The sequence below is a fragment of the Pseudomonas sp. GW821-FHT01C01 genome (assembly GCF_059422645.1).
Genome location: NZ_JBWKXF010000055.1, coordinates 1 through 41116, shown reverse-complemented (window position 1 = coordinate 41116; position 41116 = coordinate 1). Strand labels below are relative to the sequence as shown.

Below are 41116 nucleotides of genomic sequence, written 5' to 3'. Positions count from 1 at the left end.
GGTGGGTGATGACGGGATCGAACCGCCGACATTCTGCTTGTAAGGCAGACGCTCTCCCAGCTGAGCTAATCACCCTTCGCTTCGGTGTGGCGCGCATTCTACGGAGCGACCCAACCTCTGGCAAGCACTTTTTAAAATAATTTTCTCAGGCCTTCCAAAGGCTTAGAGAAAGGTTGGCCTATGGCACGGCGAAGACAATAATGCCCCCCTTTGTATAAAGGAGAGACTCACCCCATGTGGTTCAAAAACCTGCTTATCTATCGCCTGACCCAAGATCTGCCTGTTGATGCCGAGGCGTTGGAAACTGCACTGGCCACCAAACTGGCGCGTCCATGTGCAAGCCAGGAGTTGACCACCTACGGTTTCGTCGCGCCATTCGGCAAAGGCGAAGATGCACCGCTGGTGCACGTCAGCGGTGATTTCTTGCTGGTGTCCGCCCGCAAGGAAGAACGTATTTTGCCGGGCAGCGTCGTGCGTGATGCGGTCAAGGAAAAGGTCGAAGAGATCGAAGCCGAGCAAATGCGCAAGGTCTATAAGAAGGAACGGGATCAGATCAAGGATGAAATCATCCAGGCCTTCCTGCCTCGCGCCTTTATCCGCCGTTCATCGACCTTCGCCGCCATCGCGCCGAAACAGGGCCTGATCCTGGTCAACTCGGCCAGCCCGAAACGCGCCGAAGACTTGCTGTCGACTTTGCGCGAAGTGATCGGCACCCTGCCGGTGCGCCCACTGACGGTAAAAATGTCCCCGACCGCGACCATGACCGAGTGGGTCACCACGCAGAAAGCCGCGGACGATTTCTTTGTGCTGGACGAGTGCGAACTGCGCGACACCCACGAGGACGGCGGCATTGTGCGCTGCAAGCGCCAGGACCTGACCAGCGAAGAAATCCAGTTGCACCTGAGCACCGGAAAAGTGGTCACTCAACTGTCCCTGGCCTGGCAGGACAAACTGTCGTTCGTCCTCGACGACAAGATGGTGGTCAAGCGCCTGAAGTTCGAAGACCTGTTGCAAGACCAGGCGGAACAGGATGGCGGCGACGAAGCACTGGGCCAACTGGATGCCAGTTTCACCCTGATGATGCTGACCTTCGGCGACTTCCTGCCGGCGCTGGTTGAAGCGCTGGGTGGTGAAGAGACTCCGCAGGGGATCTAAATCAAAGCGCGGAATCCCATGTAGGAGCTGGCTTGCCAGCGAAGGCGCTGTAATGCCTTGCGCATGACTTGAGGGCCTCTTCGCTGGCAAGCCAGCTCCTACAGAAACCGTGTAGTTCTCATAACAAGGATCAGGCCATGCGCGCACTGGCTGCATTGAGTCGTTTTGTCGGTAACACCTTCGCTTACTGGGTGCTGATTTTCGCTGTCGTGGCGTTTCTGCAGCCAGCGTGGTTCCTCGGCCTCAAAGGCGCCATCGTGCCCTTGCTCGGGCTGGTGATGTTCGGCATGGGCCTGACCCTCAAACTCGAAGACTTCGCCGAAGTCGCTCGCCATCCATGGCGGGTGGCCTTGGGCGTGGTTGCCCATTTCGTGATTATGCCGGGAATGGCGTGGTTGCTCTGCCAGGCGTTCCACTTACCGCCGGAAATCGCCGTCGGCGTGATTCTGGTCGGCTGCTGCCCTAGCGGCACGTCATCGAATGTGATGACCTGGCTGGCCCGTGGCGATCTGGCGCTGTCGGTGGCCATCGCTGCCGTCACCACCCTCCTCGCCCCGCTGCTGACGCCGGCGCTGATCTGGATGCTGGCCTCGGCCTGGTTGCCGGTGTCATTCATGGAGTTGTTCTGGTCGATCCTGCAAGTGGTGCTGCTGCCGATCGTGCTGGGGGTGGTTGCCCAACGGTTGCTCGGCAACAAGGTCCGTCATGCGGTGGACGCTTTACCGCTGGTGTCGGTAGTCAGCATCGTGATTATCGTCACCGCTGTGGTGGCCGCCAGTCAGGCGAAGATTGCCGAGTCCGGCCTGTTGATCATGGCCGTGGTCATGCTGCACAACAGCTTTGGCTACCTGCTGGGTTACTTCACCGGACACCTGTTCAAGCTGCCTCTGGCCCAGCGCAAGTCCCTGGCCCTGGAAGTCGGCATGCAGAACTCCGGATTGGGTGCCGCGTTGGCGAGTGCGCACTTCTCGCCACTAGCGGCAGTGCCAAGTGCATTGTTCAGTGTCTGGCACAATATTTCCGGGGCATTGCTCTCCACGTATTTCCGCCGCATGAGTGAAAAGCAGGATCGGGAAATAGCGGCGCAACAGGTCAGTGACTGACTTGAAAACTTGATCCCCGGGTTAATGCTGGGCAAAATATTGCCCATCGCGAGGACGACCTCGCGGCTCGATCGAGTCATTAATCTGGGGACGACCCCGTCAGACGATGGAGGTCTTTCATGTCCTGGATCATTCTGTTTTTCGCCGGCCTGTTCGAAGTGGGCTGGGCCGTCGGCCTCAAGTACACCGACGGCTTCACCCGCCCGCTCCCCACTGTATTGACCATTGTGGCCATGGCTATCAGCCTCGGCTTGCTCGGCCTTGCAATGAAGGAATTGCCGCTGGGTACGGCCTATGCGATCTGGACCGGTGTCGGCGCCGTTGGCACGGTGATCGCCGGGATCATTCTGTTTGGCGAGTCGATGGCGCTGGTGAGGCTGGCGAGTGTGGCGTTGATCATTAGCGGGTTGGTCGGGCTTAAGGTCAGCGCTTAGGCTACAACTGCCTTCGCGAGCAAGCCCGCTCCCACAGTAGGATTGCATTCCAATGTGGGAGCGGGCTTGCTCGCGAAGAGGCCAGCACGGTCACGGACTATCTGACAGCACCCCGCAAATTCCCCACCAACGCCTGCAACTTCGCCGGCTCCGCCACTTCAACCGCCACCGCCGGCCCCGCCACCAACGTCACCCGCGACCACAGGCGATGAAACAGCCCCTTGCCCGGATCGCGGCTGAAGAAGCTCCCCCACAACCCCTGCAAGGCCAATGGAATCACCGGCACCGGTGTCTCTTCGAGAATCCGCGTCAACCCGCCCTTGAACTCATTGATCTCGCCATCGGCGGTCAATTTCCCCTCGGGGAAGATGCACACCAGCTCTCCGTCCTTCAGATACCGGGCAATGCGCGTGAAGGCCTTTTCGTAGATCTGGATGTCTTCATGACGCCCCGCGATAGGAATCGTCCCAGCGGTACGGAAGATGAAGTTCAGCACCGGCAGATTGTAGATTTTGTAGTACATCACAAAGCGAATTGGCCGACGCACCGCGCCGCCTATCAACAAGGCATCGACGAACGACACGTGGTTGCACACCAGCAACGCCGCGCCTTCATCGGGGATCAAATCCAGATTGCGGTGCTCGACGCGATACATGGAATGGCTGAGCAGCCAGATCATGAAGCGCATGCTGAACTCGGGGACGATCTTGAAGATGTAGGCGTTGACGCCGATGTTCAGCAACGAGACCACCAGGAACAGCTGCGGAATCGACAGTTTGGCCATGCTCAACAAGACGATCGAGACAATCGCCGACACCACCATGAACAACGCGTTGAGGATGTTGTTGGCGGCAATCACCCGCGCCCGTTCGTTTTCCGCCGTACGTGACTGGATCAGCGCATACAGCGGCACAATGTAGAAACCACCGAAGATCCCCAGGCCGAGAATGTCGAGCAACACCAGCCAGGTGTGGCCAAAACCGAGGATTTCGATCCAGCCATGGCCGGCGGCGCTGTCCGGAATCCCACCGGAATGCCACCACAACAGCAAACCGAAAACGGTCAGGCCGAACGAACCGAACGGCACCAAACCGATCTCGACCTTGCGCCCGGACAATTTCTCGCAAAGCATCGAACCCAATGCGATACCGACCGAGAACACCGTCAGAATCAGCGTCACCACGGTTTCGTCGCCGTGCATCCACTCCTTGGCATAGGCCGGGATCTGCGTCAGATAAATCGCCCCGACAAACCAGAACCACGAGTTGCCGACAATCGAGCGTGACACCGCCGGTGTTTGCCCCAGACCGAGTTTCAACGTGGCCCAGGACTGGCTGAAGATGTTCCAGTTCAGGCGCATTTGTGGTGCGGCGGCCGCAGCGCGGGGAATGCTGCGGCTGGCCAGGTAACCGAGCACGGCAATGCCGATGATCGCTGTGGACACTACCGGCGCGTAATGCGCCGAAGACATCATGACCCCGGCACCAATGGTGCCGGCAAGGATCGCCAGGAAGGTGCCCATTTCCACCAGGCCGTTGCCACCCACCAGCTCATCTTCATGCAGGGCTTGCGGCAGGATCGAATATTTCACTGGCCCGAACAGCGCCGAGTGAGTGCCCATGGCGAACAGCGCCACCAGCATCAGCGACAAGTGATCGAACAGGAAGCCGATCGCTCCGACCGCCATGATGGCGATTTCACCAAGCTTGATCAGACGGATCAGCGCATCCTTGGCGAACTTTTCCCCGAATTGCCCGGCCAGTGCCGAGAACAGGAAAAACGGCAGGATGAACAGCAACGCACACAGGTTGACCCAGATAGAGCGGTCGCCCTCAATGGTCAGCTTGTACAAAATGGCCAGGATCAACGACTGCTTGAACACATTGTCGTTGAACGCCCCGAGGGACTGGGTAATGAAGAACGGCAGGAAGCGCCGGGTGCGCAACAAGGTGAACTGTGAGGGGTGACTCATCTTCCATGTGTCCCTGATGTGGGTAGAGAGTGGTCTGGATACTGTTATTGGAGTATCGAACGTCGATCCAGGCCACACCTTACCTAATCTTTGCCGGTTATTTCTTTAATCCGGCAATGCACGGCGAGACAAACAGCTCGCCCCGCCAGGCCCCCAGCACCGTGCGCTTGCCGACGATCAGCCACATCACGGCCAGCAACGCCACCAGCACACAGCCAAACACACTGAAAAACGTCAGGTTCAAGGTGCTGGCCAGTTTCAACGTCGCCAGAGAATAGACGCCCAACGGGAAGGTGAAGCCCCACCAGCCGAGATTGAAGGGAATGCCGGCACGCAAGTAGCGCACGGTAATCAGCAGCGCCATCAGCATCCACCACAAGCCGAAACCCCACAGAGTGATGCCGGCCACCAGCCCCAATCCTGCCGCAATTTCACCGACTCCCGGCAGACCATTGGCGGAGAAGATCAGCGGTGCATCGCCGCCCAGCACCAGCATTCCCAGCGCACCGGTGCCGATCGGGCCAAGGGCCAGCCAGCTCGAGGCGGCCATGTTTTCGTGGGGCAGTTTATGTAAGGCCATGCGCAGCAACAGAATGGTCAGGATGCTGAAGGCCACCGGCAGGGAAAAGGCCCAGAGCACGTAGCTCGTCACCAGCACCACCAGTTGCGAATGAGCGTCGGCCAAATGCGGTGCCAACAGACCACCGCTGGCGGCCGCGACTTCCGCCGCGACCACCGGCAACAGCCAGACGGCGGTCATCTGGTCGATGCTGTGCTCCTGACGGGTGAACATCATGTAGGGAATCAGCACGCCGCAGGCCAGCGACATGGCCACATCCAGCCACCACAGCACCTCGGCGAGCGAAATCACCCCTTCGCCCCAGCGCGGCAGGCCGAAGACCAGGAAGCCATTGATGATGGTCGCCAGACCCATAGGGATGGTGCCGAAAAACATCGAAACCGTGGAATGGCCGAAAATCCGCCGCGCCTCGTCGAAAAACAGTACCCAACGCGCGGCGTACAGCGCCGTAAACAGCAGAAACAACGCGATGTTGAACAGCCATAGGGCTTCGGCAAAGGCGTGCAAGGCGGGCATGGCGACCGGCAATTGCGCCAGTGCCAACGCCAGCACGCCCGTGCCCATGGTGGCCGCAAACCAGTTGGGGGTGAACTGGCGGATCACCTCGCGTGAGTGCTGCAGGTGACTGAAAGGTTTGATTCCGGGCTTGATGCTGTTGGCGCATGTCATGGCGAACTCCTGTCCTCTCGTGAGGTAGAGCCCATGTTAGATCCGAATCGAATATCTATATAACGGGTAATATCTCTATATGTTATCTATTGCATAGATATTTAATCAGCACGCCCTTGACGCAGTGTCATGAGCTGGCCTCACATGCCCTGCCCGAACGCGGGCGCATCAAACCTGCCAAAGCGCCAAGGGCCAGAAGTATCAACACCGTGCCATAACCATCGATGGTCGCCACCAAACCGAGGGTTCGGCTCAGGTTCCCCGCCAGCAGCGATGGCAGGCAGAAGGCGAGATAGCTGAGCGCGTAATACGCCGATACCAGCCCGGCACGCTCATGGGGCAAGGCCAGCGGCACCAGACTGCGCAAGGTGCCAAGAAAACCGGAGCCGAAACCACACCCTGCGATCAGGGTGCCAAGGAAGAACAGCGGCAAGCTGGCACTGTGCACACCCAGCAAAATCAGCACGACACCCGTTGGCATCATGCTGGCGCCCAATAACAACGCCTTGCCGGCGGGTCGGTTGCGCATGCTGTAAATCATCAGCGCACCGGTCAATGTCAATGCGGCAACGGTCGCCCCGCCAATCATGTTCGAGGTCGAGCCCGTGGCCGTGCGCACCAACGAAGGCGCCAGGGAAGCGTAGAAACCGCCGAGGGCCCACAGGGCAGTATTGAGCGGCAGCACCCGCCACAAAGTGGAGCGTGCTTGCAGCGGCACATGCAGAGTCGGTCGCAAAGAGGCCCAAACCCCAGCCTGCCGCGAGACGCTTTCCGGCAAGCGCCAGACATACAACGCCTGCATCACAAACAAAGCCAGCAGCAGCCAGAACGTCAGGTGCAACGGCGCCGGGGCGAACTCGGCTAACGCACCGCAGCCCAACCCGCCAATGGCCATACCGGTCAACGGTGCAACGCTATTGACCAGCGGCCCCCGTTCGCGGTCGGTATCCAGTAGCGTTGCGCCCAGCACCGCGGTAGCCATGCCTGTGGCAAAACCTTGCAGGACTCGGGCACTGATCAGCCAGGTGACGCTGTCGGCGTGGATAAACAGCAGCATCGCCAGGATATTCAGCACCACCGCCGTGAAAATCACCGGTTTACGCCCCAGGTAATCCGATAACGAACCGACGGTCAGCAACGCCGCCAACAGACTGAGGGCGTAGACGGCAAAAATCAGGGTCAAAGTCGCGGCCGAAAACTGCATCTGCTCCTGATACAGGTGATACAGCGGCGTCGGCGCGGTGGAGGCCGCCAGGAAACTGAGCAAGGTAATTGCCAGAAACCAGAGGCTGGCACGATTTGAATGAGAACTGGGCATGGACCTACTCCGCAAAAGCTAAATATTTGCTTTTGCGGAGTGTGCTACTGCCTCCCTCTTAAAGCAAATTCTTTGTGTTAAGGTCCGAGGTATGGCTTTTACAGGAAACCCAGGATGACAGCTCCCACCTTACGCCCGGGCGGACGCAGCGCGCGGGTACAAGAATCGATTCATTCGGCCGTGCGTCAACTCCTCGAGGAGCAGGACCGCGCCAGTCTGACCGTGCCGCAAATTGCTGCGCGCGCAGGAGTTACACCCTCGACCATCTATCGTCGCTGGGGTTATTTGTCGGCGCTGCTGGCCGACGTCGCCCTCGCCCGCATGCAGCCCGACAACGACCCCACCCACACCGGCAGCCTGCGCGGCGATATTCGAGCCTGGGCGGAACAGTACCTGGACGAAATGAGCTCCGAACCTGGTCGCAATATGCTGCGCGACGTACAGGCGGCTCTCAAGCCAAGTTACTGCGCGACGATCATTGGCGGACAGTTGCAGACGATCCTCGACCGCTTTCCCAACGAGCCCGTACCGGGTGCCGATCGGCTGATCAACCTGATCGCCGCACCCATCGTTTTCCGCATTCTGTTTTCCGAGGCCGCGCTGGAGGTTGAGGAGCTGCATCGGTTGATCGAGATTGCGTTGATTGCGTAATACCGCTATTCGCGAGCAAGCCCGCTCCCACAGTTGATCGCGTTTTTCCTGAAAGAAACCGCTCGAATGTGGGAGCGGGCTTGCTCGCGAAGAGGCCTGTCCAGACACCCGAATTTCAAAGGCCGGCCCCCTGCGACACCCCGCCACGCCACGACCTTGGTCGACACTGACTAACACTGGCGGTCGTGCGAGACTGTCTGTCCGGGCGGGAGGTCCGGGTGTCTTTTGTCTGGAGTCCCCATGTCGCTGTCCACCGGGCTGATCGCCGCCGTTGCCCTGGCCTATATGGCCATCATGTTCGCCATCGCCTTCTATGGCGACCGTCGCAGCGCGCCCTTGCCGCCGCGCATGCGAGCCTGGGTGTACAGCCTGTCGCTGGCGGTCTATTGCACCAGTTGGACCTTCTTCGGCGCCGTGGGCCAGGCCGCCGAACAGCTATGGTCGTTCCTGCCAATCTACCTCGGGCCGATCCTGTTGCTGGTCGGCGCACCGTGGGTCCTGCAGAAAATGGTGATGATCAGCAAACAGGAGAACATCACCTCGATCGCCGACTTTATCGCCGCGCGCTATGGCAAATCCCAGTCGCTGGCGGTGGTGGTGGCGCTGATTTGCCTGGTCGGCGTGTTGCCCTACATCGCGCTGCAGCTCAAGGGCATTGTGCTCGGCGTGAACCTGCTGATCGGCGCCGGTGCCGATGCCATGGGCACCCGCGCCCAGGACACTGCACTGATTGTGTCGCTGGTATTGGCGCTGTTCACCATTGTCTTCGGTACCCGCAACCTCGACGCCACGGAGCACCACCGCGGCATGGTATTGGCCATTGCCTTCGAATCATTGGTCAAGCTGTTCGCGTTTCTCGCCGTCGGCGCCTTCGTGACCTACGGCCTGTACGATGGTTTCGACGACCTGTTCGACCAGGCCATGCTGGCGCCGCGCCTCGAACAGTACTGGAAGGAAACCATCAACTGGCCGTCGATGGTGGTGCAGACCGGTGTGGCGATGATGGCGATCATTTGCTTGCCGCGGCAGTTCCACGTGACCGTTGTCGAGAACATCGAGCCCCAGGACCTGCGCCTGGCCAAATGGGTATTTCCAACCTACCTCGCCCTCGCGGCATTGTTTGTCGTGCCGATCGCGTTGGCCGGCCAGATGCTGCTGCCCAGCTCGGTATTGCCGGACTCGTTCGTCATCAGCCTGCCCCTGGCCCAGGCGCATCCGGCGTTGGCCCTGCTGGCGTTTATCGGTGGCGCATCGGCGGCCACCGGCATGGTGATCGTGGCCAGCGTGGCACTGTCGACCATGGTGTCCAACGACATGCTGCTGCCGTGGCTGCTGCGTCGCAATAACGCCGAGCGCCCGTTCGAAGTGTTCCGCCAGTGGATGTTGTCGGTGCGCCGCGTCAGCATCGTGGTCATTCTGCTGCTGGCCTACGTCAGTTACCGCCTGCTGGGCTCGACCGCCAGCCTGGCGACCATTGGCCAGATCGCCTTCGCCGCCGTGACCCAACTGGCCCCCGCCATGCTCGGTGCGCTGTACTGGAAACAGGCCAACCGCCGAGGCGTTTTCGCTGGTCTCGCCGCGGGCACGTTCCTGTGGTTCTACACCTTGATCCTGCCGATTGCCGCCCTCAGCCTCGGCCTGTCCTTGAGTACATTCCCAGGTCTGGCCTGGTTGCACAGCAATCCACTGAACTTGCCAATCACCCCGCTGACTCAAGGCGTGGTGCTGTCGCTGGCAGGCAACTTCACGCTGTTCGCCTGGGTCTCGGTGCTGTCCCGCACCCGGGTTTCCGAGCACTGGCAGGCAGGCCGCTTCATTGGCCAGGAAATCAGCGCCCGCCCTAGCGCACGCTCGATGCTGGCCGTACAGATCGACGACCTGCTGCAACTGGCGGCTCGCTTCGTCGGCGAAGAACGCGCCCGTCAGAGCTTCATCCGTTTTGCCTATCGCCAGGGCAAAGGCTTCAACCCGAACCAGAACGCCGACGGTGAATGGATCGCCCATACCGAACGCCTGCTGGCCGGTGTGCTCGGTGCCTCTTCGACCCGCGCAGTAGTAAAAGCCGCCATCGAAGGTCGGGAGATGCAACTGGAGGACGTCGTACGCATCGCCGACGAAGCCTCGGAGGTGCTGCAATTCAACCGTGCATTGCTGCAAGGCGCCATCGAGAACATCACCCAGGGCATCAGCGTGGTCGACCAATCGCTGAAACTGGTGGCCTGGAACCGTCGCTATCTGGAGCTGTTCAACTACCCGGATGGCTTGATCAGCGTCGGTCGGCCGATTGCCGACATCATCCGCTACAACGCCGAGCGTGGCCTGTGCGGCCCCGGTGAAGCCGAAGTGCACGTCGCCCGTCGCCTGCACTGGATGCGTCAGGGCCGGGCCCATACCTCCGAGCGCTTGTTCCCCAACGGCCGGGTGATCGAATTGATCGGCAATCCGATGCCGGGCGGCGGCTTCGTCATGAGTTTCACCGACATCACCCCGTTCCGCGAAGCCGAATACGCGCTGACCGAAGCTAACGAGGGCCTGGAACAGCGGGTGGCGGAACGTACCCGTGAACTTTCGCAGCTCAACGTGGCCCTGACCGAAGCCAAGGGCACCGCCGAAGCGGCCAACCAGTCGAAAACCCGTTTCCTGGCGGCCGTCAGCCACGACTTGATGCAACCGTTGAACGCTGCTCGACTGTTCTCCGCAGCCCTGACCCATCAGGACGAGGGCTTGTCCGACGAGGCGCAAAAACTGGTGCAGCATCTGGACAGCTCACTGCGCTCAGCTGAGGACCTGATCAGTGACTTGCTGGATATTTCCCGCCTGGAAAACGGCAAGATCAACCCGGATGCCAAACCGTTCGCGCTAAATGAATTGTTCGACACCCTCGGCGCCGAATTCAAGGCTCTGGCCCGGGAACAAGGGCTGGAGTTCCGCGTCCGGGGCAGCAAGCTGCGCATCGACAGCGACATCAAACTGTTGCGGCGGATCTTGCAAAACTTCCTGACCAACGCCTTCCGCTACGCCAAAGGCCCGGTACTGCTGGGTGTACGTCGATGCAAGGGTGAGCTGTGCCTGGAAGTCTGGGACCGCGGGCCGGGCATTCCGGAAGACAAGCAGCAGGTAATTTTCGAAGAATTCAAACGCCTCGACAGCCATCAGACACGTGCCAAGAAAGGCTTGGGGCTGGGTCTGGCGATTGCCGACGGCTTGTGTCGCGTACTCGGTCATACCCTGCGCGTCCGCTCCTGGCCGGGACGCGGTAGCGTGTTCAGCGTCAGCGTGCCGCTGGCCCGGGCGCAAACCGCAGCGCCGGTCAAAGTCGCTGAGCTCAATGGCAAATTGCTCAACGGTGCGCAGGTGTTGTGCATCGATAATGAGGACAGCATTCTGATCGGCATGAACAGCTTGCTCAGTCGCTGGGGTTGCCAGGTCTGGACCGCGCGCAATCGCGAGGAGTGTGCAACGCTGCTGGCCGAAGGTATACGCCCGCAATTGACCCTGGTGGATTACCACCTCGATAATGGCGAGACCGGAACCGATTTGATGGCCTGGTTGCGCACGCAAATGGGCGAGCCGGTTCCAGGGGTGGTGATCAGCGCCGATGGCCGGCCGGAGACGGTCGACCAGGTGCATGCCGCGGGATTGGATTACCTTGCCAAACCGGTGAAACCGGCGGCGTTGCGCGCGTTGTTGAGCCGGTATTTGCCGTTATAGTCATTCTGGCTGGTAGTGCTGCATCTGACGCCTTCGCGGGCAAGCCCGCTCCCACAGAGGATTGTGGCGAAGCACAAAAACTGTGAACTTCACTGATTCCTGTGGGAGCGGGCTTACCCGCTAAGCTTTTGATTGGAAGCTACTCCGGCAACTCGACCAACCCGTCCACATCGGTCATCGCCCGCTCCAGCAAATCCGCCGGCAGGCTCTTGCTCGCCCGCGCGCCCAGCAGCTTGAGTTGTTCACTGCGACTGACCAGGTTGCCACGGCCCTCTGTCAGCTTGTTGCGTGCCGAGCTGTAGGCCTTGTCCAGTTGCTGCAGACGATTGCCGACTTCATCCAGGTCCTGGATGAACAGCACGAACTTGTCGTACAGCCACCCGGCCCGTTCGGCGATTTCCCGGGCATTCTGGCTCTGGCGCTCTTGCTTCCACAGGCTGTCGATGACGCGCAGGGTCGCCAGCAAAGTGGTTGGGCTGACGATCACGATGTTGCGATCGAATGCCTCCTGAAACAGTGTTGGCTCAGCCTGCAACGCGGCAGAAAACGCCGCCTCGATCGGCACGAAGAGCAACACGAAATCCAGACTGTGCAAGCCATCGAGGCGTTTGTAATCCTTGCCGGCCAAGCCTTTGACGTGATTGCGCAACGACAGCACGTGCTGCTTGATGGCAATCTGGCCAATGGCCTCGTCCTCAGCCGCGACGTATTGCTGATAGGCGGTCAGGCTGACCTTGGAGTCGACCACCACCTGCTTGTCGCCCGGCAGATAAATGATCACGTCCGGCTGGAAGCGCTCGCCGTCCGGTCCCTTGAGATTGACCTGAGTCTGGTACTCGCGCCCCTTCTCCAGCCCCGCGTGCTCGAGCACGCGTTCAAGAATCAGCTCGCCCCAATTGCCCTGGGTCTTCTGCCCTTTCAAGGCACGGGTCAGATTGGTGGCTTCGTCGCTCAGCCGCAAATTGAGCTGTTGCAGGCGCTCCAGCTCCTTGGCCAGGGAGAAACGCTCACGAGCCTCGTTCTGATAGCTTTCCTCGACACGTTTTTCGAAGGACTGGATGCGTTCCTTGAGTGGATCGAGCAACTGCCCAAGACGCTGCTGACTGGTTTCGGCAAAACGCTGCTCGCGCTCATCGAAGATTTTTCCCGCCAGTTCGGCGAACTGCGCCCGCAGTTCGTCTCGCGAGCCTTGCAGGTCGTTGAGGCGTTGCTGATGACTGTCCTGTTGCTCGCGCAATTCGGCGTTAAGCGAAGCGGCCTGGGCGTCCAGACGGCGCAATTCGGCTTCTTTGCCGGCGCGTTCGATATTCCACGCATGAGCAGCGTCCCGGGCGTCGTCGCGCTCGATCTGCAGCAGTTCGACTTCACGACGCAGCGCAGCCAGATCGGCCTGTTTGGCGGCGTTGGCCAAGGTCAGATCAGCGACTTCATCGCGGCTGGATTCGAGCTGTGCGTTCAATCCGTCCTGCGCCAGTTGCGCCATGACCAGGCGTTCTTGCAGCAGCGCAAGGTCTGCCAGCGTGGTACCGGCCCGACGCTGAAGTTGCCAGGCCAATACCAGCAACGGCAACGCAGCCGCTGCCAGCCCCAGCAACACGCTGGTCAAGTCCATCGCCATAGCCACTCCTGCCATTCGGATAAAGCCTGAAGGTTAACCAAGGTGTCAGGTCTTGGACAGCTCAGTCTTCGATCAACCCCAGTTCCTGTTGAGCGCGGCGATCTCCCGCCCGAGCGGCTTGACGCAGCAGGTCCTGACCGATCCGGCGGTCCCGGGCATTCCCGCATTCCCGGCACATCAACTGGCCAAGACGACTTTGCGCAGCCACCACGCCTTCACGGGCCGGTTGCTTGAGCAAACGTCCGGCGATGTGTTTGACGTTACGGTTTTCGCCCAGGCGCGGACTGTCCAACAGCCACTCTGCCACACGCATGGAAAAGCGCTTGGTAGGGGCAACAGAGGGTGGTGTGGAGGAAGAGGAAACTGAGGCTGAGCGAAACTTCATAAAGTACTGTGGGGCAGATCGGAAGGCGCGCAACTTTACTCTCTTTTTCTTACAGGTAAAGCTGAAAATATCCCGGCACGCCCGTGCTAGAGCAAGCGCTCGGGACAATCCACAGAAGCTGTGGATAACTCAGTGGACAACCGTCCTTCAACAGGCTCAAAGCCCTGTGGAATGGGGCTCGCAGTCAAACTGACGATTTTTTCACCAGTAAAAAAAAGCGATGTTTTTCATTGACTTAAATTTTGGTTACAGGCAGCCATTGCGCTTGAACGTGAGATGACAGCAGGGTGACAGACTGCGCAACTAATGTGCACAAGTGCCGTTGCGACGGTTATATCAATGCACTTTTTCGGCGCATTTTTACTCGTTCCTGGGGATAAGCCCTGGCAAACCCGGTGTTTAGACGGCTGCATTGCTAAAAACCTCCATGACCGGTGGTCGGATTTTGTCCTGATACAGGGCGTATCAATCGGAGGCAACGCAGCCTTATACCTGCCAATACAGCCCGATCAGGCACCTGCCGGGAAAATGTTTTCGCTAACACACTTCCCTTGGCCAGTTCAATCCGTTAGTATCCGCGGCGTTAGTACCAAGCTGAAAGTCAATTCTGGTCGAACAAATCCCCCCGGTCAGCCTTCCCGACGGAAGCCTCCACCGAACTAGCGGGATCGGCCACCTCGATGGTTTCCAGGTAAATCTTGCGCCAACACAACCTTTGAATCGAAAGCAAAGGGTGTTGCTCCGCCTGCTTACTCTGCTCGAACCAACCTGCAAATTGATCAGGATCTTCACCCCGGGCCCAGAACCTTTGCCCTTGATGTGTTGCCTGCCCTCCTAAGTACCTACCTGCCAGCCCAAGCGCGCCAACTTATCAGCGCTTCAAACTGGCTGCTTTGTTCCAGTCGGGTTCTTCGTTCGATCAATGGTGATCGACGTTACTGGAACGTTTTAACGTTGCACGGTTCTTATCCGTGTCATTTGTAGGAACACCCAATAATGTCTACTCAAATCCACACTCAGGATGCCATTCGCACCCTAACCAACGCTTTTGCACCAATGAACTGCCTGATCATGGCCGCTCGCAAAGGCTGCTTCAGCTTCACTCTGGTCAACGAACACGGTATCGCTCGTCACAGCGAACGCCTGTACCCCGATCAATACTCCAGCGCCGAGCCGCTGCAGGCCGTGATCGAGCGTACCCGTCAGGCACTGGTTGCCTGAAACGCCAGAAAGGCTGGAAACCCGAAAGCCCTGCCCGAAAAGCAGGGCTTTTTATTGCCCGATGTTTCCCTCCCCTCGAACCACGACTAAGCACGATCCGATATAACGGTTATAACTGGTCGCTGGAAATATTTTAAAAACAGACCTTTACAGCGCGAATATGACACTACACTTCAACTCAAGCGGCTTGACCCGCTTGCGGCGAGCCTGAGTCGATTCACTGCTGCCAAGCCCCTTCAGGTATCGCCGTCCAATTCAGGTTTCGAGGGTTTTATGGGTATCGCTGCCAGCGAACTGTGCCGCTATGTGATTCGTCCGACATTGATCTACCTCGGACGCCATAGCGCTACTGCCGAATCCCTGCTGCTGGGCATTGCCGCCAGCCAGTCCGCCCTTGGTTCCGCCCTGCATGACCGCCGTGGGCACGGCCTGTACCGCATCGCCGAGCCCCGCCACCAAGCCCTTTGGGACCATTACCTGGCCCTTGATCCGGAGCGTGCAAGCCTGGTCCGCGGCCTGGCCAGTCAGCATGCGTTTCTGAGTGGCCCGCACCTCGAATTGACCGTCAACCTGCGTTACGCCACGGCCATCGCCTGGCTGCTGGTGGAAGAACAGAATACCCCCCTCCCCGCCCCTGATGATTTGTTGGGTATGGCCAGAATCTGGCGCCAGACATTTCAGCCCCAGGGACGTCTGCGTGATTTCACCTGCGCCTGGCAAACCTGTGTTTCACCGCTGAATCAGGTAGCCTGCTGACCCCCCTGGATCCAAAGATCGCGCAACACGCCGCGAATCTGGTCGGATTGTCCTACAAAACCGCTCTAAATCAAGCCATACAGGCTATGGCGCCGGGACGAAAATGTTGGTAATTTTCGCCCCGGTGATCACCAGGAGTTCTAATAATGAAAAAAGTAATGCTCAAAACCACCCTTAGCCTCGCCGTTGCCATGGCATCCACCCAGATTTTCGCAAGTGGCTTTGCCCTCAACGAACAGAGCATCAGTGGAATGGGGACTGGTTTTGCGGGACGCTCTTCATCTGCTGATGATGCAAGCACTGTTTTTGGCAACCCTGCCGGCATGTCGCGAATCAAGCGCCAGGAAGTCACTGGCGGGATCGCAGCTATCGATGCCTCGACTGATATCAAAGACGCCCAAGGCGCCCACCCGGGTACCAACAAAGGCGACATGGTGCCATTCACAGCCGTTCCGATGGGCTATTACGTCAAGCCGATTGATGATCACTGGGCATTCGGCCTCGGTGTCTACGCACCTTTTGGTCTGATTACCGACTATGAAAATGGCTTCCAGGGTGCCGGTTTCGGCAGCAAGAGTGAAGTCAAGGTTGTCACCTTCCAGCCTACCGTCAGCTACGCCTTTAACGACAAAGTATCGATTGGTTTCGGCCCGACCATCAACCGCATTGGCGGCACTCTGGAGTCGGATGTACCTCTTTTTGGCGATACCCACGTCAAAATCAAAGGGGATGATGTCGCTCTTGGCTACAACTTCGGGGTCCTGGTACAAGCAACAGACACCACTCGTGTCGGCCTGACCTATCACTCGAAAGTGAAATACAAGATTGAAGGTCATACCGATATCACCGCAGGCGCAAATTCACCTTCCGCCTTCCTGAAAAGCAATCGATACGATGCTTCGCTGAAAATCGAAACACCTGAATCTGTCGACTTCTCCGTGACACAACAGCTGACGGATGCGTGGACCCTTTATGCAGGTTCCACCTGGACTCGCTGGAGCCGTTTGAAAGACATCACCGTCAACAACGACGGCGTAACGGCAGCACAAGGCGGTGCATTGTCTCCGGCCCTGTTTGGCACCATTACGGAAGAGCAGAACTGGCACAATACCTGGGCCTACGCCATCGGTACCTCCTACCAGCTGAATAAGCAGTGGGTATTGCGCACCGGCCTGAGCTTTGACCAGTCGCCTACCAACAATACCGACCGATCCCCTCGTATTCCTACAGGTGACCGCACAATCTTCAGCCTTGGCGCCGGCTACAACGTCACCGATGATCTGACCATCGACGTCGCCTACTCCTACCTGAAGGAAGAAGCTGTCAAGGTGGATCGCTCCAACCTGGTAGACAGTTACAGCGCCAAGTACGAAAACAGCGCCAACGGTTTCGGTGTCGGTGCGACCTACCGCTTCTGATGATTCCCGGCGAGCCTGAACCGCTCGCCATTGGAATCAAAAAAGCCCCGCTCTCCTCACGGAGGCGGGGCTTTTCATTTGTAGGAGCGAGCCTGCTCGCGATGGACGCGAACGATGACGCGTGCTTTCAGGATGTACGAGGCGTCTTGAGGTTTTCGCGAGCAGGCTCGCTCCTGCAGGTCAGGGGGTCGAAACCAGCGGTGGCGAAGCCAGGGCTTTTTCTACCGCGGCGATGAACTCGGGATCATCCGGTTTGGTCAGGCTGGAGAAACTGGCGATCACCTCGCCTTGGCGATCCACCACGTACTTGTAGAAATTCCACTTCGGCGCGCTGGCTTGACTGGCGAGGACCTTGAACAAGTGCGTCGCCTCTTCGCCACGAACCTTTTGCGGATCGGTCATGGTGAAGGTCACGCCATAGTTGACGTAGCAGACCTTGGCGGTCTCGGCGCCATCCTTTGACTCCTGCTTGAAGTCGTTGGACGGAACACCGATCACCTCCAGCCCTTGACCCTTGAAGCGCTGGTTCAACGCCTCAAGGCTTTTGAACTGCGGAGCAAAGCCACAGAAACTTGCGGTATTGACCACCACCAACGGTTTGCCAGCGAAACGCTGGCACAAATCGATGGATTCCTTGGCATGCAACTTGGGCAAAGAGCCTTGCAAAAGATCGGGGCAATCTGCCGCTTGAGCCAACCCGGTGAACGCGACCAGTAACACAGGAACTGCAAGCCAGCGCATCAACATGTCTGGACATCCTAGAGAAATCGTCAGGATTCGACGTTACTCGCCCCGCCATCCCCCTAGCAAGTCCCCATGCCCAACTGCAAAAGCGCCAGCCCACCCTGATGCCAGCCCCACCACGTCAAGGCAAGCAGCAAGGCGAAGACAGCGAAAATCGTGATACGAGGCCAGAGACTGTTCATGTCGCACTCATTTGTGTTTGCAGGCGCGCCACCGGCCGCTCACGCACCGGCCAGTTCAGGGCGGCTGCCAACAGGCTGAGGAGAATCGCAACCTGCCAGATCAAGTCATAGTTGCCGGTACGATCGTACACCACGCCACCCAACCAGCCACCCAGGAACGAACCGAGTTGGTGAAACAGGAAAACAATCCCACCGAGCATGGACAGGTTTCGCACACCAAACAAGGTCGCCACCGTGCCGTTGGTCAACGGCACCGTCGACAGCCACAGAAAGCCCATGGCCATGCCGAACAGGTAGGCCGTCGTTGTCGTCACCGGCGCCCACAGGAACAACGCAATGACCACCGCCCGCAACAGGTACAAACCGGTGAGCAGACGTGGCTTGGACATGCGCCCGCCGAGCCATCCAGCGGTATAGGTGCCGAAAATGTTGAACAGGCCGATCAGTGCCAGCACCGTGGTGCCGACCGTCGCCGGAAGATGCTGATCCACCAGATAGGCCGGCAAATGCACACCGATGAACACCACCTGGAACCCGCAAACAAAAAAGCCGAACGCCAGCAGCCAGAATCCGGAATGGGAGCAGGCTTCGCGCAGCGCTTCGCCAAGGGTTTGTTCGTGGCCCATGACGGGCAGCGGCTTGTCCTTGAGCATGCTCACCAGCGGCACGATCAACGCCACCAGCAAGCCCAGCGCCAGCAGCGCCGCGGACCAGCCAAGCCATCCGATCAAACCGAGTGTGCCGGGCAACATCGCGAACTGGCCGAACGAACCGGCAGCACTGGCGATCCCCATGCCCATGCTGCGTTTTTCCGGCGGTACTGCGCGGCCAACCACCCCCAGAATCACCGAGAACGACGTACCGGACAGCCCGATACCGATCAGCAGGCCGGCACTCAGGGACAGGGTCATCGCCGAGTCGGAGAGCCCCATGCAAATCAGCCCGGCCGCGTACAGGACGCCACCGATCAGCACCACTTTCGCCGCGCCGAAGCGATCGGCCAGCGCGCCAGTGAATGGCTGAGCGAGGCCCCAGATCAGGTTCTGCAAGGCGATGGCGAAGGCAAAGACTTCACGGCCCCAGCCGAACTCGGCGCTCATCGGCGCCAGAAACAGCCCGAAGCCATGTCGAACGCCCAGAGACAACGCAAGGATCAGCGCACTCCCCAACAGAACCCAGCCGCATGTACGCCACATCGATGTCATTGTTGTTCTCCGGTAGCGGGTATATACCCGCTTAAGATCGAAAAAACCGGCATCACGCCAGTTCGTCCAGCAGCTTCAATAGGGTTTCGCGCTTCTCGGCGCCCAGACGATCGATCAAGCGCTGCTGAGCGGCTTCCCAGGCCGGCAAGGCAGCCTTCAGGCGCTCTGCCCCGGCCTCGGTCAACAGGACGATGCGGTTGCGCATGTCCTCACCCTCGACCAGGGTCACCAGGCCTTCACCCTCCAGCACCCGCAAATTGCGTCCCAAGGTGCTGCGATCCAGACCCATGGCCTCGGCCAGGGTTGAGATGCTCGGCTGATCCAGGCGCTGCAGATTGCACAGCAAAGAATACTGCGCAACGTTGATCCCGAAGCCGTCGAGAGCGCCGTCGTAATGCCTGCTGACGCCACGGGCGGCGCGACGCAGGTTGATGCATAAACATTGGGAATCGAGCATGGTGCGTGTATATACCCGTGAGTGTGTTAAATCAAGTTACATAGTTTTTTCAGTGACTGAGCGGCGCCTGGTAGACCGCCATCGCGGGCAAGCCCGCTCCCACAGAGACTTTCGGTGTGTTCACTGTTTTGTTAACAAAACAGAAACCCTGTGGGAGCGGGCTTGCTCGCGAAGAGGCCAGAACATTCACCACTACGGCGTTCAGACTAATGCCAATCCAACCAACACCCCTACCTCCAGCAACTCCAGCATTGCCCCTGCCGTATCGCCCGTCGCTCCACCGAGCCGCCGCAGCATCACCTGCCGTAGCCAGGCAAACCCAAGAACCGCCAACACCACCGCCAGCGCCCCGCTGACGCCCGCGATCAATACACAGACCAATGCACTGACCGCCAACACCTGCTTGCCCGCCGAACGCGGAAGATGATCGGCCAATGCCTGACCCAGGCCACCGGCACGCACATAGGGCGTAGTCAGGAACAAGCCGAGCAATGCGCTGCGACCGATCAACGGTACGATGATCAATGCCAGCGAATGCGGTTGCTCGATCAACGCCAGCAGCGCGGTGAACTTGAGCAACAACACCAGTACCAGCGTCACCACGGCGATCGGCCCGCTACGCGGGTCTTTCATGATGGTCAGGGTGCGTTCACGATCGCCAAACCCACCGAGCCAGGCATCGGCGCTGTCGGCCAGGCCATCCAGATGCAGCCCGCCGCTGAGCAACACCCAAACGCAGAGCAGTAACGCCGCGTGCAGCAACGTCGGCGCGCCAAGCAGCAGCCAGTTGAATACCCACAGAATGGCGCCAAACAATAATCCCACCAGCGGATAAAACAGCAGCGACCGCCCCAGCGCCTGAGGCTCAGGCATACCGGGCAGGCGAACCGGCAGACTGCTTAGAAATTGCAGGGCGATCCAGAATGGCAGCATGGTCAGCGCATTTCCTTCAACAAGCCAGCAGGTTCCACGGTCAGCGAAAACAGCGCACCATGCCCGACCTCAACGTTGAGCAGTTGCTCTCGCGGCAACCCGCGAGCTTGTGCAAGCAACAGGCGCATCACCCCGCCGTGGCTGATCAGCAGAATGCGCTCACCGGCACAGGTCGCGTGCAAACGCTCCAGCGCTGCCAGCACCCGCGCCGAAAACGCTGTAACCGGCTCACCCTGAGGCGGCGTGAACGAATAAGGATCGGCCCAGAACAACCCCAGGGCCTGCGCGTCGGTTTCCATCAACGCCGCCGCGCTCTGCCCCTCCCAGGCACCGAAATGCAACTCTTGCAGGTCGTTATCCAGTTGCACTGGCACACCCAATTGCGCACCGAGTTCCTCGGCAAACCGCGCACAACGCTGCAACGGTGAACTGACCAGCCGATCCCATGGCCCCTGGCCGACCACGGCGGCACGCATCTGCGCCCAGCCCGTGTCGGTCAACGCATCGTCGATACTGCCACGCAACCCGCCGCCGAATTCGGTTTCACCGTGACGCAACAGATCCACGCGCAGGGTCATGCCGGACGATCTGCCACGGCGGCTTCGGCGAAGGTCGCCATTTGCCCGTGCAGGTCGCACGCCAGACGCAACAGTGGCACAGCCAATGCCGCGCCACTGCCTTCACCAAGCCGCAGACCAAGATCGAGCAAGGGTTGCGCATTCAGGGTTTCCAGCACATGACGGTGCCCCGGCTCGGCGCCGCGATGTCCGAACAACAGCCACTGCCGACACTCGGGATTCAAGCGCACCGCAACCAGCGCCGCGACACTGCAAATGAAGCCGTCCACCAGCACCGCGACACCTTCCTGGGCACAGGCGAGATAGGCACCGACCAGCGCGGCGATCTCGAAGCCACCGAGGTTGAACAGGGTCTGCAAAGCATCGCCACGCTGCGCATCATGCAATGCCAGGGCGCGCTCGATCACTTGGGCCTTGTGGCTGACACCTTCGGCGTTGAGCCCAGTACCAGGCCCGGTCAAATGGCCCACCGGGCAATCGAGCAGCGCGCACGCCAAAGCGCTGGCAGCTGTGGTGTTACCGATGCCCATTTCGCCACCGACAAACAACTGCGCACCCGTGGCGATTGCCCGTCGCACGCTGTCACGTCCGGCTTGCAAGGCGAGTTGCCCCTGGGCCCCGGTCATTGCCGGCCCCTGTACAAAATTGGCCGTGCCCGGGCCGATGTTCAGGTGGCGCACGCCCGGCAGGTTCAACGACGGCGTCACCGTGCCAAGGTCAACCACCTCCAGGGAAGCACCCAGTTGCCGCGCCAATACGCTGATCGCCGCACCACCGCTGACGAAGTTGTGCAACATCTGCCCGGTCACTTCCTGGGGAAACGCCGACACGCCCTCGGCGACGACGCCATGGTCGCCGGCAAAAATCGCGATCCACACCTGCTCCAGACTCGGCTTGACCCGCCCCTGCAAACCCGCCAGTTGCACCGCCACCGATTCCAGCTGACCGAGGGAGCCGGCCGGTTTGGTCAGTTGCTGTTGCCGCGCCTGCGCCTGTTCGACCACTTGGGTATCGACCGGCTTGCACGGGTTCAGCCACCAGGATTGAGTCATAACGCAGTTCCTTTCAGAGTCAGGGGCAGGCCGGCGACGGTCAGGACGACACGCTGACAGCGCTCAGCCAGAGCTTGATGCAGCCAACCGGCTTCATCGACATAGCGGCGAGTCAATTCGCCCAGCGGCACGACGCCCATTCCGGTTTCGTTGCTGACAAAAATGATTTCACCCGGCAACGACGCCAGGCATTCGAGCAGAGCATCTCGCTCGGCCTGCAGGCGCCCGGCATCGTCGAGCATCAGCAGATTGGTCAGCCACAGGGTCAGGCAATCCACCAGCAGGCAATGATCGGTGCGGGCGGATTCGCGCAGCACCCGGGCCAGTTCGACGGGCTCTTCGATCAATGCCCATTCGGCAGGACGACGGGCGCGGTGATGGGCCACCCGTTCGCTCATTTCTCCGTCCAGTGGCTGGCTGGTGGCGATGTAGGTCACGGCCAGAGCGCTATCGATGGCGAGTTTTTCCGCCAGGCGACTCTTGCCGGAGCGAGCGCCGCCGAGGATCAGTTGGAGCATGGTTGTTTCCTTGAAATCTTTGGTGAGGCTGCTGGCCCCTTCGCGGGCAAGCCCGCTCCTACAGTTGATCTGCGTCGATCATAAATATTGGGTACACCTCATATCCCTGTAGGAGCGGGCTTGCCCGCGAAGGGGCCATGACAGTCACCTCATACCCCACAGAGTTGCCGCAACAGCCCGGTATCCAGATGCTTCTCCACCAGATCCGCCAACCGCTCGATATCACGCTCACGCAAGGCGTGGTAATCCACAGCCTGTACCTCCTGCAAGCCGGCCCAGCGCAGCAACGCGCTGCACGCCGCCGGCGATTCGAACAGCCCGTGCAGGTAGGTGCCGAAAATCTGTCCGTCAGCACTTTGCGCACCATCACAGCGGCCGTCATCCAGTTGCACGGCGGCGTTTTCCAGCGCCGGCCCGGAGGTCACGCCAGCATGAATTTCGTAGCCTGATACCGGCGCATCTTCCAGCGCCAGGCGACCACGCACATTGCGCAGCTGCTTCTCTTGTTCGAGTTGGGTCTGGAACGCCAGCAGGCCCAGACCGGCGCTGGAACCCGGTGCACCTTCGAGGCCCAGCGGGTCATGCACGTGCTCGCCGAGCATCTGCAGGCCGCCACAGATCCCCAGCAGTTTTCCGCCATAACGCAGATGCCGGGCGATGGCGGTTTCCCAGCCGTTGGCCCGCAGGTGCGCGAGGTCGCTGCGCACACTTTTCGAGCCAGGAAGAATGATCAGGTCGGCGGGCGGAATCGCCTGGCCGGGGCCGATGAATTGCAGGTCTACTTGCGGATGCAGGCGCAGCGGATCGAAATCGGTGTGATTGCTGATGCGCGGCAGAACTGGCACCAGCACTTTCAGCACCTGTTCGGCTTTATCGATCTGGCGTTGATCGATACCGTCCTCCGCCTCCAGGTGCAAGTCCATCACGTACGGCAGCACGCCGATCACCGGTTTTCCGGTGCGCTCTTCAAGCCAGTCGAGACCGGGTTGCAGCAACGCGATGTCGCCACGAAAACGATTGATGACAAACCCTTTGACCCGCGCCTGTTCACTCGGCGACAGCAGTTCGAGGGTGCCCACCAGGTGGGCGAAAACCCCGCCGCGATTGATATCGGCGATCAGCACCACCGGACAATCCACCGCTTCGGCAAAGCCCATGTTGGCGATGTCGCCGGCCCGCAAGTTGATTTCCGCCGGAGAGCCCGCGCCCTCGACCATCACCAGCGGATACGCCGCGCTCAAGCGCTCGTGGGAGGCCAGCACCGCTTGCATGGCGATGGTTTTGTAATCGTGATAGGCGACGGCGTTCATGGTCGTGACAGCGCGGCCATGGATAATTACTTGGGCACCGGTGTCACTGTTGGGCTTGAGCAACACCGGGTTCATGTCGGTGTGCGGTTCGAGGTGCGCGGCCTGAGCCTGTACCGCCTGGGCGCGGCCAATCTCGCCACCGTCGGCGGTCACCGCACTGTTGAGGGCCATGTTCTGTGGCTTGAACGGCACCACCCTGATGCCCTGACGTGTAACCCAACGGCACAGCGCAGTCACCAGCGTACTTTTACCGGCATCCGAAGTGGTGCCCTGCACCATCAGCGTGGTCATTGGTTTTCCTTGGCGAAATCTTCGAACGCCTGCGTCAGTCGCACCCAGGCGATTTCATCACCGGGCAAGCCGAATCGCAGGCTGCTGTTGTGCGTGAACAACCGCAGGAGAATGCCGCGCCGGGCCATGAATTCATGCAGTTCTTCGGCGCGTTCGGTGATCAGCCACTGGAACAGCGCGCAACCGCCTTCGGGCTTGAAGCCGTGTTGCTCCAGCAATGACGCCAGGCGCTCGCTGGCCGCTTCGGTGCGTACCCGTTGCCGCGTCTGCCCTTCGGTATCGCGCAGACAGGCCTGGCCCACTACCCGGGTTGACCCGCTCACAGCCCACGGCCCCACTTGCTCAGCCAGCAGCTTGAGCAACTTGCGCTCGGCCAGCACAAACCCCAGGCGCACACCGGCCAGGCCGAAAAACTTGCCGAAGGAGCGCAAAACGATCAATCCGACTTGATGGGCAAACGGCGCCAGGCTCAGTTGCGGCGTGTTATCCATGAACGCTTCGTCCACGACCAGCCAGCCACCGCGCTGGGCCAGCCGCGCGTGCCAGTCGAGCAGGCGACTGGGCGTCAGGCTCAGGCCCGTGGGGTTATTCGGATTGACCACCACCAGCACGTCGAGACTGTCGATAAAGAAGTCGACTTCATGCTCCAGCACTTCGCGCACGATGTAGCCGTCGCGACGCCACGCCTCGGCGTGCTCGGCATAACACGGCGACAGCACGCCGACCTTGCCTGCCCGACGCAATCGCGGCAGCAGTTGAATCGCCATTTGCGAGCCGGCCACCGGCAATGCCTGCAAGGTGCCGTAATAATCGCAGGCGGCCTGTTCCAGACCATCGTCCGCCTCCGGCAAACGGGCCCAGGCCCGCAGCGGAATCTCCGGCACCGGGAATGGCCAGGGCGCAAGGCCCGTCGACAGGTCCAGCCAGTCGGCTTCATCTATGCCGTATTCGAGCGCTGCCTTGCGCAATCGCCCACCGTGCTCAAGCATAAAATTCGGCCCCCATGCAGAGAATCAGCAGCCATAACCATACCCCGCGCTGGACCAATTGCCAGCCCCGGTCTATGGAGTCGGCATCCGCCGGCACGCCTTCGCCCAACTGCGGACGCTGGTGCAGTTCGCCGTGATAAATCGCCGCCCCGCCCAATTCGACGCCAAGGGCACCCGCCCCTGCCGCCATCACCGGGCCGGCGTTCGGGCTGTCCCAGGTCGGCCCCTGGGTGCGCCAGCATTTCAACGCCAGACGGGTTTTGCCCAGCAGTGCGTAAGTCAGTGCCACCAGACGCGCAGGAATGTAATTGAGGACGTCGTCGATCTTCGCCGCCGCCCAGCCAAACCGTTCGAATCGCTCGTTGCGATAGCCCCACATCGCGTCCAGCGTATTGCTCAGGCGGTAGAGCACCACGCCCGGCGCGCCAGCCACGGCAAACCAGAACAACGCCGCGAACACTGCATCGCTGCCGTTTTCCAGTACCGACTCGGTCGCGGCACGGGCGACTTCAGTTTCATCCAGTTCGCTGGTCTGGCGGCTGACCAGATAGCCCACGCGCGTGCGCGCCGCTTCCAGATCATTACCACGCAGGGCCTTGGCCACAGGCGTGACGTGTTCGCCGAGGCTGCGCATGCCGAGGGCGCAATAGAGCGCGAGAATCTCGACGATCCAGCCGACATAAGGCGCCCAGGAAAATGCCGTGACCAACAGCGTCAGCGGCAACACGGCAATCACCCACGCAGTGACGCCATGGCTGCGCCAGCCTCGACCGCCACCGTTGAAACGTTGCTCGATGCGATCGGCAAAACGGCCGAACGCCACCAGCGGATGCCAGCGCCTGGGTTCACCCAGCAGCGCATCCAGCGCCACCGCGGCGACACTCAACAACGCCACACTCATTGACTCACTCCCCAATAGTTTTCATACAGCAATTCCTGCAGCGGACGCGCCTGCGCCCAGCCTTCGAGTACCAGCATCGGCGCCGGATAAAATTCCCTCACCGGCCCCAGGCACAGCACAGCCAGCGGTTTGGCTCCGGGTGGCAACTCCAACAAATCGGCCAGGGCTTGCGGTTCGAACAGCGACACCCAGCCCATGCCCAGACCTTCCGCGCGGGACGCCAGCCACAGGTTCTGGATCGCACAGGACAGCGAAGCCATGTCCATTTCCGGCAAGGTGCGGCGGCCGAAGATATGCCGCTCGCGGTCGTCCATCAGTGCGGCGACCAATACCTCGGCGCAATCGCTGATGCCTTCAACCTTGAGCTTCATGAACTCATCGCTGCGCTCGCCAAGGGCTTCGGCGGTGCGAATGCGCTCTTCTTCCACCAGGGCCTGGATTTGCCCACGCAAGGCGCGATCGCTGATGCGGATGAAGCGCCAAGGCTGCATCAGGCCCACGCTCGGCGCCTGATGCGCAGCCTCGAGCAGGCGCCGAAGCAACTCGGGCTCGATCGTACCGCCGCTGAAGTGGCGCATGTCGCGGCGTTCGGCGATGGCGCGGTAGACCGCTGCGCGCTCGACTTCGGAGAATGCGTTGTCGGTCATGGCCTCTTCGCGGGCAAGCCCGCTCCTACAGGGGGTTGGTGATCCATTGTAGGAGCTGGCTTGCCAGCGAAGGCGGCCTCAAGGCTCGGCGCAAACAGCGCGGCAATCGCCGAGGGATTGGACGGAAAATAAAAGTGCACGTAAGAGGCGGTCATCCGCCCTTCACGGTAAACCGCCTCCGCTCCACGCCCGCCGTTAGGGCTCATGCCACGGGCAATCGGCGCCAGTTCAGTGCTGGTCAGAGAATGGTGATAGGTGTGCCCGCGCAGCGAACCTTCCGGCAGTTCCACCGCTTGCAACGCCAGCGCCGCCAGACGCTTTTGCATGACCGCATCACCGGCTAGCAAGCCAACCAGTTCGGCACGAGTGCCCTCGACATCGGTCAGGGAGTCGAGCAGATACAACATGCCGCCACACTCGGCGAGCAACGGTTTGCCGGCGGCGTGGTGCGCGCGAATCGCATCGAGCATCGCAGTGTTTTGCGCCAGTGCAACATGGTGCAGTTCCGGGTAACCACCCGGCAGATACAGGCTGTCCGCCTCCGGCAACGCACTGTCGCGGATCGGCGAGAAGAACGACAACTCGGCGCCCATCGCTCGCAGCAAATCCAGGCTCGCGCCGTAGGTGAACGCAAAGGCCTCATCACGGGCGACGGCAATGCGCACGCCGGCCAGCAGCGGTTCGGCTGCGATGACATCAGGTGCGGCGAACTCGACCGCCGGTGGCAGCGCGACTTCGCAACTGCTGGCCAGGGCATCGGCTGCCGCATCGAGGCGCAGGTCGAGATCGTTCAACTCACTGGCCTGAACCAGGCCAAGGTGCCGGCTCGGCAATTCGATCCCGGTTTCCCGGGACAGCGCGCCGTACCAGCGCAATCCTTCAGTCAGGCTGCCTTCGAGCAGTTGCGCGTGGCGCAGCGTGCCGACACGATTGGCCAGCACGCCGGCGAATGGCAAGTCCGGCTGATAACGCGCCAGCCCCAGGGCCAATGCGCCAAAAGTCTGGGCCATGGCGGTGCCATCGATTACACCCAGCACCGGCACACCGAAATGCCGCGCCAGATCGGCGCTCGACGGCGTACCGTCGAACAGCCCCATGACGCCTTCGATCAGGATCAGGTCGGCTTCAGCGGCGGCTTCCCACAACAGTCGACGACTCTCCTGCTCGCCAACCATCCACATGTCCAGTTGATATACCGGCGCACCGCTGGCACGTTCGAGGATCATCGGATCGAGAAAGTCCGGACCGCACTTGAACACGCGAACCTTGCGCCCCTGATTGCGATGCAATCGGGCCAGCGCTGCGGTGACGGTGGTCTTGCCCTGGCCGGAGGCCGGTGCGGCAATCAGTACCGCCGGGCAATGACGAGGCGTGTTCACAGCTCGACGCCTTTCTGCGCTTTGATCCCGGCTTGAAAGGCGTGCTTGATCATGCCCATTTCAGTGACGGTGTCGGCCATCTCGATCATTTCCGGCTTGGCGGCACGCCCGGTGACCACCACGTGTTGCATCGGCGGTCGGGCCTGCAAGTCGCTGAGCACCTGGTCGAGATCGAGGTAGCCGTGCTTGAGGGCGATGTTCAGCTCATCCAGCACCACCAGACCGATGGACGGATCGCGCAGCAGCTCCTGCGACACTGCCCAGGCGGCTTCGGCGGCGGCGATGTCGCGCTGACGATCCTGGGTTTCCCAGGTAAAACCTTCGCCCATCACGTGAAAGCGCACCTGCTCGGGAAAGCGTCGGAAGAACAACTCTTCGCCGGTACTGTTGCGGCCCTTGATGAACTGCACCACGCCACATTGCATGCCGTGACCCAAGGCGCGGGCGAGCATGCCAAAAGCCGAACTGCTCTTGCCTTTGCCGTTGCCGGTCAGCACCAGCAACAGGCCGCATTCGTTCGGGGAATTGGCAATGCGCTCGTCGATCACGGCTTTTTTGCGCTGCATGCGCGCCAGGTGGCGTTCGTCACGATCGGGGGTATCAGTCATGGGGGAGCTCTCCGTTGAGGCTGGAATAACGGCGGGCAGGCACAACAATAGAAGGCAAAAAGCCTGGCATCGCCCACCGTGATGCCGCTGGATGAATCAGGCCGGTCTCCGGGCTCATGAGTGGCCGCGGGGCCAGACTGTGCGCCTTCCCGCATCAAACCGACACAGTGGCACCAGACACAGTTTTCACTCATTTACCGTTGCGGGGGCAGCGCCGGAATTGCAGGCCTTCGACTTGAAGAAGAACTCACTCACCGGCTTCCCTGTTTCACTCTGTCGACCCAAGCCACAGAGCACCTGAAACAAGCCGCGAAGGTTAGAGGGTTGGGGGTGGAGCGTCAATTAAAGCCGGGAGGCCACCTGCCGAATAACTGCTGTCAATCAATAAACTGACGCCAATCTTGTGCCACGCTCTCAGCAGTGATATCAAAGAGCCACAACCTCACAACACAATAACAAGGGTGAGCCCATGCAAGGCATGATCATCAGCAATCCAAATCTGGAATTCCTGCGCCCGGTGCTCGAGCGCTGGTTCGAATGCATCGACCGCTATAACGCCGTCCGCGGTGATGGCGACACACCGTACTGGCACGACGAAAAAGCCAATCTCGGACTGCTGTCTGCCGCCGCCTGGATGGCCGAGATGGTCACGTTGCAACAGACGCCAACCCGCAAACAGACCGAAGAAGGCGAACGCAACAGCCGCGCCGACCTGTTCCTCGCCTCGCCCGAAACCCGCGCCTACATCCAGACCAGCCAGCGCTGGCCACGGGTCAACAGTCTCAACCTGACCCAGGCCCTGCTCGATATCGCCAGCGACGCGAAGCGAGTGAGCCATGCCAGTGACCTGAAGCTCGGCTGCCTGTTCGTCGCACCGCAAAAAGCCCAGCAAGGCGCCACGCCGGAAGAACTCCAGGACATGGTCGACGACCTGCAAAAGGAACACACCTGCGCTGTGGCCTGGTATTTCCCTTACGCCTATCGCAAGTTGCGCAACGAAGCCGGCAACTATCACCCTGGCATTGCAGTGCTGTTCAAGGAAGCACGCGGCTAAGGGTTGAACCATCGGACGACAACGCTCCTCTATGATTAGAACAAGGCATTCATAGGGAACACCAGCATGCGCACGCCCCCGCTCGTTCTCGTTATCGCGCTCAGCGGAGGGCTCGCCGCTTGTGGCGAGACCTCCAGGCTGCAAGTCTCCGACGGCACCGGCCCGTCACCTCAACTACCAGAACCCAACAAGACCCTGGTTCCGACCGTGAACATTGCACCTGCCATTGGCTGGCCGGAGGGTGCGAAGCCCATCGCCGCCAATGGCACCCAAGTGGCCGTTTTTGCCGAAGACCTGGATCACCCGCGCTGGCTTTATGTGCTGCCCAATGGCGATGTGCTGGTGGCGGAAACCGCCGCACCACCCAAACCCGAAGACAGCAATGGCATTCGCGGTTGGGTCATGAAGAACGTCATGGGGCGTGCCGGATCTACCGTGCCCAGCCCGAACCGCATCACGTTGCTACGGGACAAGGATCACGACGGCATCGCGGAAACCCGAACCGTGTTTCTGGAAAACCTCAACTCGCCGTTTGGTATGACACTGGTCGGCAAAGATCTGTACGTTGCCGATACTGATCGCTTGTTGCGATTCCACTATGAAACCGGCGACACGGCGATCAAGTCGCACCCCGTCAAAGTGGTCGATTTGCCCGGCGGCCCGCTGAACCACCACTGGACCAAAAACGTCATCGCCAGCAAGGACGGCAGCAAGCTCTACGTCACCGTGGGCTCCAACAGCAACGTCGCCGAAAACGGCATGGACAAGGAAGAAGGTCGTGCAGCGATCTGGGAAGTGGATCGTGCCACCGGCCAGCACCGGATCTTCGCCTCCGGCCTGCGCAACCCCAACGGCATGGCGTGGGAACCGCACAGCGGCGCGCTGTGGACCGCGGTCAACGAACGGGACGAAATTGGCAGCGACCTGGTACCGGACTACATCACCTCGGTGAAGGACGGCGGGTTCTATGGCTGGCCGTTCAGTTACTACGGGCAGCATGTCGACATACGCGTCGAGCCGCAAAACCCGGACCTGGTGGCCAAGGCCATTGCCCCAGACTACGCGCTCGGCCCGCACACAGCATCCCTGGGCCTGACCTTCGCCGAAAACAGCAAGCTGCCGGCGCCTTTCACTCAAGGGGCATTCATCGGTCAGCACGGCTCATGGAACCGCAAACCCCACAGTGGCTACAAAGTGATTTTCGTGCCGTTCAGCACCGGCAAACCGGTGGGAAAACCGGTTGACGTGCTCACCGGCTTCCTCAACGACAAGGAACAAGCGATGGGTCGCCCGGTAGGCGTGGTGATCGACCAACAAGGCGACCTGCTGGTGGCCGATGATGTGGGGAACAAGGTGTGGCGGGTGTCGCCGGTAAAATAAATTCCAACTGCCAACATATCCCCCTGTGGGAGCGGGCTTGCTCGCGAAGGCGCCATAACATTCAACATCAATGTTGACTGACAATCAGCTTTCGCGAGCAAGCCCGCTCCCACAGGGTTCAGCGTTTGCGACAGAGAGTGAGCCCATCACCCAACGGCAACAACGACAAATCCACCCGCGCATCGTCTTTCAAGGCCCGGTTGAGCGCCTGGATCGCTCGGGTGTCCGCACTCTCGGGACTGACCTCAAGTACGCGCCCGCTCCATAGCGTGTTATCGAACACCGCCAGCCCACCGACCCGCAGCAAACGCAGGGCGTGTTCCAGATAACCCGGGTAGTTGGCCTTGTCGGCATCGATGAACACCAGATCGAACGGTTCGCCCTGCCCTTGTCGCTCAAGCTCGGCCAGGGTTTCCAGTGCCGGCGCCAGGCGCAGGTCAATCCGCCCGGCGAGCCCTGCTTCTTGCCAGTACCGCCGCGCGATGGCGTTGTAGTCGCCGGGGATATCACAGCAAATCAGCGAACCGTCAGCGGGTAATGCCGCCGCCATGCACAGCGCGCTGTAACCGGTAAAGGTGCCGACTTCGAGCAAGCGCCTGGCCCCCGTCAGCTTCACCAACAAGGCGAGAAACTGCCCCTGCTCAGGCGCCACCTGCCAACGCGCCATCGGCAGCGCCTGGGTCTCATCGCGCAAGCGCTTGAGCAGTGGCGTTTCGCGCAGCGACACATCGAGTAGGTATTGGTACAGGGCGTCGTCGAGATTGAGCGTGCGAGCAGTCATGACCACCAGCTCCGGAAGTTACGGATTGCGCGCCAAATGTTCGGGCTGCAGAACACGTTTTGCGCTCAGATAAGCCTTTTGCCAATACGCTTTGGACAGGCTATCGAGTTTCACGGTGCCGCCGGTGGCTGGCGCGTGGACGAAACGCCCTTCCCCCACGTAGATCCCGGCATGACTGACCTGGGAACCGCCATTGGTGGCGAAGAAAATCAGGTCCCCGGTTTGCAGGCCTTCCTTGCCCACGTTCGCCGCTTGCATGGAGATCATCTCGCGAGTGGTGCGCGGCAAGGAAATACCGGCGACGTCACGGTACACGTAAGCGATCAAACCGCTGCAATCAAATCCGGAATCCGGCGTGTTGCCACCCCAGCGATAAGGTGTACCCACCAGACCGAGCGCGCGAAACAGCACGTCTTCCGCCTCGGGCGAAAAAGCTTGTGAGGAGCCAAATACGATGGGAGCGCGAACCACCGGCGCAGGAGGCGGTGTGCGGCTGGCGCAGGCACTGAGCAGCGCGGCGAAGAACATGATTGCGAGGCGGGCCGACGTCGTCATAAGCAGAGCATCCTGATCTGGCTGCGGCTTTTTTCTGCCGGGAGTGCAGAAAAGAAAACCGCCTGCGCGTGACGCAGGCGGTTTGCCATCATTAATACATCAGGATTCTAGCGGCTATGCGGCAAACTTCAAGTAAGACTTTAAGTTCGCCTTACAAACTGTCTGCTTATTTACGTGCAGTGACGATTGGCGAGGCGTTAGGCGCCATCGCCAGGGCACGCTTGGCTTCGATGAAGGTTTTGCTCCAGTAGCTGTCGCCCAGGCTATCGATCCGCACACCACCGCTACGGCGGCTGCTGGAGTGGATGAACTGGTTGTCACCCAGGTAGATCCCGGCGTGACTGACGCGGCCGCGACGGCCATTGGTTGCGAAGAACAGCAGGTCACCCGGTTCCAGCTTGCTGCGCGAGACCAGCGGAGCATCCACGTTGATCATTTCGCGGGTGGAGCGCGGCAGATTCATGCCCGCTTCTTCGCGGAACAGGTAGCCGATGAAACCGCTGCAATCGAAGCCGGCTTCGGAAGTACCGCCGAAACGGTAACGGGTACCGATCAGGGACATGCCACGTTCGAGGATGCTGTCGGCCAGGACCGGAAGCTGGTAGGACTTGCCACCGGCGAAGTCTGCGAGCTCTTTTTCGGTAGCCAGTTCTTCCTGGTAAAGAGCGGAAGATTGGGCAGTAACGGAGTTTTGAACCTGTTGTTGCTGCGCTTGCTGGGACACTGGAGTGTGGGCAGCGCAACCGAACAACAGGGTAACGAGTGCGAGAGGCACGAGGGGTGCGAAGCGATTTAGCATGGGCACGACCGTGGCTGAAAGTTGTAAAGAAGCCGAGACTATGCCCGCTATCAACCTCATTTGCAAATTCAATCGATGTTTTTGTGACTTCCCGGTTTCTCGTTTACATCTAAGCGCTTAAGCCCATTTTGAACAGACACGCAGCCTGCAACCGTGCAGGAAAGCGTGCTTTCTGGCGCCTGAAATATGCCAAAACCCGTCAGCACCCCGGTTTAAGCGGGTTCTACCAGCCCAGGGTTTCTTTCAAAAACGGGATTGTCAGCTTGCGCTGAGCCTGAAGGGAGGCCTGATCGAGACGCTCTAGCAGCTCGAACAACGCACTCATGCTGCGGGTACCGCGAGTCAAAATGAAATGCCCGACTTCGTCGGTCAGGTGTAGACCACGACGCGAAGCGCGCAATTGCAGGGCACGCAATTTGTCCTCATCGGAAAGCGGACGCATCTGGAAGATCAACGCCAGGGTCAGGCGGGATTTGAGATCCGCCAGCTTCACCGGTAACTCGCGAGGGGATGTCGACGCGGCAATCAGCAATCGTCGGCCGCTGTCGCGCAAGCGATTGAACAGATGGAACAGCGCCTCTTCCCAATCCGCTCGCCCGGCAACCACTTGCAAATCATCCAGGCAGACCAGTTCGTACTGCTCGAGGTTGTCGAGGATTTCGGTACCGCGATCGAGCAACTCGGCCAACGGCAGGTACACCGCCGGCTCACCCAACTGTTCAAAACGCAAGCAAGCGGCCTGCAACAGGTGCGTGCGCCCTACCCCGTCTTTGCCCCAGAGGTAAATCAGGCTCTCGGTCCACCCGGCGTCGGCTTCGCACAGCCGCTCGACATAGCCGAGTGCAGCGGCATTGGCGCCTGGGTAGTAGTTGATAAAGGTGGCGTCGTCACGCAGACGCACACCTAGGGGCAGCTGAATCGGTTTCATGCTGACTGAACAGTTCCAAAGGAACCGTTAGTGGCCTCTGTGTAAAGTTTGCGAAGTTTATACCCGTGAAGCGGACCGCACAATGCGACAGACCACAAGCAAAATCAAAGGTTTGCGTTAATGCACTGGTTTTGTGACAGTTTCTTTGGCGGTGCATGTGACTGTCGCGTGAAACAAGCAGGCTGACTTGGCACAAACCCTGGCAGCCCGCCATCGCCAATCGACGCCCCTTACAGCTCCGGCTCGTCGCCCCCCCCGTAAATTTCAGAATCCTTATACAAATCATGCACATGACGCACCAGCACCATGATCACCGCCGCGACCGGCAACGCCAGTAACACACCAGTAAAGCCAAACAGCTCACCACCCGCCAGAATCGAGAAAATCACCGCCACCGGGTGCAGGCCAATCCGGTCACCGACCAGCAACGGCGTCAGTACCATACCCTCCAGTGCCTGGCCGACCATGAACACCGCGACAATGCCGAGCATCGGGTAAAGATCACCGCCAAACTGGAACAACCCCGCAATCAGCGCCGCGCCAATGCCGATGATAAACCCCATGTACGGCACGATCGCCGCCAGACCGGCAATCAGGCCAATCAACAGGCCCAGCTCCAACCCGACCAGCATCAGGCCTGCCGCGTAGATCACACCCAAGGCCACCATCACCAGCAACTGCCCGCGAACGAACGCGCCGAGCACTTCATGGCATTCACCTGCCAGCAATACCGCGCGCTCTTCACGATCGCGGGGCAGCAGGCTGCGGATCTTGGCCATCATCAAATCCCAATCCCGCAACAGGTAGAAACTCACCACCGGAATCAACACCAGATTCGCCAACCAGCCAATCAACGCAAGCCCCGAGGCAGTGGCATGGCTCAGCACCACGCTGACAACATCGGTGGTCTGACTCATATGCTCGCTGATGGCTGCCTTGAGCTTGTCGAACTTCCAGAAACCGTCCGACAAACCGAACTTCGATTGCGCCCAAGGCAACGCCGTGTGCTGTAGCCAGTCGAGCATCTGCGGGGCCAGCTCATACAAACGAAACAACTGCCTGGCGAGCAGCGGCACCAATACCAACAACAGCGCGGTGAGGATCAACGTAAATAGCGTAAACACCGCCACTACACCCCAGGTTCGAGACAAGCCTGCCTTCTCCAGTCGATCCACCAGCGGGTCGAACAGATAGGCCAACAACAGCGCCACCAGGAACGGCGTCAGGATCGGATGCAACAACCAGACAAATGCACAAAGCAGGACCAACCCGCCGAGCCAGAACCAACGCCGCGTATCGGCCATGAACCACTCCATTGCTTCTATATAAAGAAAGAAAAACTACCAGCGAAAACGCAGTTGCGGGGTTGGGGCCGGCGCTGCGGCAGGCACCGAACCGCCGGTGGCAGGCTGAACGGGTGCTGCCGGGGCCGGTGCTTGACCCGCCGGTGTTTCCTGGAGCCGCGCCAGCGACAGTTGTGCACGCAGCTGATCGACGCTGCCATTGACGCGATAGAGAATCCGGTCGCCCTCGACACTTTGCACGCGCCCGCCAAATGGCTCCAGTAAACGCCCGAGCGACGCATAGTGCTCAAGATTCATGCCTTGCACTTCCAGCAATTGCTCACTCGAAGCACCGGGCCTGGCGACAAACCGCGGCGCCAGGCGCTCGCTGACCGCCAGCATCACCGCATCGGCCACGGCGGCCTGATCGGCGCCCTGTACAGTGCCGGCCTCTTTCTGATCACCCAGCCACAGGCGCCACTTGGCCTGCCATTGCCCGCCCTCTTCCTGGGCGTGTACCGCGAGCAAGGCGTCGGCGCTGTAGCGTTCCGATGCAGCATGCAAAGGCGCGGGATCTGCACCTTCCAGATTTGGCGCGGTGGCGACGATCTGTTCATTCAGGTCCGCCAATGGCAGGCGCAATGGCAAGCCACGGTGCTGGGCAGCCCGACGCAGCGGCGCCGCGCTGGCCTGGCCGTCGCCCACCAGGCTTGAACCCTCGGTGGAATCATTCAACCACCAGCCGAGGATCGACGGCCGATTGGCCCCCCACATGGCCAGGCCGGCGCGGCGCAAGGCCTGCTCGGTCGTGCCCGGATCGAAATCGACTTTCAGCACTTCCGGCGGCCCGGCATCAAAGCCGTATTGGCTGATGATCTGTTGCGGGTCTTTGCGAACCGCTGCCAGCCCGGGGTTTTGTGCCGCCTTCGGGTCACCGGTCAGGCGCAACACCAACGTATCCAGCGCCCGTTGAGTCGCCTGATCGCGCTCCTCTGGCGACTGGCCATTCACCGGCTCGCGCACCTGGTAAAGGCCTTTGACGGTTTCGGCGTGACTGACCAGGCTGACTAATGACAAACAACCCACAAACAAGAATTTACAAAAACGCATGGAGGATTCCTGACGACAAGAGCGGCTGGAACAGACCGCATGAAGACGATCGAGCAAGGCTGTGACCATTGCCCGACGCAAAACATTCACACGTCCCGGGTAAGTTTTCGCACTGTCATAACGATAGACGGTTAATCGCGATACCTTATACAGCCATGCAGGATGCCACCGACACCGCGCATTAACGGTTTTTTTTGAACGGATATGGCCCTGCTGTCGGCCTGAGGATGGCCGCTGCGGCTCAAGCCTGATAAAATCGCGCGCCTTCGCAGACCGGCAACAGCCGGGTAGTGTCCGAATAGCGCGCATGGTTCTCGCCTACGCAGTTTCGGCGTTCCCGATGGACTCGGTCGTTACCCAGAAATCCCCCCCTAAAGGCCTGGATCATGAGCAAGCAACCCTCCCTGAGCTACAAGGACGCCGGTGTAGACATCGACGCCGGTGAAGCATTGGTCGAACGCATCAAGAGCGTCGCCAAGCGCACTGCGCGCCCGGAAGTCATGGGCGGCCTGGGCGGTTTCGGCGCCCTCTGCGAAATCCCGGCCGGCTACAAGCAGCCTGTGCTGGTTTCCGGCACTGACGGCGTCGGCACCAAGCTGCGCCTGGCACTGAACCTGAACAAGCACGACAGCATCGGCATCGACCTGGTTGCCATGTGCGTCAACGACCTGGTGGTGTGTGGCGCCGAGCCGCTGTTCTTCCTCGACTACTACGCCACCGGCAAACTCAACGTCGACACCGCTGCCCAGGTTGTGACCGGCATCGGCGCTGGCTGCGAACTGTCGGGTTGCTCGCTGGTCGGCGGCGAAACCGCTGAAATGCCGGGCATGTACGAAGGCGAAGACTACGACCTGGCCGGCTTCTGCGTCGGCGTCGTGGAAAAATCCGAAATCATCGACGGTTCCAAGGTTGCTGCCGGCGATGCCCTGCTCGCCCTGCCGTCTTCCGGCCCGCACTCCAACGGCTACTCGCTGATCCGCAAGATCATCGAAGTGTCCGGCGCCGATATCGAAAACACCCAACTCGACGGCAAGCCGCTGACCGACCTGCTGATGGCCCCGACCCGTATCTACGTGAAGCCGCTGCTCAAGCTGATCAAGGAAACCGGCGCTGTCAAAGCCATGGCCCACATCACCGGTGGCGGCCTGCTGGACAACATCCCGCGCGTTCTGCCAAAAGGCGCGCAGGCTGTGGTTGACGTGGCCAGCTGGAACCGCCCGGCCGTATTCGACTGGCTGCAAGAAAAAGGCAACGTTGACGAGAACGAAATGCACCGGGTGCTGAACTGCGGCGTGGGCATGGTCATCTGCGTGGCTCAAGAGCACGTTGAAGCGGCCCTGAACGTTCTGCGCGAAGCGGGCGAACAGCCTTGGGTCATCGGCCAGATCTCCACCGCTGCCGAAGGCGCGGCTCAGGTTGAACTGAAGAACCTCAAGGCTCACTGATGCCTAAGACCTGTAATGTCGTGGTGCTGTTGTCCGGCACCGGCAGTAACTTGCAGGCCCTGATCGACAGCACGCGGACCGGCGACAGCCCGGTCCGCATCGCTGCGGTGATTTCCAACCGCGCCGACGCCTACGGCCTGCAACGCGCCAGGGACGCGGGTATCGACACCCGCACCCTGGATCACAAGGCTTTCGAAGGTCGCGAGGCCTTCGACGCCGCGCTGATCGAACTGATCGACGCCTTCAACCCCAAACTCGTGGTACTGGCCGGATTCATGCGTATTCTCAGCGCTGATTTCGTACGCCACTATCAGGGTCGCCTGCTCAATATCCATCCCTCGCTGCTACCCAAATACAAAGGGTTACACACTCATCAGCGCGCGCTGGAGGCTGGCGACACCGAGCACGGCTGCTCCGTGCACTTCGTCACCGAGGAACTCGATGGCGGACCACTGGTCGTACAGGCTGTAATACCGGTAGAGTTACAGGATTCGCCGGAGAGTCTGGCTCAGCGGGTCCATGTTCAGGAACACCTGATCTACCCGATGGCCGTCCGCTGGTTTGCCGAAGGTCGTCTGGCCCTCGGCGAGCAAGGTGCTTTACTGGATGGACAGTTACTCGCGGCCAGCGGCCACTTGATTCGAAACTAGGAGATTTTATGCGTCGCGCCCTGCTCTTCGCTTGCGCTCTGCTCGCCTTGCCCTTCGCCCAGGCGGCAGAACTTCAACCTTTCTCCGCCAGCTACACCGCCGACTGGAAACAGTTGCCCATGAGTGGCACTGCCGAGCGCAGCCTCGAAAAAACCAGCGACGGCAAATGGAAACTGAGTTTCAAGGCGTCGATGATGATCGCCAGCCTGTCCGAGGAAAGCACCCTGACGCTGGACAAGGACACGCTTCTTCCAGAGTCGTACCACTTTGAACGTGGCGGCTTGGGCAAGGCCAAGAAGTCGGATCTGGACTTCGACTGGAACACCAAAATGATCACCGGCACCGATCGCGGTGACGCCGTCAAGGTTCCGCTGAATCGCGGCATGCTCGACAAATCCAGCTATCAACTGGCCCTGCAGCACGACGTCGCCGCCGGCAAGAAAAGCATGAGTTATCAGGTGGTCGACGGCAGCGAGGTCGACATCTATGACTTCCGCGTGCTGGGCGCTGAAAAGGTCGACACCAAGGCCGGCAAGATCGATGCGATCAAGGTTGAACGTGTACGCGACCCAACACAAAACAAACGCATCACCGTGATGTGGTTCGCCAAGGACTGGGATTACCTGCTGGTCCGCCTGCAACAGGTCGAAACCGACGGCAAGGAGTACAACATCATGCTCCTGGACGGCACGGTCAATGGCAAGACCGTCAAAGGCAGCTGATCCGGATCGACACCTGTAGGAGCAAGCTTGCTCGCGATGGACTTTAACGATGACTCGCCCTTGCGGATACACGCAGTGCCAGTGAGATCATCGCGAGCAAGCTCGCTCCTTCAGATTGGAACACCCGACAAGCGCGAAGGCTCTATACCTTCAAGGTCTTTTTTGATCGAATGAAATTCCTGCCGCCTGCGAGGTTTGCCATGACCGTAACCGTCAACACTGTCTCTGCCGAAGGTTTGCGCCACAGCGTACAAATCGATGACCACGAACTCTTCGCCGACGTGCCCGTCACGGCGGGCGGTGAAGGCTCGGCGCCGGAACCGCACGATTATTTCGATGCCGCTCTCGGCGCCTGCAAGGCCCTGACCCTGAAGCTGTATGCCAGGAAGAAGGACATCCCGTTGACCGGTGTCGGCGTCGAGGTCAAGCGCGATAACAGCCAGGAACAGAAAGGCCAATACGTGTTGCACGTCAAACTGACCCTCAAAGGCGTGCTCACCGACGCCCAGCGCGACGAACTGCATCGCGTGGCCGATCGCTGCCCGATCCACAAGCTGATGACCACGTCTGAAGTCAGCATCGAAACTCACTTGTCCGAAGGCGCGTTCAGCCAATAGCGGCAAGGGCTGCGCAAGCGGGTTATGCTCGAATGCATTACCCGCTCAGCCTGGAACGCACCATGAACACTCCGCTCGTGATTCGCCCCCGCACCGAAGATGTCGAAGGTCAGCCAATTCTGCGTGCACTGCCATCCGCCAAGTGCCGCAGCGTCGGGCCATTCGTGTTTTTCGATCACATGCTGGAAACCCGTTATCCGCCGGGCAAAGGCATGAACATCCGCCAGCATCCACACATTGGCCTTTCCACCCTCACTTACTTGTTCGAGGGGCAGATCCAGCACAAGGACAGCCTCGGATCCGATCAAGTGGTCGGGACTGGCGACGTCAGCTGGATGACGGCTGGCAGCGCCATCGCCCACGTGGAACGCACACCTGAGGCCCTGAAAGAACGCGGCTTCACGATGCATGGATTGCAGATCTGGCTGGCCTCGCCCAAGGATAAAGAACAAGGTCCGGGGCATTACAGCCACCATCCGGCTTCCACATTGCCGGTCAGTGAAAACCTGGGGGTGAAGATTCGCATGATTGCCGGGTCGGGTTTTTGTTTGGAATCGCCAGTGCCGGTGCTTTCTCCTACGCTGTACGCCGAATTGCACCTGCAAACAGCGACAACGCTGTTGATCCCCACCGAGCACGAAGAACGTGCGCTGTATGTGTTGAGCGGCGAGGTGCAACTGGATGGCGAGTCACTAGAGCCGTATTCGCTGGCGGTACTGCCTGTCGGGGAAGAGATGACCCTGTTTGCTGAAAGCGACAGTCACGTCGTGTTGTTTGGCGGCGCACCACTGGACGGGCCACGGCGGATCAACTGGAATTTCGTCGCGAGCGATCCGGCAGCAATTGATGAAGCACGCCGGCGCTGGGCGGCCGGGGATTGGCCGACGGTGCCGGGGGAAGTTGAGAGGATCGAACTGCCCTGAGATTTTAGTTGCCTGTGGAACCGTCTTCGCGAGCAAGCCCGCTCCCACATTGGAACGCATTCCAATGTGGGAGCGGGCTTGCTC

Annotated in this window: 39 protein-coding genes, 1 tRNA gene and 1 riboswitch; of the genes, 15 read left to right on the top strand and 25 right to left on the bottom strand. The window is 60.2% G+C overall.

Annotated elements, in window-relative coordinates; all coding sequences use genetic code 11:
• Nucleotides 1–2 precede the first annotated feature (2 nt).
• Nucleotides 3–75, bottom strand: a tRNA-Val gene (locus AC07XF_RS24590).
• A gap of 159 nt (nt 76–234) precedes the next feature.
• On the opposite strand from AC07XF_RS24590, the gene rdgC reads away from it, so the two are divergent.
• From rdgC to sugE, 3 genes are all read left to right on the top strand, one after another.
• On the top strand, nt 235–1155 hold the full coding sequence (gene rdgC / locus AC07XF_RS24585) for a recombination-associated protein RdgC (protein WP_007969735.1): 921 nt from the start codon (nt 235–237) through the stop codon (nt 1153–1155).
• A gap of 137 nt (nt 1156–1292) precedes the next feature.
• Nucleotides 1293–2258, top strand: coding sequence for a bile acid:sodium symporter family protein (locus AC07XF_RS24580; protein ID WP_495028549.1), 966 nt, complete (start codon nt 1293–1295; stop codon nt 2256–2258).
• A 119-nt stretch (nt 2259–2377) separates the two neighbouring features.
• Complete coding sequence (sugE, locus tag AC07XF_RS24575; protein WP_495028548.1) at nt 2378–2692, top strand: quaternary ammonium compound efflux SMR transporter SugE; 315 nt, start codon at nt 2378–2380, stop codon at nt 2690–2692.
• Nucleotides 2693–2789: 97 nt separating this feature from the next.
• Here sugE and AC07XF_RS24570 read toward each other — a convergent pair whose 3' ends face one another.
• From AC07XF_RS24570 to AC07XF_RS24560, 3 genes are all read right to left on the bottom strand, one after another.
• Nucleotides 2790–4664 carry an MFS transporter gene (locus AC07XF_RS24570; protein WP_495028547.1) on the bottom strand — a complete coding sequence of 625 codons (1875 nt, stop codon included), beginning with the start codon at nt 4662–4664 and terminating at the stop codon, nt 2790–2792.
• A 97-nt stretch (nt 4665–4761) separates the two neighbouring features.
• Nucleotides 4762–5913, bottom strand: a complete 1152-nt coding sequence (locus AC07XF_RS24565; protein WP_495028546.1) for a TDT family transporter — start codon at nt 5911–5913, stop codon at nt 4762–4764.
• A gap of 127 nt (nt 5914–6040) precedes the next feature.
• Nucleotides 6041–7231, bottom strand: a complete 1191-nt coding sequence (locus AC07XF_RS24560; RefSeq protein WP_495028545.1) for an MFS transporter — start codon at nt 7229–7231, stop codon at nt 6041–6043.
• A 114-nt stretch (nt 7232–7345) separates the two neighbouring features.
• Here AC07XF_RS24560 and AC07XF_RS24555 point away from each other — a divergent pair, with 114 nt between their 5' ends.
• Together AC07XF_RS24555 and AC07XF_RS24550 are read left to right on the top strand one after the other, a co-directional pair.
• A complete protein-coding gene (locus tag AC07XF_RS24555) occupies nt 7346–7882 on the top strand; it encodes a TetR/AcrR family transcriptional regulator (RefSeq protein ID WP_495028544.1) in 537 nt (178 codons plus the stop codon).
• Between the two features lie 240 nt (nt 7883–8122).
• Complete coding sequence (locus AC07XF_RS24550) at nt 8123–11593, top strand: hybrid sensor histidine kinase/response regulator (protein WP_495028543.1); 3471 nt, start codon at nt 8123–8125, stop codon at nt 11591–11593.
• Nucleotides 11594–11732: 139 nt separating this feature from the next.
• Here the strand turns inward: AC07XF_RS24550 and AC07XF_RS24545 are convergent, their stop codons facing one another.
• Both AC07XF_RS24545 and AC07XF_RS24540 read right to left on the bottom strand, forming a co-directional pair.
• Nucleotides 11733–13097, bottom strand: coding sequence for a DNA recombination protein RmuC (locus AC07XF_RS24545; protein ID WP_495028550.1), 1365 nt, complete (start codon nt 13095–13097; stop codon nt 11733–11735).
• Between the two features lie 175 nt (nt 13098–13272).
• Complete coding sequence (locus AC07XF_RS24540) at nt 13273–13596, bottom strand: sel1 repeat family protein (protein ID WP_495028542.1); 324 nt, start codon at nt 13594–13596, stop codon at nt 13273–13275.
• Between the two features lie 996 nt (nt 13597–14592).
• On the opposite strand from AC07XF_RS24540, the gene AC07XF_RS24535 reads away from it, so the two are divergent.
• The 3 genes from AC07XF_RS24535 (at nt 14593) to AC07XF_RS24525 (ending at nt 16991) form a co-directional block, all read left to right on the top strand.
• Nucleotides 14593–14817, top strand: a complete 225-nt coding sequence (locus tag AC07XF_RS24535; protein WP_007898912.1) for a hypothetical protein — start codon at nt 14593–14595, stop codon at nt 14815–14817.
• Between the two features lie 273 nt (nt 14818–15090).
• Nucleotides 15091–15573, top strand: a complete 483-nt coding sequence (locus tag AC07XF_RS24530) for a hypothetical protein (protein ID WP_007984504.1) — start codon at nt 15091–15093, stop codon at nt 15571–15573.
• A gap of 146 nt (nt 15574–15719) precedes the next feature.
• On the top strand, nt 15720–16991 hold the full coding sequence (locus tag AC07XF_RS24525) for an OmpP1/FadL family transporter (protein WP_495028541.1): 1272 nt from the start codon (nt 15720–15722) through the stop codon (nt 16989–16991).
• Between the two features lie 180 nt (nt 16992–17171).
• Here the strand turns inward: AC07XF_RS24525 and AC07XF_RS24520 are convergent, their stop codons facing one another.
• The 13 genes from AC07XF_RS24520 to cobO all read right to left on the bottom strand — a co-directional run bounded on the left by AC07XF_RS24520 (nt 17172) and on the right by cobO (nt 28785).
• The gene (locus tag AC07XF_RS24520) at nt 17172–17738 is read right to left on the bottom strand and encodes a glutathione peroxidase (protein WP_495028540.1); all 567 of its coding nucleotides are present in this window, start codon (nt 17736–17738) and stop codon (nt 17172–17174) included.
• Between the two features lie 175 nt (nt 17739–17913).
• On the bottom strand, nt 17914–19122 hold the full coding sequence (locus tag AC07XF_RS24515; RefSeq protein WP_495028539.1) for an MFS transporter: 1209 nt from the start codon (nt 19120–19122) through the stop codon (nt 17914–17916).
• A gap of 52 nt (nt 19123–19174) precedes the next feature.
• On the bottom strand, nt 19175–19579 hold the full coding sequence (locus AC07XF_RS24510; RefSeq protein WP_095963918.1) for a MarR family winged helix-turn-helix transcriptional regulator: 405 nt from the start codon (nt 19577–19579) through the stop codon (nt 19175–19177).
• A gap of 201 nt (nt 19580–19780) precedes the next feature.
• Nucleotides 19781–20512 carry an adenosylcobinamide-GDP ribazoletransferase gene (locus tag AC07XF_RS24505; RefSeq protein ID WP_495028538.1) on the bottom strand — a complete coding sequence of 244 codons (732 nt, stop codon included), beginning with the start codon at nt 20510–20512 and terminating at the stop codon, nt 19781–19783.
• Nucleotides 20513–20514: 2 nt separating this feature from the next.
• On the bottom strand, nt 20515–21090 hold the full coding sequence (cobC, locus tag AC07XF_RS24500; protein ID WP_495028537.1) for an alpha-ribazole phosphatase family protein: 576 nt from the start codon (nt 21088–21090) through the stop codon (nt 20515–20517).
• Nucleotides 21087–22142 carry a nicotinate-nucleotide--dimethylbenzimidazole phosphoribosyltransferase gene (gene cobT, locus AC07XF_RS24495; protein ID WP_495028536.1) on the bottom strand — a complete coding sequence of 352 codons (1056 nt, stop codon included), beginning with the start codon at nt 22140–22142 and terminating at the stop codon, nt 21087–21089. Before cobT ends, cobC begins: the two co-directional genes overlap by 4 nt.
• Nucleotides 22139–22660, bottom strand: a complete 522-nt coding sequence (cobU, locus tag AC07XF_RS24490) for a bifunctional adenosylcobinamide kinase/adenosylcobinamide-phosphate guanylyltransferase (protein WP_495028535.1) — start codon at nt 22658–22660, stop codon at nt 22139–22141. The genes cobT and cobU overlap by 4 nt, the downstream gene beginning before the upstream one ends.
• A 149-nt stretch (nt 22661–22809) precedes the next feature.
• Nucleotides 22810–24261, bottom strand: a complete 1452-nt coding sequence (locus tag AC07XF_RS24485; RefSeq protein ID WP_495028534.1) for a cobyric acid synthase — start codon at nt 24259–24261, stop codon at nt 22810–22812.
• Nucleotides 24258–25250 carry a threonine-phosphate decarboxylase CobD gene (gene cobD, locus AC07XF_RS24480; protein WP_495028533.1) on the bottom strand — a complete coding sequence of 331 codons (993 nt, stop codon included), beginning with the start codon at nt 25248–25250 and terminating at the stop codon, nt 24258–24260. The genes AC07XF_RS24485 and cobD overlap by 4 nt, the downstream gene beginning before the upstream one ends.
• On the bottom strand, nt 25243–26151 hold the full coding sequence (gene cbiB / locus AC07XF_RS24475) for an adenosylcobinamide-phosphate synthase CbiB (RefSeq protein ID WP_495028532.1): 909 nt from the start codon (nt 26149–26151) through the stop codon (nt 25243–25245). The genes cobD and cbiB overlap by 8 nt, the downstream gene beginning before the upstream one ends.
• Nucleotides 26148–26798: a 5,6-dimethylbenzimidazole synthase gene (gene bluB / locus AC07XF_RS24470; RefSeq protein WP_495028531.1), complete on the bottom strand. Its 651-nt coding sequence runs from the start codon at nt 26796–26798 to the stop codon at nt 26148–26150. The genes cbiB and bluB overlap by 4 nt, the downstream gene beginning before the upstream one ends.
• Nucleotides 26795–28177 carry a cobyrinic acid a,c-diamide synthase CobB gene (locus AC07XF_RS24465; protein WP_495028530.1) on the bottom strand — a complete coding sequence of 461 codons (1383 nt, stop codon included), beginning with the start codon at nt 28175–28177 and terminating at the stop codon, nt 26795–26797. The genes bluB and AC07XF_RS24465 overlap by 4 nt, the downstream gene beginning before the upstream one ends.
• Nucleotides 28174–28785: a cob(I)yrinic acid a,c-diamide adenosyltransferase gene (gene cobO / locus AC07XF_RS24460; protein WP_495028529.1), complete on the bottom strand. Its 612-nt coding sequence runs from the start codon at nt 28783–28785 to the stop codon at nt 28174–28176. The genes AC07XF_RS24465 and cobO overlap by 4 nt, the downstream gene beginning before the upstream one ends.
• 82 nt (nt 28786–28867) lie before the next feature.
• Nucleotides 28868–29101, bottom strand: a riboswitch (cobalamin riboswitch).
• Between the two features lie 153 nt (nt 29102–29254).
• Here cobO and AC07XF_RS24455 point away from each other — a divergent pair.
• Both AC07XF_RS24455 and AC07XF_RS24450 read left to right on the top strand, forming a co-directional pair.
• On the top strand, nt 29255–29839 hold the full coding sequence (locus AC07XF_RS24455) for a hypothetical protein (protein ID WP_495028528.1): 585 nt from the start codon (nt 29255–29257) through the stop codon (nt 29837–29839).
• A gap of 66 nt (nt 29840–29905) precedes the next feature.
• The gene (locus tag AC07XF_RS24450; RefSeq protein ID WP_495028527.1) at nt 29906–31219 is read left to right on the top strand and encodes a PQQ-dependent sugar dehydrogenase; all 1314 of its coding nucleotides are present in this window, start codon (nt 29906–29908) and stop codon (nt 31217–31219) included.
• 118 nt (nt 31220–31337) lie between these two features.
• On the opposite strand, the gene AC07XF_RS24445 is transcribed toward AC07XF_RS24450, so the two are convergent.
• The 6 genes from AC07XF_RS24445 to AC07XF_RS24420 form a co-directional block, all read right to left on the bottom strand.
• Nucleotides 31338–32000 (bottom strand): O-methyltransferase, encoded by a 663-nt coding sequence (locus AC07XF_RS24445; RefSeq protein ID WP_495028526.1) that lies wholly within the window; start codon nt 31998–32000, stop codon nt 31338–31340.
• Between the two features lie 18 nt (nt 32001–32018).
• Entirely contained in the window at nt 32019–32555 is a 537-nt protein-coding gene (locus AC07XF_RS24440) for a C40 family peptidase (RefSeq protein ID WP_116263101.1), read from the bottom strand.
• Between the two features lie 166 nt (nt 32556–32721).
• Nucleotides 32722–33354, bottom strand: a complete 633-nt coding sequence (locus tag AC07XF_RS24435; RefSeq protein WP_495028525.1) for a C40 family peptidase — start codon at nt 33352–33354, stop codon at nt 32722–32724.
• A 223-nt stretch (nt 33355–33577) separates the two neighbouring features.
• Nucleotides 33578–34282: a DnaA regulatory inactivator Hda gene (gene hda, locus AC07XF_RS24430; protein ID WP_007998108.1), complete on the bottom strand. Its 705-nt coding sequence runs from the start codon at nt 34280–34282 to the stop codon at nt 33578–33580.
• Between the two features lie 230 nt (nt 34283–34512).
• Entirely contained in the window at nt 34513–35586 is a 1074-nt protein-coding gene (locus AC07XF_RS24425; RefSeq protein WP_495028524.1) for an AI-2E family transporter, read from the bottom strand.
• Nucleotides 35587–35622: 36 nt separating this feature from the next.
• Nucleotides 35623–36675, bottom strand: a complete 1053-nt coding sequence (locus AC07XF_RS24420; RefSeq protein ID WP_495028523.1) for a DUF2066 domain-containing protein — start codon at nt 36673–36675, stop codon at nt 35623–35625.
• A 386-nt stretch (nt 36676–37061) separates the two neighbouring features.
• Here AC07XF_RS24420 and purM point away from each other — a divergent pair, with 386 nt between their 5' ends.
• The 5 genes from purM (at nt 37062) to AC07XF_RS24395 (ending at nt 41032) form a co-directional block, all read left to right on the top strand.
• Nucleotides 37062–38120 carry a phosphoribosylformylglycinamidine cyclo-ligase gene (purM, locus tag AC07XF_RS24415; protein ID WP_008049708.1) on the top strand — a complete coding sequence of 353 codons (1059 nt, stop codon included), beginning with the start codon at nt 37062–37064 and terminating at the stop codon, nt 38118–38120.
• A complete protein-coding gene (purN, locus tag AC07XF_RS24410; RefSeq protein ID WP_495028522.1) occupies nt 38120–38770 on the top strand; it encodes a phosphoribosylglycinamide formyltransferase in 651 nt (216 codons plus the stop codon). Before purM ends, purN begins: the two co-directional genes overlap by 1 nt.
• An 8-nt stretch (nt 38771–38778) precedes the next feature.
• Nucleotides 38779–39492, top strand: a complete 714-nt coding sequence (locus AC07XF_RS24405; RefSeq protein ID WP_495028521.1) for a DUF3108 domain-containing protein — start codon at nt 38779–38781, stop codon at nt 39490–39492.
• A 200-nt stretch (nt 39493–39692) separates the two neighbouring features.
• Complete coding sequence (locus AC07XF_RS24400) at nt 39693–40109, top strand: OsmC family protein (RefSeq protein WP_495028520.1); 417 nt, start codon at nt 39693–39695, stop codon at nt 40107–40109.
• 62 nt (nt 40110–40171) lie between these two features.
• A complete protein-coding gene (locus AC07XF_RS24395) occupies nt 40172–41032 on the top strand; it encodes a pirin family protein (protein ID WP_495028519.1) in 861 nt (286 codons plus the stop codon).
• Nucleotides 41033–41116: the final 84 nt, after the last annotated feature.

Bases quoted from the DNA above. Each gene is read 5' to 3' on its own strand.
- cobU (WP_495028535.1), bottom strand. From the start codon at position 22,660: ATGCTCCAACTGATCCTCGGCGGCGCTCGCTCCGGCAAGAGTCGCCTG.
- AC07XF_RS24560 (WP_495028545.1), bottom strand. From the start codon at position 7,231: ATGCCCAGTTCTCATTCAAATCGTGCCAGCCTCTGGTTTCTGGCAATT.
- AC07XF_RS24530 (WP_007984504.1), top strand. From the start codon at position 15,091: ATGGGTATCGCTGCCAGCGAACTGTGCCGCTATGTGATTCGTCCGACA.
- hda (WP_007998108.1), bottom strand. From the start codon at position 34,282: ATGAAACCGATTCAGCTGCCCCTAGGTGTGCGTCTGCGTGACGACGCC.
- AC07XF_RS24540 (WP_495028542.1), bottom strand. From the start codon at position 13,596: ATGAAGTTTCGCTCAGCCTCAGTTTCCTCTTCCTCCACACCACCCTCT.
- cobO (WP_495028529.1), bottom strand. From the start codon at position 28,785: ATGACTGATACCCCCGATCGTGACGAACGCCACCTGGCGCGCATGCAG.
- AC07XF_RS24455 (WP_495028528.1), top strand. From the start codon at position 29,255: ATGCAAGGCATGATCATCAGCAATCCAAATCTGGAATTCCTGCGCCCG.
- AC07XF_RS24565 (WP_495028546.1), bottom strand. From the start codon at position 5,913: ATGACATGCGCCAACAGCATCAAGCCCGGAATCAAACCTTTCAGTCAC.
- purN (WP_495028522.1), top strand. From the start codon at position 38,120: ATGCCTAAGACCTGTAATGTCGTGGTGCTGTTGTCCGGCACCGGCAGT.
- AC07XF_RS24550 (WP_495028543.1), top strand. From the start codon at position 8,123: ATGTCGCTGTCCACCGGGCTGATCGCCGCCGTTGCCCTGGCCTATATG.
- AC07XF_RS24485 (WP_495028534.1), bottom strand. From the start codon at position 24,261: ATGACCACGCTGATGGTGCAGGGCACCACTTCGGATGCCGGTAAAAGT.
- AC07XF_RS24510 (WP_095963918.1), bottom strand. From the start codon at position 19,579: ATGCTCGATTCCCAATGTTTATGCATCAACCTGCGTCGCGCCGCCCGT.
- AC07XF_RS24400 (WP_495028520.1), top strand. From the start codon at position 39,693: ATGACCGTAACCGTCAACACTGTCTCTGCCGAAGGTTTGCGCCACAGC.
- AC07XF_RS24445 (WP_495028526.1), bottom strand. From the start codon at position 32,000: ATGACTGCTCGCACGCTCAATCTCGACGACGCCCTGTACCAATACCTA.
- AC07XF_RS24420 (WP_495028523.1), bottom strand. From the start codon at position 36,675: ATGCGTTTTTGTAAATTCTTGTTTGTGGGTTGTTTGTCATTAGTCAGC.
- AC07XF_RS24580 (WP_495028549.1), top strand. From the start codon at position 1,293: ATGCGCGCACTGGCTGCATTGAGTCGTTTTGTCGGTAACACCTTCGCT.
- cobT (WP_495028536.1), bottom strand. From the start codon at position 22,142: ATGACTCAATCCTGGTGGCTGAACCCGTGCAAGCCGGTCGATACCCAA.
- AC07XF_RS24570 (WP_495028547.1), bottom strand. From the start codon at position 4,664: ATGAGTCACCCCTCACAGTTCACCTTGTTGCGCACCCGGCGCTTCCTG.
- AC07XF_RS24520 (WP_495028540.1), bottom strand. From the start codon at position 17,738: ATGTTGATGCGCTGGCTTGCAGTTCCTGTGTTACTGGTCGCGTTCACC.
- sugE (WP_495028548.1), top strand. From the start codon at position 2,378: ATGTCCTGGATCATTCTGTTTTTCGCCGGCCTGTTCGAAGTGGGCTGG.
- AC07XF_RS24435 (WP_495028525.1), bottom strand. From the start codon at position 33,354: ATGCTAAATCGCTTCGCACCCCTCGTGCCTCTCGCACTCGTTACCCTG.
- AC07XF_RS24440 (WP_116263101.1), bottom strand. From the start codon at position 32,555: ATGACGACGTCGGCCCGCCTCGCAATCATGTTCTTCGCCGCGCTGCTC.
- purM (WP_008049708.1), top strand. From the start codon at position 37,062: ATGAGCAAGCAACCCTCCCTGAGCTACAAGGACGCCGGTGTAGACATC.
- AC07XF_RS24425 (WP_495028524.1), bottom strand. From the start codon at position 35,586: ATGGCCGATACGCGGCGTTGGTTCTGGCTCGGCGGGTTGGTCCTGCTT.
- AC07XF_RS24525 (WP_495028541.1), top strand. From the start codon at position 15,720: ATGAAAAAAGTAATGCTCAAAACCACCCTTAGCCTCGCCGTTGCCATG.
- AC07XF_RS24405 (WP_495028521.1), top strand. From the start codon at position 38,779: ATGCGTCGCGCCCTGCTCTTCGCTTGCGCTCTGCTCGCCTTGCCCTTC.
- AC07XF_RS24505 (WP_495028538.1), bottom strand. From the start codon at position 20,512: ATGCTGCCATTCTGGATCGCCCTGCAATTTCTAAGCAGTCTGCCGGTT.
- rdgC (WP_007969735.1), top strand. From the start codon at position 235: ATGTGGTTCAAAAACCTGCTTATCTATCGCCTGACCCAAGATCTGCCT.
- AC07XF_RS24535 (WP_007898912.1), top strand. From the start codon at position 14,593: ATGTCTACTCAAATCCACACTCAGGATGCCATTCGCACCCTAACCAAC.
- cobD (WP_495028533.1), bottom strand. From the start codon at position 25,250: ATGCTTGAGCACGGTGGGCGATTGCGCAAGGCAGCGCTCGAATACGGC.
- bluB (WP_495028531.1), bottom strand. From the start codon at position 26,798: ATGACCGACAACGCATTCTCCGAAGTCGAGCGCGCAGCGGTCTACCGC.
- AC07XF_RS24450 (WP_495028527.1), top strand. From the start codon at position 29,906: ATGCGCACGCCCCCGCTCGTTCTCGTTATCGCGCTCAGCGGAGGGCTC.
- AC07XF_RS24515 (WP_495028539.1), bottom strand. From the start codon at position 19,122: ATGACATCGATGTGGCGTACATGCGGCTGGGTTCTGTTGGGGAGTGCG.
- AC07XF_RS24555 (WP_495028544.1), top strand. From the start codon at position 7,346: ATGACAGCTCCCACCTTACGCCCGGGCGGACGCAGCGCGCGGGTACAA.
- AC07XF_RS24395 (WP_495028519.1), top strand. From the start codon at position 40,172: ATGAACACTCCGCTCGTGATTCGCCCCCGCACCGAAGATGTCGAAGGT.
- cobC (WP_495028537.1), bottom strand. From the start codon at position 21,090: ATGACCCTGCGCGTGGATCTGTTGCGTCACGGTGAAACCGAATTCGGC.
- cbiB (WP_495028532.1), bottom strand. From the start codon at position 26,151: ATGAGTGTGGCGTTGTTGAGTGTCGCCGCGGTGGCGCTGGATGCGCTG.